Source organism: Ochrobactrum vermis (genome assembly GCF_002975205.1).
GTDB classification, from domain to species: domain Bacteria; phylum Pseudomonadota; class Alphaproteobacteria; order Rhizobiales; family Rhizobiaceae; genus Brucella; species Brucella vermis.
On record NZ_PCOC01000001.1, the window covers coordinates 2,052,877 to 2,109,776 of the forward strand.

Consider the following 56,900-nt stretch of genomic DNA (forward strand, 5'->3'; position numbering starts at 1 on the left):
GGTTCATGAAGGCAAGGTTGCCGGCGACTGGCTGGTGAAGGACGTAGGCGACAAGCCGTGCAATGTGGTCGAGCTTCAGGGCACCACCGGTTCCTCGCCGGCCATCAACCGCAAGAAGGGCTTTGAGGACGCGATCAAGGGCCACGACAACATCAAGATTTCCCGCTCGCAGACCGGTGACTTCACCCGTACCAAGGGTAAGGAAGTCATGGAAAGCTTCATCAAGGCCGAAGGCGGCGGCAAGAATATCTGCGCCGTCTATGCACACAATGACGACATGGCCGTCGGCGCCATTCAGGCCATCAAGGAAGCCGGTTTGAAGCCTGGCACCGAGATCAAGATCGTATCGATTGATTCCGTGCCGGATATCTTCCAGGCCATGGCCAGCGGCGAAGCCAATGCGACCGTCGAGCTGACGCCGAACATGGCAGGCCCGGCTTTCGACGCGATTGAAGCCTTCAAGGACAAGGGCACCGTTCCGCCGAAGTGGATCCAGACGGAATCCAAGCTCTATACGCAGGCCGACGATCCGAAAGCCGTCTATGAAGCCAAGAAAGGCCTCGGCTACTGATCCTCTCGTCTTCGGGCCGCGTTTTATCGCGGCCCGGAATGACCTTTGCACATGCAATGGAAGACTGCCATGGCTGCAAAAGACGCTCCATCGGCGGCCGCAATGCCGCTTCTTGAGGCCCGTTCGATCACCAAATCCTTTCTGGGCGTGACCGCACTCGACCATGTGGATCTAACGCTGAACAGTGGTGAAATCCACGCGCTGCTTGGCGAAAATGGTGCGGGCAAATCCACGCTTATCAAGATATTGACCGGTGCCTATCACGGTTTCGACGGGTCTATCCTGCTTGCGGGCCAGCCAATTGCGCCCACCTCTGTCGCGGACGCACAGACGCTCGGCATCGGCACCGTCTATCAGGAGGTCAATCTTCTCGAAAATCTGACGGTTGCGGAAAACCTGTTTCTGGGGCGCCAGCCAAAACGTTTCGGACTGGTCGACCGCAGCCGGATGGAAAAGGATGCGGCAAGTCTGCTTGCCCGCTATGGCCTCGCCATTGATGTCGGCGCTTCCTTGTCCGCTTATTCCGTCGCCATCCGTCAGATCATCGCGATTGCGCGAGCTGTCGACCTGTCGGGCAAGGTGCTCGTTCTTGACGAACCGACCGCCAGCCTCGATGCGCGCGAAGTCGACATGCTGTTCGGGGTACTGCGCCAGTTGAAGGCCGAAGGTCTCGGCATTATCGTCATCACGCATTTTCTGGATCAGGTCTATGCCATTGCCGATTGCGCCACCGTGCTGCGCAACGGTCGTCTGGTCGGCAGCCGCAACCTGTTGGAACTGCCGCGCACCGATCTCATTTCCATGATGCTCGGCCACCAGTTGCAGGAAACCGTGCGCCGCCAGCTCACCGAAGAAGTAAGCCGCGATACGGTCGCGCCGATCCGCTTTGCGGACTTCGGCAAGAAAGGCAGCGTCGCCCCGTTCGATCTCGCCATCAAGCCCGGAGAAGCTGTCGGCATTGCAGGGCTGCTTGGTTCAGGCCGCACCGAAACAGCGCTTTTGATGTTCGGAGTCGATCAGACCGACAGCGGCACGCTGACCGTCGATGGAAAGGAAACAAGACTCCCCTCGCCCGTCGCGGCGATTGGCGAGCGTTTCGCCTTCTGCCCGGAGGAGCGCAAGACCGATGGCATCATCGGCGATTTCTCGATGGCGGAAAACATTGCTCTGGCCGTTCAGGCCAAGCGCGGCTGGTCCAGACCGATATCGTCACGTGAGAAGACGGCGCTTGCCCAGCGCTACATCAAGGCGCTCGATATTCGCCCGCCCGATCCCGACAAGCCGATCAAGTTCCTGTCCGGCGGCAACCAGCAGAAGGCCATTCTGGCCCGCTGGCTCGCGACCGATCCGCGCCTGCTGATCCTCGATGAGCCGACGCGCGGCATCGATATCGGCGCCCATGCCGAAATCCTCAAGCTCATCGGCGAACTTTGCGCCGAAGGCATGTCGCTGGTCATCATCTCATCCGAATTCGAGGAGCTTGCCGCCGTCGCCAATCGCGTCGTCGTCCTGTCCGACCGCCGCCATGTCGCTGAACTCACCGGCGAAGAAATAACCGCCGACAATATCGTGCGCGCAATCGCAGAGACCGGAAGCAAAAAGGAAACTGCGGCATGATGAACCGCATAGGCAGAAAGTTGAAAAGGCTGGCACCGCAACTGGCCGCGCTGGTGCTGATCCTGGCAGCGAATACCATCATCGCGCCTGGCTTTCTCGACATCTCGTTCCAGAACGGGCGGCTCTATGGCAGCCTGATCGACATTCTGGTGCGGGCAGCCCCCGTTGCCATTCTGGCCGTCGGCATGACACTGGTGATCGCAACGCGCGGCATTGATCTGTCGGTCGGTGCGGTCATGGCGATCAGCGGCGCCTTTGCCGCATCACTGATCGTTGCAGGCTATCCCCTTGCGGTCGTCATTCCGGCAGCGCTCGGCGTCGGCCTTCTCTGCGGCTTGTGGAACGGGTTTCTGGTTGCCGTTTTCGATATCCAGCCGATCATTGCGACGCTCATCTTGATGGTGGCAGGTCGCGGCATCGCACAGCTTATCACCGAAGGCGCGATCCTCACTTTCAACAATGAATCCTTTGCAGCACTTGGCTCCGGCTCCTTCCTCGGTATACCCATCCCCGTTCTGATATGGATTCTGGCTGGTCTCGTCGTGGGCCTTGCTGTGCGGTCCAGCGCGCTCGGTTTCCTGATCGAAGCAACCGGCATCAACCGCCGCGCGGCAATGCTAGCGGGCGTCAAGGCACGCTTTCTCCTGTTCAGCGTCTATGCGGTTTCAGGCGTTGGCGCTGCCCTTGCCGGGCTGATCGCGGCGGCAGATATTCGCGGTGCGGATGCCAACAATGCCGGACTGTGGCTCGAACTCGATGCCATCCTGGCCGTCGTCATCGGTGGCACATCGCTCAATGGCGGGCGTTTCTCGATCATGGCTTCGCTGCTCGGCGCGCTCATCATCCAGTCGATCAACACCGGCATCCTGATGGCGGGCTTTCCACCGGAATTCAACCTCATCATCAAGGCCGTCATCATCGTGATCGTGCTCACCTTCCAGTCGCCGGCAATTGTCCAGCTAGTCGCCTTCTTGCGCTCGGAACGCAAGGGCAATGGAGCCAACACAGTCGGCCAAAGCCAGCAGGGAGCACGGCATTGAGAGCTCTTCGCAATCTGCCTTTCCTGACCACAGTCGCGATCTTCCTGCTCGCCTATGCGCTCTGCGTCATCCAGTTTCCCAACATGCTGTCGACACGGGTGATCGGCAATCTTCTGACGGACAATGCCTTTCTCGGCATTGCCGCAGTCGGCATGACCTTTGTGATTATCTCCGGCGGCATCGACCTTTCGGTCGGTTCGGTCATCGCCTTCACCAGCGTCTTCGTTGCCGTGCTGGTCGGGCAGCTTGGGGTGCATCCGCTTGTCGCCTTCGCGCTCGTTCTGGTGATTGCCGCATTGTTCGGGGCATGGATGGGCATGATGATCCATTATCTCGGCATCCCGCCTTTTGTAGCGACGCTTGCAGGCATGTTTCTGGCGCGCGGCGCGGCATTTCTCATCTCGACGCAATCCGTACCCATCGCGCATCCGTTTCTCGATACGTTACAGGGGCTTTATTTCCGCCTGCCGGGCGGCGGCAGACTGACATTCATTGCGATGGTGATGCTGGCCGTCTTCATCGTCGGCGGTATTATCGCCCATCGCACACGCTTCGGCGCCAATATCTACGCGCTGGGCGGAAACCAGCAGTCGGCGGAACTGATGGGCGTTCCGATTGCCCGCACGACAATCGGCATCTATACGATGTCAGGTATCCTTTCCGGCCTCGCCGGGATCGTCTATACGCTCTACACCTCGTCCGGCTATTCGCTGGCGACGGTAGGGGTGGAACTGGACGCCATTGCTTCGGTGGTGATCGGCGGGACCTTGCTGACGGGCGGTGCAGGCCTTGTGGCCGGAACATTCGTCGGCATTCTCATTCAGGGGCTGATCCAGACATACATTGTTTTCGACGGCACGCTGTCTTCCTGGTGGACGAAAATAGCAATCGGTATATTGCTGTTCCTGTTCATTGCTCTGCAACGGGGACTTGCGTGGTTTTCCGATCTAAAGCGCACCCCGAAAAGCGGGAACCGGTTTTCAGGCAAGATGCGCATTGAAACAAATACCTAGCCGGGCAAGGCATGAAGGAGGCCTGAATTGGGATTGCTGGAAACGGCCATAACCGGACGCAAGCGCCATAACAGTCACGCAGTCGTCGTGGGGGAATTGGGCCGTGGCATCGTCGCGGGCACCATTCCCGAAGGGTCCATCCTTCCGGGCGATCATGAACTGTCGCTGCGCTTCGGCGTCTCCCGCACAGTTTTACGCGAGGCGATGAAAACACTTGCCGCCAAGCGCCTGATCGAACCCAAGGCCAAGGTCGGCACGCGTGTTCTGGGCCATGCAAGCTGGAACTTTTTCGATCCCGATGTGCTGACCTGGCGCTTTGAAGCGGGCTTCGATGAGGTCTTCGTGGACCATCTGGCCGAAATGCGCATGGCGCTGGAACCGGCTGCTGCAGCCGCGGCCGCAGAGCGCGCTTCCAGCGACGAGATTGTCGAGCTTTACGCACTCGCCGCCAAGTTCGACGATCCAAGCCACACGCCGGAATCCATCGCCAAGGTCGATCTTGAATTCCATCTTGCCATTGCGCGCATGTCCGGCAACCCGTTCATGCGTTCGGTCAGCGGATTGATCGAGGCCGCACTGGCAGTCTCGTTTCAGCTCTCTTCACCGGCAGCCTCGCGAGAAGGCATCACCGAATGCGCGGCCAATCACCTGCGTATTGCGCATGCCATTGCATCGCGTGATCCGCAAAAGGCGCGTCTGGCGATGGAAAACGTCATTCAAGTCGGCGTCGAGCGCATCCGGGACGTGATCTGAACGTTAAAGCGCATCCCGAAAAGTGTGAAACGGTTTTCGGGATGCGCGTAAGACAGATATTTAGAGCGCCGATCTGATTGAATCAGATCGAAACGCGCTCTAGGACACGTTCAGATCAAACTGCGGCTCGCCGCGCAGCGTATTGCTGACCGTACAGATTTCCTCGGCCATTTCGGCGAGGCGATGCTTTTCATCGTCTGTCAAATCGCCGTCGAAATGGAAGGTGATGTTGAACCGTTCGATACGTGACGGTCCTTCATGGGTTTTGTCGCCTTTCACTTCCACCCGAACATTGGTCAGTTTTTCCTTCAGCTCGAGCTTGCCTGCCGCGATACGGGCGCTCAGCGCCATGCAGGCAGCAACTGACGAATAGATGAGGTCGAGCGGATTGAAGCCTGCCTGACTGACACTGGTGACAATTTCGACGACGCCGCCGGTCGGGGTGGTGATGACGGGGAGCTTTCCATACGGCATCTCTGCGACGGCGCCCGTCTCGCGGGTTCTGACTTTCAGTTCGCTCATTCCTGAATTCTCCTGTAGTCCACGTGCCGCGCCAGCCAGCAACCGACGGTCATGCCTGTTATCCCGCCTTTGGCATCGCGATGGAAGACAAGCTTCCATTCGCCGGGCGAAGGCGCATCCATCGAGCGCTGCACCGGCATCAGCCAGACATCCGGCCCCGCCTCATAGAGCGAATACATGTCACTCTTGCCGAGAAATCCTTCAAAGGCTCCATAGAACGCTCCGCCTTCACTGACGAGCAGGAGATCAGCCTCCAGTTCATCACTGCGATAACGCCCTGCAATATCCTGCTTCGCCGAACCTTTCAGGCGCTGCATCGTCAGGTCCAGATTTTCATCCTCGCGCGTAAGGTGGATCGTATCACCATCGCGACGAATTGTGGTCATCGACGAACGCGCTTCGTTTTCGCTCACCACATCCATACTTTCGGAACCGGTGCCGAAACGTGCTTTCATGCGTCCACGTCCTGCGTCTTCGAGGCTCAGCAGGAGACCGGTTTCAGGGTCGAGCCAAGCACCAAACCAACCGGCATCGGCTTCGACCCGAACCGGCTCCGACGAAGAAACGCCAAGCGCGATATTCATCAGCTTGAAGGCAACGTCGGATGCGCCGCCTTCAAAGTTGAACATGGCGATTGCCGAAAGGCGTTCGTCCGCGCAATGCCAGCGCTGGCAGCGCCAGCCGCGCAAGGCACCGCCATGACCGGTCAGCCGCTTGCCACCCGTTTCCTCGAATTTGAGGCCGAAACCGTAAGGAGCAGCAACGCCATCGCTGAATGTCTGCGGCCCGCTCAGGCGGCGATAGATTCCATTTTGGTCATCGCGTGTCGCATCGATGAACTGTTCCCAAGCGATCATGTCGTCCAGCGACGCGCAGATGCCCGCATCGCCCATCCAGTGGAGGCGATTGACGGCGGGCAGGAAGCCGCGCACCGTATCGCCCTCATAGCCGGTGCATTCGTCGAACAGCGCGGTGTCGGGGATCAGCTCTGCCGTCTTCATGCCAGCAGGCTGGAAAACGCGCTCCGCCAGGAGTTCGACCAGCGACCGGCCCGTATGCTGTTCGATCAGGTCAGCCAAAATGCGGAAATTGCCATTACAGTAGGAATAATGCGTGCCCGGCGCAAAATGCGTGGTCTTCAGGCGGCGCAGCAGGCTTTGTGCCTGTTCGGGCAGAAAGACGCCCTCCGGGTCCGCTCCGCACAGAACCGTCAGCGCCCAATAATCGCGCAGTCCCGACTGGTTGTTGCAGAGATCGCGCACGCTGGGCCGCTTTTCCGCAAACTTGTCGAGATAGGCGGCAAGCGCATCGTCCAGAATTTCCGGTTCGCCGACACTGTCGAGCAGAACGGCGCAGGTGAACTGCTTGCTGATCGAGCAGATCGGCATACGCGTTTCGGGCGTCATCGCCTTGCGCGTGGACAGATCGGCAAAGCCCCATGCCTGGCGCAGCACGACCTTGCCATCTTTCAGCACCGCGACCGCACCACCCGGCCCCTTATAATGCTGCGGAATGGTGCGAACGAAGGCTTCAAGTGCGGAAAGATCGAATTTTGACATGATGCTCAGGCGACTCAGATGAAAATCAACAGCCGCCACGAGGCATTATTTTGTCCGTTCGATCAAGGCCATGGCCGCATGCGGATTATGCGCCTTATAGCCGCTGATCACATAGAGATAGCCATCGCGGGCTATATGATCGGCAACTGGCGGCGTGACAGTCTTCAATCCTTCGGGAATTTCTCCAGCCGCAATCGCCCGGGCGCGCGCCGTCCACTCATCAAGCTGGCTTTCGCTATAACCGAGCGGCTCGCTTTCCTTGGTTCCCATGATGCGGATATAGGCGAAAGGCGCGGTCATGTCGGCAAATTGCGGAAACTCGCTATCGCCCGCAATCACCACCGCCACACCATATTCACGCAGCAAGGCGATGAAGTCCGGTGAATTGAAGCTATCGTGGCGTACTTCCACCGCATGGCGCACATCGCGTCCGTCGACACGCTTCGGTAGAAGCTTCAAAAACGCCTCGAAGTCCACGGGGTCGAACTTCTTCGTTCCCATGAACTGCCAGTTGACTACGCCGAGCTTGTCTTTCAGCTCCATCATGCCGCCGGTCATGAACCGCTCGACGCTTTCGCCCGCTTCCGCCAGTACACGACGATTGGTGGAGAAACGCGGTGCCTTCAGTGAAAACACAAAGTCATCAGGTGTTTCATCATGCCATTTGGCGAAGGTCGCGGGCTTCTGCGGACCGTAATAGGTGCTGTTGATCTCGATGGAAGTGAGCTTGCTCGAGGCATATTCGAGCTGGCGCTTCTTTGACAGTTTTTCAGGATAGAAACTCTTGTCCCACGGTTCATAGGCCCAGCCGCCAATACCGATGCGGATCTTGCCCGTATTTTCCTTGGCCATCGCCGTTCCTCCATACCGGTGCATCATGAGTTCATACAGTTTAGTCATGATGTTTAATCTGTATTCGCACCGCTGGCTATGTTCATATCGGCTTGCTTGACTGGGAGGAGAAGCAGGCGGTTGAACGTAAAAACTCGCCGCGAGACTAGGTCTTTGCACCTGTCGGCCATTTGGGTGCGTCTGACCATGAATTCCCGTTCCCCCGAAAGACATGAATTATCGGGAATTTCCGGTAATCCTTTTTGAAAAGAGGCGGAGAAACCGTCCTTGCAAGGTAAGCCGGAATGGCAAGCCAAACATGGTGAGATTGAGGAAATGCATATAATGACGAGCAAACCCAATGCCCGTACCGGAGGTCAGATCCTGGTGGATGCGCTGCGCATCCATGGCACCGACCGGGTCTTCTGCGTCCCCGGCGAGAGCTATCTCGCCGCGCTCGACGCCTTTCATGATTCCAGCGACGCGATCGACCTGATCGTATGCCGGCAGGAAGGCGGCGCGGCCTATATGGCGGAAGCCTATGGCAAACTAACCGGCAAGCCGGGCATCTGCTTCGTCACACGCGGTCCCGGCGCTACAAACGCCTCCATCGGTGTGCACACGGCCTTTCAAGACTCCACGCCGATGCTGCTTTTCATCGGTCAGGTCGCCAGCGATCAGGTCGAGCGCGAAGCGTTTCAGGAAATCGATTATCGCCGCATGTTCGGCCAGATGGCCAAATGGGTCGTGCAGATCGATGATGCCGCACGCATACCGGAACTGGTCAGCCAGGCCTTTCACCGCGCCGTCAACGGACGCCCCGGCCCTGTCGTGATCGCCCTGCCGGAAGACATGCTGACATCTTTTGCCGCCGTCAGCGACGCACCCGCCTATAAGCAGGTCCAGATGCATCCGGGCACTGACCAGCTGCAGGACATGCAGGCGCTGCTTGCAAAGGCCGAACGGCCTCTGGTGATCGTCGGCGGGGGTGGCTGGGATGCGAAAGCCGTCAGCGATCTGCAGAAATTTGCCGAGAACATGCATCTGCCTGTCGCGGCATCCTTTCGCTGCCAGGATATGTTCGACAACGCCCATCCGCTTTATGCGGGGGAAATGGGAACCTCGATCAGCCCCAAGCTGGCGCAGCGCGTGCGCGATGCCGATCTTCTGATCGTAATCGGTGCCCGCCTCGGTGAAATGACGACGCAGGGCTACGAGCTGGTCGCCATACCGGTGCCGCAGCAGAAACTCGTCCATATCCATCCAGGCGCCGAAGAGCTGGGCCGCGTCTATCATGCAGACGTTCCGGTCAATGCCTCCATGCCTGCATTCTGCGCTGCGGCGGCAAAGCTTGCACCTGTAGCCAATCCGCGCTGGAAGGCATGGACCGACAGCGCCAATGCCGATTACCGCGACAATATCAAAGCGCCTGTCATCCCCGGCGATGTGCAGATGGGCGAAGTGATGGAATGGCTGCGCGCGCATCTGCCTGCCGACGCCATCATCACCAATGGCGCAGGCAATTATTCCGCCTGGCCGCATCGCTTCTACCAGTACCGCACCTATCGCAGCCAGCTTGCTCCCACCAACGGTTCCATGGGTTATGGCGTACCGGCTGCGGTCGCAGCCAAGCTCACCTCGCCCGAACGCACGGTCGTTGCCTTTGCGGGCGACGGCTGTTTCCTCATGAACGGGCAGGAACTGGCAACAGCGGCGCAATATGGCGCTAACGCCATCTTCATCGTCGTGAACAACGGCATGTATGGCACGATCCGCATGCATCAGGAGCGCACCTATCCAGGCCGCGTTTCGGGCACTGGCCTGGCCAATCCTGATTTCGCTGCTCTTGCCCGCGCCTACGGACTGCACGGCGAGGTCGTGGAAAAGACCGCCGACTTTGCAATCGCCTTCGAGGCCTGTGAAAAGTCGGGCAAGCCGGGGCTCATCGAAATCCGCATCGACCCAGAGGCGCTTTCACCGAAGATGAGCCTCAGCCAGATGCGCGAACAAGGGCTCGCCAAACAGCGATAAGCGGACCCCAATAAAAAGCACGCATCCCTCTCGGCCACGAGAGAAGCGTGCAAATAAGACATTTTCAATCACGATTACCCCGGCGTTTTCGTGATCTCATGCGGGGGGGTGAGCCACATCAGAAAATGTCTTTCCGGTGCCGGAGCAAATGTCCCGGCAATCCCGTGATCAGGCGTGCGCTTCTCCACAAGCCTGCTGATTGTCGAGCGCTTCAATCATCAGCTCCACGGCTGACGAGATTGGCGCCACAATCGGAATATCGAAGCCGCCACGCAGTTGTTCCGCTGCTTCACCAAGCGGCCCACCACCGATGATGACTGCTTCCGCACCGTCTATGATGCAAAGTCGCACTGCAGCTTCCAGCTCTGTGCGCAGACGCGCACTGTCGCCTGCCAGCATTTCAGGGTCGCCGGGCGTACAGCGAATACCCGTATAAAGATGCGACAGACCGAGGCTTTCCGCCCGCGCCGCTATCGCATCGGCAAGGTCCGGCGTTACTGTCGCAATGCCGAACCGTCGTCCGTTTCGTGTTGCATCCAGCATCGAGGCTTCGCATATGCCAAGAACCGGCACGGCCAGGCTCTCCTGCAGGAGCACGACACCTGGATCGCCGTAAGCACTGACGATGACCCCGATGCAGTCCGGATCATGCGCCCTGCCGATTTCGATGACCTGCGCCGCCGACTCGTGAAGCTGCTCGTCATTAACGATCATCGAAGGGCTGCGCGTAGCAGTAGCGGATTCGATCCGAAGCCGCCCATCTGCCTTGCGCCTGGCAATATCGAGCATCATCCCGCTCGTTGCCTCTGAGCTGTTTGGATTGATCAGCAGGACATAGGGGGATGATGCAGTCATGTTCAGGCCTGTTCTTTAGAGGTTTTTGTGAAATCGACTGTCGGCTCCTCGGCGTCCGCCGATTGCGTCAGGTCTTCCATGGACCGACCGTAAGTTTCCGGTCCAAGCTGGATGCAGAATGCGAAGACGGCATACATCGATGCGGCAAGACCGAAGACACCGAGCATTCCGTAAGTATCGAACAACGCGCCCGCAATGATCGGCACGAAGGACCCGGCTGCCGAACCGCTCGCGAGAATGAGCGCGACGCCAAAGCCACGGATGCGGGTCGGGTAGAGTTCCGGCGCATAAATCCAGATCGAGGTATTGAGCAACAATACGAAGAACTGGAACAGTGCTCCGAAGAACAGCACCAGATAGATATTCGTGCCGAGATAGATGATCGAAAGTGCTGCAGCACAGGCACAGACTGCACCCAGGGAGAGAACCTTCTTGCGCGGGAAGTAATAGCCGAAAGCAGATGCTGCGATGGCGCCGAGCACGCTGCCGCTCTGGATGATCATGCTGCTGTAAAGAAGGCTGCCCGAAAGCGTATAGCCCATCGAAACGAAGATCATCGGCATCAGCGTCAGGACAGAAAGCTGCGCGCCGTAGCTCATCAGGATCGCAATCGCCACCGGGACGGTGCGGCCGATATAAGGGGCCTGAAACAGTTCCTTCCAGTTGCCTTTGACAGGCTTGACGTCACTGTCTTCCGTCTTCGCCAGATACTCGGTGACTTTCAGGTTCTTGGGCCGAAGCGTTCCTGACGCCAGAATGGAAAGCACCTTGTTTGCTTCATCGATCTTGCCTTGCGAGGCCAGAAAGCGCGGTGTTTCCGGCACGTAACGACGGAAGAAAACCACGAGGAAAGCCGGGATAGCCAACACGGCGAAGAGCCAGCGCCAGTTGTCCTCGCCCGGAAAGAGCGTGAAGACCAGCAGCCCGAAAGCCGGTGCCAGGAAGTTACCGAAGCCGCCTGCGCCGACATTGACGAGACCGGCAGCGGTTCCGCGAAACTTCGGCGAACAGAATTCGGCAAGCATCGTCACCGCGGTCGAGATTTCGCCGCCGACACCAAAACCGACGATGGCGCGTGCGAAGCAGAGCCAGGCGAAGCTCGGTGCGAGCGCACACAGTGCGGAACCGACGGTGAAGAGAAGAAGATTGATTGTCAGCATGACACGACGACCGTACCGGTCGCCAAGAATGCCGGACAGGAGACGGCCTGCCGCCGCACTTGCAAAGGTGATGGTGTTGAGGAAGCCAATATCGGCACCCGACAGACCCCATTGCTCGCGGAGGATCGGCCCGACAAGGCCAATCGTGTTCTGCTCGAAACTGTCAAAGAGACAGCCGATCAGGATCAACGCGAGAATCTGCTTGTGCGCAGTTGTCACGCCGATGTTTCCCAGTGCATTTTCCATCTGCTTGATGGCCGGTGACGTCGCACCGGATTGTATCATTTGTTCCCCTGCCATAACGGTCCAACTCCCATGATATTAGCCGCATGAAATTATTTTTTCACAATCAAACATCAGAAAACTGATTTTTACAAGAACTTTTTTATCCTTTATTTTCAGATATATAGCCTGCACAATCCTTGAGCGAAAAAGATGCAAAATTAATCAAAAGCTGCTAATAGTTAGGCAATCTGAAAATGTGATTTCATCAGGCACACCATGAAAACCACCGAAAAGTCCTTTCTGACCCGTGTGAGAGACGTGATGGACGAACTGCCGCCAGCCGAAAAAAGGCTTGGTGAATTCGTATGTGATTTTCCGGGAGAACTGGCGAGCTATTCAGCGTCGGAACTGGCGGTGCTCGCCCATGTTTCCAACGCGACTGTGACGCGCTTCGTGCGGCGTCTCGGCTACGACACTTATGAAGAATCCCGACGTCACGCCCGCGAGGAAAAGCAGACCGGATCGCGTCTGTTTCTGTCGAGTGCCACCGATGCGGAGAGCGGGCAGTCCCTATCCTCGCACGTCGGTCAGGGCATCGCCAATCTGGAAAAGACCTTTCTTTCCATACGCGAAACGCAGATCGATGCCGTTGTGGACACGATGCTTGGCGCACGCAAGACATGGGTGTTCGGTTTTCGCAGCAGCCAACCCTTTGCCGCCTATTTGCAATGGCAGATGATTCAGGTCGTGGACAATATCATTGCGGTGCCTGGACCAGGCCAGACGCTGGGCGAATATATTGCAAGCATCCGCCCCGACGATATGGTCATCGTCTTCGCGCTTCGCCGCCGTATCGCAAAAATGGACGACATTCTTGCCGCCATTGAAAAGCGCGGCGCGAAACTTCTCTACATCACCGATGAAGGCGCCCCGCTCCGGGCCTCCGCGCAATGGCATTTTCATTGCCAGACACTGGCGCCCGGCCCATTGTTCAATCACGTCGCGGTCATGGCGCTCTGCCATTTGCTGACCACGCGGGCAATTGAAAAAGCAGGCGCTTCCGGACGAAAGCGCCTGCGCGATATTGAAGCCTTCGGCGATCTGCTCGAAGAGCTGTAGGCCTGTTATTTTACGGGTGGCGCGTACATCAGCCCGCCCTTGTTCCACAGCGCATTGATGCCGCGGTCGATCTTGAGCAGGCTGCCCTTGCCGATGGTGCGTTCGAACATTTCACCATAGTTGCCGATGTTGGAGACGACATTGTAGGCCCATTTCGGCTCAAGGCCGAGCTGCTGGCCGCTATCGCCTTCTGCTCCAAGGAAGCGGCGAATATCCGGCTTCTTGGAATTCAGATCCGCCTCAGCTGTTGCCTGCGTGATGCCCAACTCCTCTGCTTCGACCAGAGCGAATAGGGTCCAGCGAACGATGTTGAACCATTTGTCGTCGCCCTGGCGGACGGCGGGTCCAAGCGGCTCCTTGGAAATAACCTCGGGCAGAACGGTGAAAGCCTCGGGTTCGGCAAGCTTGAGGCGCTGCGCATACAGCGCGGACGCATCGGTCGTATATACGTCGCAGCGACCGGTTTCGAATGCCTTCAGAATACCATCGGCGGAATCGATGACCACCGGCTCGTATTTGATGTTGTTGGCGCTGAAATAATCGGCAACGTTCTGTTCGGTGGTCGTCCCCTGTTCGGTACAGACCGACGCGCCATCGAGCTTCAGGGCACTATCGACGCCCAGATCCTTGCGGATCATGAAGCCCTGACCGTCATAATAGGCCGTGCCGACAAAATGGACGCCCATGCCTGCGTCGCGTGAAAGCGTCCAGGTGGTCTGGCGCGAAAGCAGGTCGACTGCACCGGACTGCAATGCGGTAAAGCGCTCCTTGGTCGAAAGCGGAATAAAGCTCACCTTGTCAGGATCGCCGAAGACTGCCGCCGATACGGCACGGCAGAAATCAATGTCGAAGCCGGTCCATTTGCCCTGATCGTCCGGCGACGAAAAGCCCGCAACGCCCTGACTGACGCCGCAATTGATCTTGCCGCGTTCCTTCACTGTCGAAAGCGTATCCGCCTGCGCACCGGTCTGTGCCGACAGGGCAAAACCTGCCGCCAGCAACGAACCCAAAAGAATATTTTTCATTGTTCCTCCTCCCAGAATTTCGAAAAAGCCGATCCATTGCCCGGCAGCACGCCGCCGGGCTTGTTGTTATTCCCACTCACTCAGAGCTAGAGAGTTTCCTGATCCCTTGGAAATACTCTATTTATTTGTTTACGCATGTCTTTATCCCAAAACCGGTTCCCACTTTTGGGAGACATGCTCTACTTCAGCGCAGCCGCGAAGCTATCCTCCAGAACGCTCAGCAGATGATCGGCATTGGCGCGTGTGAAGATCATCGGCGGGCGCATTTTCAGTACATTGTCGAACGGACCTTCGGTTCCCATCAAAATGCCGCGTTCGCGCGCGCCATCATTGATCTTCTTGGCCAGCGCCGTCGCCGGTTCCTTTGTCTTGCGATCCGTGACCAGTTCGATACCGAGGAACAGCCCCTGCCCGCGCACATCGCCGATGATATCGAAGCGCTTCTGCATCGAGCAGAACCCGTCAATGAGATAGTTGCCGATATCGAGCGCGTTGCGGCGCAGATCGTTGCCTTCGATCACATCCAGCACCGCCAGACCTGCAGCGCAGGAAACCGGATTGCCGCCGAATGTGTTGAAATATTCCATGCCGTTGTTGAAGCTGCTGGCTATCTCGCGGGTCGTCACCACTGCCGACATTGGATGGCCGTTGCCGATGGGTTTACCCATGGTGACGATATCCGGAACTACGTCCTGCATTTCGAACGCCCACCAGTGGCTGCCGACACGGCCGAAACCGACCTGCACTTCGTCCGCAATGCAGACACCGCCCGCCGCCCGCACCATCCGGTAGACTTCCTGCAGATAGCCTTCCGGCAGGAAGACCTGACCGGCAACGCTCGGGATCGACTCGGCAATGAAATAAGCGGGGCCGCGTCCCTGGCTTTTGATGGCCTCGATCTGCTCGGCGATGCTTTCGGCAAAGCGCTTGCCATGTTCCTGCAACGGCCAGTCTTCCGGCGCGCGGTAACTATCGGGGATGACGGCTTCAAACACATGATCAGGACGTCCCTTGCCGCCCTTGCGCTTGTATTTATACGGGCTGAGATCGATCAGCTCCTGCGTCGTGCCGTGATAGGCCCAGTCGAGCACCAGCGCATCGCGCTGGCCCGAATGCGCCCGCGCCATACGAAGTGCCAGGCTGTTCGCCTCGCTGCCCGAGCAGGCAAACGAGGCCACCGTCAAACCTTCAGGCAAGGTCGCTGTCAGACGCTCGGCATAGGAAACGATGTTGTCATGCAGGTAGCGCGTATTGGTGTTGAGGATCGCAGCCTGTCTGGCAATGGCCTCCACCACTTGCGGATGAGCGTGACCGAGATGGCAGACATTGTTGAAGCAATCGAGATAGGCGCGACCGCGATTGTCGATCAGCCAGGCACCTTCGCCGCGCACGAACTTGATCGGCTCCGAATAGGAAATCGAGAGGTTCGGCAGCAAAATGTCCTTGCGGGCGCTGACGATTTCAGCGCGCGTGCGTCCCGCCTGGTGGAAGGCTTCCGCCGGAATATCGGCAAGGACTGCAGCATCCGGGAAGATATCGGCCCAGACATCGAGATAGGCTTGTTCGCCGACGCCCAGAATTTCCGCTGCCGTCAGGCCGGTATCGGTCGAGATCTGGAAATGGAGATGCGGCGTCCAGCCGCCATTCTCGTGCATGTCGCCCATATGGCCGACGCGTTCGCCAGCGGCAAGCTTTTGTCCCGGCTTCAGGCGAGACACCGCCTCATGCGCCATATGACCCCACAGCGTGGTGAAAGGGGGGCAGCCTTCCGGCTGATGCTCCAGCGCGATCAGCCCGCCATAGCCGAGCGGCGCGGTCTCGATCTCGACACTTTTCACAGTTGCTGCAAGCGGCGTGTAAACGGGCGTGCCTGCCGGCATGAACAGATCGAGGCCCAAGTGGTGGACACGCCGCTCGCCTTCGACAAAGCGGGAACGGAACGCCTCGTCGGTATAGACGGTACGCTTTTCTCCCCACGGGCCGATGCCCAGTTCCACATGGTTGCGGGCGCAGAAATCGTCCCACCAGGCTGTCGCTTCCTTCGGGCGTTGTCCGGCAGAATCGACCGTCATCACATGGGCCGGGTCGCCATAGGGCACCAGCGCCTTGGTCATGGTCGCCGGATGCGGGCAGACGATGGGAGCAAAATTCTTGGCGTTGGCCTCGATCCAGCCGCGCACGGCGCCAGCACCGTCGACAGCATCGAAACCACATGCCTTGCGCAGGATGGCAGTGGCAAAGCGCGGGTTCATGGCATCGAGCTTGTGCAGAAGCCGCCATGCAGGCGCTTCGCTGATCGCAAGATAAGGATTGTCGCCCGTCTTTTCGTGGCGTGAAGCCGACAGCGTCACGCTGGTGACGAGACGCATCGCAATCAGATCGAATACGAGATCGATTTCCTGCGGCAGAAGCGGATATTTCGCGTGGAACCCGGCAGCAAGGGCCGCAGCCGCGCCAATCGGATCGTCCATATCCAGAATGGAATAGGCAGCGGCAATCGCCACTTCGGCGATCAGCACGGTGTGAACCGCATCGCCAAAATCGATCAGCCCGGCAATACGTTCATTGTTCTGGGGATCGATCAGCACATTCCAGTCATTGGCATCGCTGTGGATCACCTGCGCGCGCAGAAGCGGGAGCTTCGGAGCCACGTCGCGCTCGAAACGGGCAAGGAAGCGCTCGACGACAGCGCGGTCTTCCGGCTTGTCGATAAAGTGCAAACGGTCGCGGGCCCGGCCGGCATGGCGTATGTCCCAGTCGAAATCGCGCAAGGCACCCGGATGAATGAAGCCCTGCAAGGCGCGATCCAACTGGCCCAGCGCGCCGCCCAGATTGTGCATCAGCGCTTTGGTGCGCTTGACTTCGGCCAGCGGCGTGCCCGGCAGCCAGCTTGCCACCCGCAGCGCATGGGGCTTGCCATGCTCCTTTTCGGCAGAGGCCAGAACCTCGCCCGACAGGCTTGCCTTCAGACGCGGCACCGCAAGCGCCGGATCGGCCATGGCCAGATGCTGCAGAAGTGCGGTCTGGAACTCGCTTTCGACCCGCGGCTCGCTGGCATTCACCACCTTCAGAATCCAGTCCCCCGACCCGTTACCCGTCTTCAGCCGAAAATTGCGGTCGCGCTCGCTGTCGAGCGGCGAAGCATTCGCCGTCACGCCGAAATGAAGCTGGGCCAGCACTTCGGCCTCTTGCGGAGAAAAATCAGGGGCGGGATGCGAAATATCGGTCATGGGAGGCGCTTCACGGGTTGAATATGAATGGAAGGTCACAGGATGAGCTTGGCATGTCCGCGATTTTCAGGCATCAGACAAGACGTCGGTCAGACCGGCACTTTGCCGGAATGAACCGGCACATTTACGACCGGAGCGCGTTTCAATCTGATTGGGTCAGATCCGCGCTCTGGCTATTTTTTGACATGCATCACGTTCCGAAAACCGTTTCACACTTTTCGGGATGCGCTCCAGTGGATTGAATTTGACGTTTGATACCCGTCCGATGCAAATGTCGGAATCAGACCACTAGCACGAAAGAACCGACCATGCGGGAACTGGATGCGAAGGATCGCGAGATACTGGCCATTCTCTCCAAGGAAGCGCGCATACCGCTGAAAACGCTGGCGGGCCGCATTGGCCTCTCGCGCAGCGCAACCGGCGAGCGCGTTGCCAATCTTGAGAAGAATGGCGTCATACGCGGCTACAGGGCCGACATAGGCCAGATCGACAAGAATGTCATTCGCGCAATGGTTCTCGTCAGCCTCAAGCGTACGCCGGCGCTCGGTCTTCTCGATGAACTGGCGCGGCACGCCGAAGTGCGCCGGGTCTCCTCGGTGAGCGGCCAGCTCGATCTGATCGTCGAGGTTGAAGTTCCCACCATCGATCGGCTCAACAGCATGCGCGATCTCATCGCCACCCATGAAACTGTAGAGGATCTCACTACTGCCATCGTGCTTCGCCGTGATATCGAGCGTGAAACCGTTTGAAATAAGGCTGCACAACTTTAGTCTGGATCATTGCAATTTAAGGTAGACATTCTACCCCAAGTCGAACATAACGCCCCTGGGTTGAAATGGAGGGGACATGAACACGCTTAATCTATTCATTATCGGGTTCGGCTTTACCGCACTCGTCATCACATGCATTTTCGCCATTGGCGGCGGCACGATCTGATCGGCCACGAACCAAAATCTCATTATAATATCATGCCCGCAGCAGGGGTTCCCCAAGGAAGATTGCTGAAGACTCGCGCACAGCGCGGATCATGAAATCGCTCAGCACCCGGATTCGCGGTGCAGCCACCACATCAATGTGACAGCTCATCCAGTATTCACGCACCAGATGCATCTCGCGCGGCAGAACCGGAACCAGTTCCGGATGCCGGCTGGCGATGAAATAAGGCAGCACACATAGGCCATAGCCTATCTGCGTCGCGATAAGCTGCGCATGGATGCTGGAGCTTTGATAGGTGCAGCGCTGCCCCGGCAGGATTTCGCGCATATAATCAAGGCCAGGCGTGAACACCATGTCATCGATATATCCGATGAAGGGATGCCGGGCCATGTCCTCGCGCGTCCTGATCGGCGGATGCCGCTCCAGATAATCGCGATGTCCATAGATGAAGAGACGATAAGGTGTCAGCTTCTCGCTGTGATAGGGACCGGTGCGCGGCATATGCAGCGTGATCGACAGTTCCGCCTCACGGCGTGACAGCGACATGATCTGCTGGATTGTCACCACTTCCACGAACAGGCTCGGATAGGATTGCGCCAGCACCGGCAGGCGGTCGGCAAGAAAGAAATTGCCGAAACCTTCGAGCGTGGAAAGACGCACGACACCCGACAGCGCCGCCATATTGCCGGTGGCCTCGGTCTGGAACTTCATCGCCTCGCGCTCCATGACCTCGGCAGACGTCACCAGCCGTTCGCCGATCGGCGTCAGCAGATAGCCACGCGGATTGCGCTCGAAAAGCTTGGTCGAGAGGGTCTGTTCCAGCCGGTCGATCCGGCGCAGAACCGTGACGTGACTGGTGCGCAATTGCCGCGCCGCCGTGGAGAGCTGGCCGGTGCGCGCGACCGCCAGAAAATATTGCAGATCGTCCCATGTGAACTGCCGCATGCACTCCTCCCAAACAGTTGCGGCAGCCGCAGTCACCGCCCCTGTACGTTTTTGAACAGACAATGTTCAAAAATTGTTGTTCGTGTACGCATTTGTCAATGCTACCGTTCTAATTCAAAGCCCGAGCGGAGGAACAAATCGGGCGGAAGCAGCGGGTAAACAGCCAAGAGGAAAGCTGTTGCCCGATCTCGAAAGACTGCTTCACTACAGCATCGGCCTGAAAATCGGAGTCGAAATTCTGAAAGCACGATGCGTAGATTCGATAGTTTAGAGCATCCTTGTGTAGCGTCCGTAAGGACGTAGGGCGCTCTAAAGGATACCGTGCGGTTTTCCCGTTACGGTCTATAGTGTTATTGGGAGGAGCACTTCATGAAATGTCTCGCACTTGCAACGGCAGCGCTGTTCGCCGCCACGGCTATCTCGTCGGCGGCGGAAATTTCCGACGGCAAGGTCAAGATCGGTATTCTGAACGATCAATCCGGCGTCTATGCCGATTTCGGCGGCAAATGGTCGTTCGAGGCTGCCAAGATGGCTGCTGAAGATTTCGGCGGCAAAGTGCTCGATGCGCCGATTGAGATCATCACGGCGGATCACCAGAACAAGCCGGACGTCGCCTCGAATATTGCGCGCCAGTGGTACGACACCGAACAGGTCGATTCCATCATGGAACTGACGACCTCGTCGGTCGGCCTCGCTGTTCAGGCCCTGTCGAAGGACAAGAAAAAGATCACGATCAACACCGGTGCCGCCACTTCGGAACTGACCGGCAAGCAGTGCACGCCATATGGCTTCCATTGGGCTTATGATACCCATGCGCTAGCAGTCGGCACCGGCGGCTCGCTCGTTAAGCAGGGCGGCGACACCTGGTACTTCCTCACTGCCGACTATGCTTTCGGCTATTCGCTGGAAGAGCAGACGACCAAATTCGTCGAATCCAAGGGCGGCAAGGTTCTGGGTGCCGTGCGCCACCCACTGGCAACCACCGATTATTCGTCCTTCCTGCTTCAGGCACAGTCCTCCGGCGCCAAGGTCGTGGGCCTCGCCAATGCGGGTCTCGATACGTCCAATGCCATCAAGCAGGCGGCCGAATTCGGCATCGTTGCCGGTGGCCAGCGTCTGGCGGCACTGCTCTTCACCTTATCGGAAGTGCACGGTCTCGGCCTTGAAGCCGCGCAGGGCCTGACACTGACGGAAGGCTTTTACTGGGATCGTGATGATGAATCGCGTGCATTCGGCAAGCGCTTCTTCGAGAGGACCGGCCGCATGCCAAACATGATCCAGGCAGGCACCTACTCCGCCGTCACGCAATATTTGAAGGCGATCAAGGAAGCCGGAACGGATGAGACCGAAGCGGTCGCCAAGAAGCTGCATGAAATGCCGGTCGAAGACGTCTTTGCCCGCCACGGCAAGGTCGGCGCCAATGGACGCATGATCTACGACATGTATCTGATGGAAGTGAAGAAGCCGGATGAAAGCAAGGCGCCTTGGGATTACTATAAGGTGCTGGACACCATTCCCGGCGATCAGGCTTACATGAAGCCGGAAGAAAGCGGCTGCCCGCTGGTAACGCAGTAAAGAGGCTGGTTGAATGAACGCAGCAACTGGCAATATGGCGGCCCTGCATGATGCAGGGCCGGACGGGAGAGGCTCATCCGGCAGGACCGTTCTATCGGCGCGCGGACTGGGCAAGTCTTTTGGCGGCTTTCACGCAGTCAAGAATGTCGATCTCGACGTGGAGCATGCTCGCGTTCATGCGCTGATCGGCCCGAACGGCGCAGGCAAAACCACGGTTTTCAATCTCCTCACCAAGTTCTTGCAGCCATCGAGCGGTGAGATAACCCTTCTTGGCGAAACCATCACCAAAACCGATCCGGCCAAGGTGGCCCGCATGGGACTGGTGCGCTCATTCCAGATTTCGGCCACTTTCCCGCATCTGACAGTGCTGGAAAACGTCAAGGTCGCCTTGCAGCGCCCCAATGGGCTTGCGACGCAGTTCTGGCGCTCGCTATCGGCACTCGACCGGCTCGATGCACAGGCCGTCGAGCTGTTGGAGCGGGTCGGCCTTGCCGATGCCCGCTATGCACAGGCCGCCGATCTCTCCTATGGCCGCAAACGCGCGCTCGAGATCGCCACCACGCTGGCGCTTGATCCGAAAGTCCTGCTGCTTGATGAGCCGATGGCAGGTATGGGCCATGAAGACGTCCACACCATTGCCGCCCTCATCGCCGATGTGGCGAAGGACCGCGCGGTGCTGATGGTGGAACACAATCTCAAGGTGGTGGCCGATATCGCCCACCACGTCACGGTGTTGCAACGCGGCGAGATTCTCGCCTCCGGCAGCTATGCCGACGTCTCCAAAGACGAGCGCGTGCGCACCGCCTATATGGGAACCGAACATGAATAAAGGCCAACCGCTCCTGTCCGTGCGCGGGCTGAATGCCTGGTATGGCGAAAGCCACGCCCTGCATGGCGTCGACCTCGACATCTGGCCGGGCGAAACCATCACGCTTCTGGGCCGCAACGGCGTCGGCAAGACCACGACACTGCGTGCCATCATGGGCATCATCCGCAAGCGCACCGGCACCATCACGCTCGACGGCAAGGATATCATGCGCGTGCCCCTGCATCGCATCGCCCATGCGGGTCTCGGTTTCGTGCCGGAAGAGCGCGGCATCTTCGCCACCTTGAGCGTGCATGAAAACCTGCTTTTGCCGCCCGTCGTTGCCAAGGGAGGTATTGGGGGCGTCCAGAGCCTCATGTCTCTGGATGAGATCTACGAACTTTTCCCCAATCTGCATGAACGCCGCAACAGCCCCGGCACCAAGCTTTCAGGCGGCGAACAGCAAATGCTGGCCATTGCGCGCATCCTGCGCACCGGGGTCAAGGTGCTGCTGCTTGACGAGCCGACCGAAGGTCTGGCGCCCGTCATCGTGCAGCGCATCGGCGATGTGCTGGTGGAGCTGAAGAAGCGCGGCATGACCGTGCTTCTGGTCGAGCAGAACTTCCGCTTCGCGGCCAAGGTCGCCGACCGCTTCTACCTCATGGATCATGGCGTTGTGACGGAAAATTTCCCGACCGCCGAACTGCCCGCCCGCATGGCGGCGCTCAACGAAGCGCTGGGGGTATGACACGATGACAATGATTTTCGGAATACCTTTGCAGGCACTTCTCGGGCAGCTGCTGGTCGGCCTCATCAACGGCTCGTTCTACGCTATGCTGAGCCTTGGCCTTGCGATCATCTTCGGACTCTTGCGCATCATCAATTTCGCCCATGGCGCGCAATATATGCTTGGCGCTTTCGTCGGCTATCTGCTGTTGAGCTGGCTCGGCATCGGCTACTGGCCAGCGCTGATCCTCGCTCCGCTTATCGTCGGCCTTGGCGGTGCCATCATCGAGCGCGTGGCCCTGTCGCGGCTTTACAATCTCGATCCGCTTTACGGCTTGCTCTTCACCTTCGGCCTTGCGCTGGTGATCGAAGGCACGTTCCGTTATTATTATGGTGCTGCCGGCCAGCCTTATGCTGTGCCGCCGTCGCTTGCAGGCGGGCATAATCTCGGCTTCATGTTCCTGCCGAACTATCGCGCCTGGGTCGTCGTCGCCTCGCTTTTCGTCTGCCTCGGCACCTGGCTTCTGGTGGAAAAGACCAAGCTCGGCGCCTATCTGCGTGCCGCGACTGAAAACCCCACACTGGTCAAAGCCTTCGGCATCAATGTGCCGTTGCTCCTCACCTTCACCTATGCGCTGGGTGCTGCCCTTGCCGGTGTTGCAGGCATCATGGCCGCACCGATCTATCAGGTCAGCCCGCTGATGGGCTCTAACATCATCATCGTGGTCTTTGCCGTGGTGGTCGTCGGCGGCATGGGCTCGATCCTTGGCGCTATCATCACCGGCTATGTGTTGGGGCTGGCGGAAGGTCTGACCAAGGTCTTCTATCCGGAAGCCTCCAGTATCGTCATCTTCGTCATCATGGCTATCGTCCTTCTGGTTCGACCCGCCGGACTGTTCGGAAAGGAGGCCTGATATGGCTGACACCGCTCTCAAGGCTACTTCCCGGGCAACCGCAGCTCCGCGCGACAGCAAGGCACCTGCCATCAACAGCCTCTCGGTCATCGTCCTCGGCATCGCCCTCGTCGGGCTGCTGGCGGCACCCTTCATGGTGTACCCCATCTTCCTGATGAAGATGCTGTGCTTTGCGCTGTTTGCATCCGCCTTCAATCTTCTGCTTGGCTATACGGGCATTCTCTCCTTCGGCCATGCGGCCTTCTTTGGCGGCGCTGCCTATATCACGGCCCATACGGTGAAAGTCTGTGGCGTGACACCGGAATTGGGGCTTGTCCTCGGCGTTCTCGCCGCAGCAGCGCTTGGCCTCGTCATCGGTTATCTCGCCATCCGCCGTCAGGGCATCTATTCGACGATGATCACACTGGCACTGGCGCAGATGTTCTTCTTCTTCTGCCTGCAGGCTTCCTTCACCCATGGCGAAGACGGATTGCAGGGCGTGCCGCGCGGTTATCTCTTCGGCATCATCGACCTCAACCAGCCGATGAACATGTATTATTTCGTGCTGGCCGTGTTTGTCCTCGGTGTCTTCGTCATCTGGCGCATCATCAACTCGCCCTTCGGCATGATCCTGAAATCGGTACGCGAAAACGAAAACCGCGCGGTCTCGCTCGGCTATTCCGTCAACCGCTACAAGCTCGCAGCCTTCGTCATGTCGGCAGGACTTGCAGGTCTTGCAGGTGGCCTGAAGGCGCTCGTCTTCCAGTTTGCAACGCTCACCGATGTCGGCTGGCAGATGTCGGGCGAAGTGATCCTGATGACGCTTCTCGGCGGCATCGGCACGCTGATCGGCCCCATTGTCGGCGCTGCCTTCGTCGTCGCGCTGCAGAACTATCTCGCAACATCCGACTTCCCTGTCACAATCGTGACGGGCGTCATCTTCATGGCATGCGTCCTCCTCTTCCGTAAGGGAATCGTAGGCGAGTTCTATGCATCGCGGATTGGAAAGAAACTCTTCGGCTAACCAACATTTCGGGAGCCGCACGCTCGTTCGATAGCGGCTCCATCTTTTACTGGATATGAGATCATGACCGACACCTACGATTACATCGTGGTTGGCGCGGGCACGGCAGGTTGCGCCCTCGCGAACCGGCTTTCCGTAGACCAGAACCGCTCCGTGCTGCTGCTGGAGGCAGGCGGAAAAGACAATTACGCCTGGATCCACATCCCGGTCGGCTATCTCTATTGCATCGGCAACCCGCGCACCGACTGGTGCTTCACCACAGAGGCCGAACCGGGGCTGAACGGTCGCTCGCTTGGCTATCCGCGCGGCAAGGTGCTTGGCGGCTGCTCCTCCATCAACGGCATGATCTATATGCGCGGCCAGGCCCGCGACTACGACCTGTGGCGTCAGGCCGGATGCGAAGGCTGGGGCTGGGACGATGTGCTGCCCCTCTTCAGGAAGTCGGAAGATTATTTTGCAGGCGCCAGCGATCTGCATGGCGCAGGCGGCGAATGGCGTGTCGAAAGCGCCCGCCTGCATTGGGATATTCTGGATGCCTTCCGCGATGCGGCAGTCTCTGCGGGCATCCCCGCCACCGATGATTTCAATGGCGGCGACAATGAAGGCGTGTCCTATTTCAAGGTCAACCAGAAGCGCGGCATTCGCTGGAATACCGCCAAGGCCTTTTTGCGTCCGGCGCTGGGTCGCAACAATCTGACCGTCGAAACCGGCGCGCATGTGCGCCGCATCGAGATCGAGGAACTGCGCGCCACCGGCGTCACCTTCGACCAGAACGGCACCACCCGCACGGTGAAAGCAAAACGCGAGGTTATTCTGGCCGCCGGTGCGGTCGGATCGCCGCAGATTCTGGAGCTTTCAGGCGTTGGGCGCGGCGACGTGCTGCAGCAGGCGGGTATTCCGGTCACGCTGGAACGCAAGCAGCTCGGTGAAAACCTGCAGGATCATCTCCAGCTCCGCTGCGCATACAAGGTTACAGGCATTCCGACCCTCAACGAAAAAGCCAACAAGCTTGTCGGCAAGGCGATGATCGGACTGGAATATCTGCTGCGCCAATCCGGTCCCATGTCGATGGCGCCGAGTCAGCTTGGCGTTTTCACCCGCTCCGACCCGTCCTACGAAACCGCCAATCTGCAGTATCACGTGCAGCCGCTCAGCCTTGAAAAGTTTGGCGAAAACGTCCACCCCTTCCCCGCCTTCACGGCCAGCGTGTGCAATCTGCGCCCCGACAGCCGCGGCTCGATCCACGTCAAATCACCGGATCACCGCGCCCAACCCGCAATCCGGCCAAACTATCTGGCGGCGGAAAGCGACCGCCGCGTTGCCGCCGACGCAATCCGCATCACGCGCCATATCGTGGCGCAGGCACCCTTGCAGCAATATCGCCCCGAGGAGTTCAAGCCGGGTCCAAGCTATGAAACGCAGGAACAGCTGGAAAAGGCCGCTGGCGATATCGGCACGACGATTTTCCATCCGGTCGGCACCTGCCGCATGGGACGGGACGCGGAAGCTATCGTCGATCCCCGCCTGCGCTTTAACGGCATTGCGGGCCTGCGCGTCGCCGACGCCTCGGTCATGCCGACCATCACTTCCGGCAACACCAATTCGCCGACTCTCATGATCGCCGAGAAGGCCGCACAGATGATTATTGCGGATAACAGATAGGCATTTCCAGCAAAAGTGCGAAGCGGTTTTGCGCCCGGATAATGCTCAAAGCAAACAACTAGAGCGGTTCCAACGATTCAGTTTTAACGGACCGCTCCAGGACCGGCTTTCCAATGAGACGGTCAGCGGAAATGGCAATCCGCTCACCGTCTCGTGAACGCAATTTCGGCATCATCGCTTCGACAGATTCTGAAATAATTTTCCTTGTTTATTGCCCGACAAAAGGGAATTATCGGCAACAAGGTGGGCAGGGGGAGAAAGATCATCTCAAAAGATCGTTTTCCGGGACCGGCTCTCCAAAGTCTCTGAACAAGGAAAACAAAATGTCGTCAGTCCTTTCCCGCTACACGCTGACCCGTCGCGCCGGTCTGAAAGCCCTTCTCTTCACCGCAGCCGCACTGACTGTCGGCTTCGCGTCGGCACCGAGCCACGCAGAAGACAAGACCATCAAGGTGGGCATCATGGGCGGCGAAGACGAAGACGTCTGGAAAGTCGTTGCCGAAGAAGGCAAGAAGCATGGCCTCAACATCGAGCGCGTGACCTTCAATGATTACAACCAGCCGAATGAAGCGCTGGAACGCAAGGAAATCGACGCCAATGCCTTCCAGCACAAGCCTTACCTCGACGAACAGATTAAGCAGCACGGCTACAAGATCAGCGTTGCCGGCTACACCGCCGTCTGGCCAATCGGCATCTATTCGCGCAAGGTCAAGAACCTTGACGAACTGAAGGAAGGCGCGGTTGTTGGCGTACCCAACGATCCGACCAATGAAGGCCGCGCATTGCGCGTTCTCGAAGCAAGCGGCCTCATCAAGCTGAAGCCGGATGCGGGCATTCTCGCAACGCCAATCGATATCGTTGAAAACCCGAAGAAGCTCGAAATCAAGGAACTCGACGCCGGTGTCGTCGGTCGGTCCATCGATGATCTCGATGCAGCCATCGTCAACAATGACTGGGCTGCGAAAGCTGGTCTGAAGAAGGAAGAGGCAATCGGCTGGGAATCCAAGGAAAACAACCCATACAACAACTTCATCGCGGTCCGTACCGAAGATGAGAATGCAGAGTGGGTGAAGAACCTTGTTGCTTCCTTCCAGAACGACGCAGTGAAGGCCGAACTGGACCGCGTTTACAAAGGCACAGGCATTCCAGCCTGGAACTAATCGCTTTTGAAGCTTGAAAGTCCGCGCCGGAACCGTTTCCGGCGCGGCTTTTATTGACGTACCGACAAAAATTGCCCTAAAGCATCGCCACAGCAAAAGCTGATGGCTTGAGCCAGGCATCATCCTTCCTTGAAGCCTTATCCGATTGCAGTTTGCCGCTGTTTACCGCGGCGCATCTAACTATAGAAGAAACGACCGTGACCATTGAAAAGCCACCCGCCGCATCAGCGCCCATCGTCGAGATGAAAGACGTGCGCCGAATGTTCGGCGATACGGCAGCCATCAACGGCGTTTCGCTTTCCGTCGCACGCGGCGAAATCCTCGGCATCATCGGTCGCAGCGGCGCGGGCAAGTCCACGCTGATCCGTTGCGTCAACGGCCTTGAAAAGCCGGATGCCGGCTCGATCCTGATCGAAGGTCGTGAAATCACCGGCCTTGGCGAAGATGCGCTGCGCCCCGTGCGCCGTCGCATCGGCATGGTGTTCCAGCATTTCAATCTGCTTTCGGCCAAGACCGTTGCCCAAAACATCGCTCTGCCGCTGAAAATTGCGGGCAAGCCGAAGGCTGAACGTGTCAAGCGTGTGGCAGAACTGCTGGAGCTGGTCGGCCTTTCCGACAAGGCAAAGCAATATCCCGCCCAGCTCTCCGGCGGCCAGAAACAGCGCGTCGGCATCGCTCGCGCTCTTGCTGCCGAACCTGCCGTGCTGCTTTCCGACGAAGCGACATCTGCGCTCGACCCGGAAACCACGCAGTCCATTCTGGCGCTGCTGAAAGATATCAACACCAAGCTCGGCCTCACCATCCTGCTCATCACCCATGAGATGGAAGTGATCCGCCGCATTGCCGACCGCGTCATCGTGCTCGACCATGGCGCAATCGCAGAGGAAGGCCCGGTCTGGAAAGTCTTCGCCAACCCGCAATCGCCTGTCACGCAGAGCATGTTGCAGGTGCTTACGCCGGAACTGCCTGCCATCTGGCGCGACCGGCTGGAAAAATCCGGCGATCTCGCCATACTGAAGGTGAAACTGTCGGGCGCGGCGGCAAAAGGCGCGTTCTTCGGTGATGTCGCCGCTGCCACCGGAATCGCACCGCAGCTGATCCATGGCGGCATGGACACGATTCAGGGCGAGCCGGTCGGCACGCTCTTCATCGGCCTGCCCGCACAGGACAAGGCGAAACTCGACGCCACAATCACCTATCTCAACACCCATGCAGACGCCACGGAGGTACTCGGCTATGTCTCAGGCGATGCTTGATCTTCTCTGGCGCTCCTTCTGGGAGACCATCATCATGACCGGCTTTTCGAGCCTGATTTCGCTCGTCGTCGGTCTGCCGCTCGCGCTCATCATGATCCTGACCGAACGCGGCGGACTTGCCCAGAACCTGACCGTCAATATGTTTCTCGGCGCCATCATCAACGGCTTCCGCTCGGTTCCGTTCATCATTTTGCTGGTGGCGCTGATCCCGGTCACGCGTCTTATCGTCGGCACATCCATCGGCACATGGGCCTCCATCGTGCCGCTGTCCATTGCCGCTATCCCCTATTATGCGCGCATAGCGGAAGTATCGTTGCGTGAAGTGGATCATGGCCTGATCGAAGCCGCGCGCTCCATGGGCGCGAACCGCTGGACCATCGTGCGCGAAGTACTCGTCCCCGAAGCCCTGCCGGGCATTGTCGCGGGCTTCACGGTCACAATCATCACTCTGGTCGGCGCATCGGCAATGGCAGGCGCCATTGGCGCGGGCGGTCTGGGCGATCTTGCGATCCGCTATGGCTATCAGCGCTTTGAGACGCAGATCATGATCGCGGTCGTGATCATCCTCATCATCATGGTTTGCGGTATCCAGTGGATCGGCGACCGGCTGGTGAGCCGCCTCGACAAGCGCAACCTGCGCGCCTGAAACCTTATCGCTTCCTCTCACGGAAACCCGCTTCCAGCGTGTTTCCGTCGGGATCGAAGACCAGTGCCGCGTAGTAGCCCATCTCCTCCGGCCCCTGATAGCCGGGACCGCCGCTGTCCTTGCCGCCCGCTTTCAGTGCGGTTTGATGAAAAGCCTCAACCGCCTCGCGGCTTCCGGCCGTAAACATCAGATGCAAGCGGTCGCCGGGCTTGTCCTCGCCATCACCTGCCCCATCCGGACCGCCATGGATCCACAAAAACGGAACAGGCGCCCGCTCTCCCCCGCTGACGAAGAAGCCGGTGCCTGAGCGGGCAATGACCTCCAGGCCAAGTTCGGGCATGCAGCTTTCATAAAAGGAAAGGCTGCGATTGACGTTACGGGCTTTGAATCCGATGTGATCGAAGAGCGACATGAGATTCAATATATCGCGCCTAGCTATAAAGAAAAGCGGCGCTTCCATTTTTGGGAAACGCCGCAATCACTCTTCAATGCTTGGTAATACGAGAGCCTGAATCAAAAAGCGGCATGTGTGTGGGAAATGGTGATTTTCGAGTACCGGAGCGCAGTGTACTTTGGGTACATGAGCACCGGAACGGAGATAAATTGCCATTTGCAGCTGCACAGGACGACTTTTGGAACAGGCTCTGAAAGTTATCCGCGCGTCCGTGCCAGACCATCCTTTGCCGGCTGGTATTTCGGGTCAAGCTGTACAGCCCGCGAATAGGAATTTGCAGCCTTGGCCTTGTCACCATTGTGTTCGTAAACGAGCGCCTGGTTGGCCCAGCTTTCCGCGATGCCCTGGTCGAGCGTGATGGCCGTGTTGAAATCGTCGAAGGCATTGTCGTAGTCGCCAAGTGCGACATAGGAAATGCCGCGACCGTTATAAGGTTCCGGCGCCGTGGAATTGAGCGAGATTGCCTTGGAGAAATCCTCGATAGCCTGCTTGTGCTGGCCTTTCGCCTGATAGATCAGGCCGCGATTGTGATAAGCGCGACCGTCCGTCGTCTGCAGGGAAATGGCCTGATTGAAGTCGCTGAGTGCCTGATCGAGACGTCCGGCCTGACGATAGACATTGCCGCGCCCGATATAGGCAGCATCATATTGTCCATTGAGCTGGATGGCCTTGCTGTAATCCTGCACGGCCTTGGTGCTGTCGCCCATATAGCGATAGACCAGCGCGCGGTTGGCATAGGCCTGATAGAAATTCGGGTTGAGCGCAATCGCCTGATCGAAATCGCGCAGCGCTTCCTTGTAACGCCCGGATTTTCCATAGGCGGAGCCGCGCACATTGTAGCCTTCCGGATCACGCGGATTGCTCTGGATCACGCTCGTCAGCGAACTGATGTTCTCGCTCGATCCCTGCGCACGGTCGACCGTACTCAGTGCCGTCGTCGTGGAGCTTTGGCAGCCCGCTACGGTCAAAGCCAGAAGTGCGGCGGCAATGATGAGGCCATTTCGACCTGTTCCACCCAATGCCTCAATTCCCGAAACTTTCGTTCCAGACGATTGCATCACCTTTAAGCGCGTGGGCAACGACTGCATTCCTTTCAGCTCGCATATGGGGCGCAAGGCCCTTCTGCTTCTACTCCATCCCCGTAGCCAGCCCAATTTCGAGGGCCCGCCCCAGCCGGACTGTTCTGTCTGTTACGACACCATACTGGCCTCAACCACCAGATAAAAACAGCAAAAAGGCGGCATTGTCTTCAGCTTGGTTTACTTTTGGATAGCCCGCCTGACAGTTGGGTGTCCTAATTATTTGTTTTTACACATATTGGCACACGAGAAGTCCAGAAACTTTTCGTAACGCCGCATTAAAAATAGAAACCTGAACAAATGAAAATGAATCTGGCTGACATAAAACCGCTTCGCATGGTGCCGGAAACGGTCTCAAATATCTGAGGTCAAAACGTGCAAAATCCGGCGCAAGCGGAAGCCAGCACCGGAAAGCAAAAAAGGCGCTGTTCAACAGCGCCTGTTTTTAAAGTCGATCAGCGAGCGCCTGGACGGCCGCCGATGAGGCCTTCACGCTGTGCGCGCTTACGGGCCAGCTTGCGTGCGCGACGAACGGCTTCTGCCTTTTCGCGGGCGCGCTTTTCGGACGGCTTTTCATAGTGGCCGCGCATCTTCATTTCGCGGAAGATACCTTCGCGCTGCATCTTTTTCTTGAGAGCGCGGAGAGCCTGATCAACATTATTATCGCGGACGAGTACCTGCACGTGTATTCCCGTATCGGTTAGAATTTCGGTTAAGCCTGAGGCCGTTAGGGGGTCTTTTAACGATTTCAGCCGGTCTGACCGGCCGATCAACGCCCAAAGGCTCCCAAGCTTCGCAACGGATACGCTGCAAATTGGTCGTGGCTATTACCAGAAAGAGCCTAGCCTGTCCACCTCAAGATGCAACTTTGCCCACCGGCTTGCGCGAAATACCGGCTTGCACACGATTTACTATAGTCGCAGTCACACGAATAGGCTAAGCGACCCGTGTTTCCCGCATAATTCAGCCTCAATGACTGCCCATAGCATTTTGCCAGCAAACCGATAGTACCTCCTCTCATTTTATCCGATTCTCCTGATGCCCCTCCGCAAACGACTCGTTATCCAGTTCACAGGCTATGAAGGCCTGCACCCCAAGGCCGTCCGCGTGCGTCACGCGCAGATGTTGAAGGATTTCGACCGCCTATGGAAAGCAAAAACCAAGCTTCCGCCCATGACGGAGGAGCCTGACGATTGTGGCACGACGACCGCCCTCACTGTGGGCAATGGCTGGCAAACGGAAACGGAGTTCTGCCAGTTCGGCGCGGCGGATATTTTCGATGATTATGCCGCGCGCTCGACGCCGAAGCGCATGCTGACCGGCTTTCACGCATTCTTGAACATTTTATTCACAGGAACGCTGTGGCGTTATCTGATCACAAGCTGGCGCTTTGTCCTGTTTTTCATGTGGCCGTTTCTGCTGTCGCTGGCGATTCTGGCTGTCGCGGCCCTGCTGGCCTTCGCACCGATGGCAGCAGGTCTTTCGGCCTTGCATCTTCTCTGGTCGGCTCCGCTTGCCGCCATCGTCGCAACCCTGCTCGTGCGCAAGCCCGGCGACCGGTTTTTCATGTCCTATCTGCTCGATGACTGGTCGGCGGCCTATGATCGTATTCACAGTCGCAATGAGAAGCTCAACCAGCGGCGCAAGGCTTTCGCCGAAGCCATGAAGCGGAAGATCGAAACCAGCAACGCCGATGAAGTCATCATCGTTGCGCATAGTCTCGGCACGGTTCCGGCTGTGGAAGCGCTTGCCGACCTCCAGCGCGAGCGTCCTGACCTACTGGCAAAGCAGCCGGTTTCGCTGCTCGCCATCGGCTCCTGCCTGATGATGATCGCCCTGCACCCCAAGACGAAATCATTGCGCGAGGATGTGCGGGTGGTGATCGAGGAGAGCCCGGTCCTGTGGTCGGAATTCCAGGTGCTGACCGACATCATTCACTTCTACGGTTCGGACCCGACCAAGGTTCTGAAGCTGAAGACAGCCAACCCTCCGCTCATCAACCGCATCCGCTTCAAGCACGTCCACAGCGACAACCGCTACAAGCGATCGAAGGGCAATTTCTTCCTGATGCACCTTCTCTACATGCGCGGGGCGGAGAAGAAGAATTTCTACGATTTCGGCATGTTCCTGCACGGACCGTTTTTCTTTCGCGACCTGATGACCACGCATAAAGAAAAAGCCGCCCCTCTCGATGAAGAAGGACGGCTTCCCGTTCAATATAGCGACGCAGCTTAGTCTCGGCTACTCAGCTTTCTGGCGGCTCCACGACGGCAATCGTCAGCCATGTCGCTGTCAGCGCCGGCTTCAGCGCGTTCTCGATTTCGAGCGTCACATCATAATGATTGACCACCCGGCCTGACGGGCGGATATCCGCATCGGCAAGCTTGAAGCGAGCCCGCACGCGTGCGCCGGTCTTGACCGGGGACTGGAAGCGCAGCTTGTCGAAGCCATAATTGATGCCCATCGTGGCACCTTCCAGCATCGGCAGCGCTTCATAAGCCAATGTCGAAAGCAGCGATAGGGTCAGAAAGCCGTGCGCGATGGTGCCGCCAAAAGGCGTTTCCTTGGCAGCGCGTTCCGGATCGACGTGAATGAACTGATGATCGTCGGTTGCATCCGCGAACTGGTTGATCATTTCCTGCGTGACTTCGCGCCACTCGGAACATCCGATTTCCGTGCCGATTGCCTCGCGCAACTGGTCGAGCGTGATTGCATCTTTCATTCGCGGCTATTCCTGCTGATGTGATTTGCCTTGTGTTTAAATCAAAAAGTTCAGGCAGCAACCAGAATTTCCCGGGCAATATCATCCCAGTGCGAGAAAACCTGATGCGCGCCCTTGCCCGACAATTTTTCGGCGTGCCCGGCATAGGTATGTCCGCCGCCTGTATAGCCAAACGCGGTCATGCCCGCTGCAATCGCGCCCTCGACACCGAAGGGCGAATCCTCGATCACCACGCAACGAGCCGGATCGACACCCATCTTGGTCGCAGCAAACAGGAACAGATCCGGCGCAGGCTTGCCGCGCTTGACCATGCTGGATGAATAGACCGCGTCGCCGAAATAACGGCTGATGCCGGTTTTTTCCAGGCTGAACGCGATACGCTCGGGCTGCGAAGACGAAGCCACGCAGCGCTTCTGCGGCAACTCACGCAGAAAATCTGCAATACCGATTGTCGGCTCCAGCGCTTCCGCAAACAGCGTTCTGGTGGCTGGCCAGAACTCGCCGTCAACGCCGTCCGGCAGACGATGCCCGGTCATGTCCTCGATCATCTTCATGATGTCGGCCTGCTTCATGCCGATGCCCTTGGCGACCGTGCCGTGCGGCAATTCCATACCGTGATTGGCATAGACCCGCTCGAACGCAAGACAGGAAAGCGGCTCGCTATCGACGAGAACGCCGTCGCAATCGAAAATCACAAGATCGAAAGGGGATACGCTGCTCATTTTGGCTCCAGTGGCCCTATAAAGGGATGCCTATTTTGTCGCGCAGATTGGGGGTGCGCGTCTGTCAGTGTTGATATAGAGACTGTTCATCTATTACGCATCTATATCAACACAAGCGTGACAAATTTATCTCGCCTGTGTGGCTTTGACATTTTGCGGAGAGTTTCATGACGACAAATGTGGCACTGGTGGGACTGGCGCGCGATCTCGCAGCGCGGGCTGAAACCGGCAAGCCGATCCGCATCGGTCTGATTGGCGCAGGCGAAATGGGCACTGACATCGTCACGCAGGTCGCGCGGATGCAGGGCATCGAGGTCGGCGCGCTTTCCGCCCGAAGGCTCCCCAACACGTTCAAGGCCGTCCGCACCGCCTATGGCGATGAAGACAATGCGCAGGAAGCCAATAGCGAAGCGGCAATGATCCGCGCCATCGAGAACGGCAAGATCGCCGTCACCGGCGACAATGACCTGATCCTTTCCAACCCGCTGATTGATGTCGTCATCGACGCCACCGGCATTCCGGAAGTGGGTGCAGAAACCGGCATCAAGGCAATCCGCAACGGCAAGCATCTCGTGATGATGAATGTCGAAGCCGATGTCACCATTGGTCCCTATCTCAAGGCTGAAGCCGACAAGCAGGGCGTGATCTATTCGCTGGGCGCGGGCGACGAGCCGTCATCCTGCATGGAGCTGATCGAATTCGTGTCCGCCATGGGTCACAAGGTCGTGGCGGCTGGCAAGGGTAAGAACAATCCGCTCAATTTCGACGCGATCCCCGACGATTATCAGGAAGAGGCGGACCGCCGGAACATGAATGTCCGCCTGCTGGTGGAATTCGTCGACGGCTCCAAGACCATGGTTGAAATGGCGGCCATCGCCAACGCCACCGGACTTGTGCCCGACATTGCTGGCATGCACGGCCCCAAGGCCGCAATCGACGAGCTGAACCGCACCCTGATCCCGAAGGAAGACGGCGGCGTTCTCAACAAATCGGGCGTGGTCGATTATTCCATCGGGCGCGGCGTATCGCCGGGCGTCTTCGTCATCGCCAAGATGGAACATCCCCGCCTGGTCGAGCGTCTGGAAGATCTGAAGATGGGCAAAGGCCCCTATTTCACCTTCCACCGTCCCTTCCACCTCACCTCGCTGGAAGTGCCGCTGACCGTGGCGCGCGTCGTGCTGCATGGCAAGACCGACATGGTGCCACTGCCGAAGCCGGTGGCGGAAGTCTGCGCGGTTGCCAAGAAGGATTTGCAGCCCGGCGACCGTCTCGATGCCATTGGCCAATATTGCTATCGCTCGTGGATCATGACGACGCCTGAAGCCCGTGCGGCCAAGGCCATTCCCTGCGGCCTGCTTCAGAACGGCTCGGTCATCGCGCCGATCAAGAAGGGCGAACTCATCACCTATGCCAATGCTGCGCCGCAGCCCGGCTCGAAGATAGCCGAACTGCGCGCTTTGCAAGACAAGATGATCTACGGCTAACCCAGCCTCATGAGTTAAACAAAAAGGGCGGCTCGAAGCCGCCCTTTTTGTTGTTCTCCAACCAGGCGCCGCGGCCTTATGAGATTCGGGGAAATGGCGTGCCGAAAATGGTGGGGTTCGAGAACCGGAGCGGAATGTACTGAACGTACATGAGCACCGGAAGCGCAGAACCGCGCCATTTGCAGGCCGCCAGAACCCGAATATCGAAGGCCTAGTGATCAAGCGCTTTCACAATACTCTCCACCATCTTCTTCGCATCGGCGAAGAGCATCATGGTGTTGTCGCGGAAGAACAGTTCGTTTTCCACGCCAGCATAGCCGGAGCCCATGCCGCGCTTGATGAACAGAACCGTGCCGGCCTTGTCGACATCGAGGATCGGCATGCCGAAGATCGGTGACTTCGGATCGGTCTTCGCCGCCGGATTGGTGACGTCGTTCGCGCCGATCACGAAAGCCACATCGGCCTGCGCGAATTCCGAATTGATGTCTTCCAGCTCGAACACTTCATCGTAAGGCACGTTGGCCTCGGCCAGAAGCACGTTCATATGGCCCGGCATACGACCGGCCACCGGATGGATGGCGTATTTGACTTCCACGCCTTCGGCCTTGAGCTTGTCGGCCATTTCACGCAGCGCGTGCTGGGCCTGCGCCACCGCCATACCATAGCCCGGCACGATGATGACCTTGGAAGCGTTCTTCATGATGAAGGCCGCATCGTCGGCAGAACCCTGCTTGACCGGACGCTGTTCGACCTCGCCAGTCGGACCGCCAGACGTATCGCCGCCAAAGCCGCCAAGAATGACCGAGATGAACGAACGGTTCATGCCCTTACACATGATGTAGGACAGGATCGCACCCGACGAGCCGACCAGCGCACCGGTGATGATGAGCGCCAGATTGCCAAGCGTGAAGCCGATACCTGCCGCTGCCCAGCCCGAATAGGAATTGAGCATGGAAACCACGACCGGCATGTCCGCGCCGCCGATTGGCACGATGATCAGCACACCGAATACCAGCGACAGAAGCACGATCAGCCAGAACACGAAATGGCTTTCGGTATTCACCAGCACAACGACCAGCAACACAATGGCTGCGGCAAGAGCCGCGTTGATGACATGACGTCCCGGCAGCATGATTGGCTTGCCCGACATGCGACCGTCAAGCTTGAGGAAGGCGATGATCGAGCCGGTGAAGGTGATCGCGCCAATGGCCACACCCAGCGACATTTCGATCAGCGCCTGACCGTGGATCTGGCCAACTTCGCCGATACCGAAGGAATGCGGCGAGTAAATTGCGGCAGCGGCCACCAGAACGGCAGCAAGACCGATCAGCGAGTGGAACGCGGCAACGAGCTGCGGCATGGCCGTCATGGCGATGCGGCGCGCGATGACTGCACCGACACCGCCACCAATGGCGATGCCAAGGACGATCAATGCCAGACCGCCAAAGCTTGGACGCGCTAGCAGAAGCGTGGTGACGATGGAAATCGCCATACCGATCATGCCGTACATATTGCCCTGACGGCTGGTCGTCGGATGCGACAGGCCGCGCAGCGCCAGAATGAACAGCACGCCGGAGACGAGATAAAGGAAGGCTGCGAGATTAACGCTCATAATGGTTCAGCCTCACTTTTCTTTTTTCTTGTACATGGCGAGCATGCGCTGGGTGACCAGGAAGCCGCCAAAAATGTTGACGCTCGCCAGAATGAGCGCAATGAAACCGAAGCCGGTTGCCCAGCCCGAAAGCGAAAGGCCGACGGCCAGAAGCGCGCCCACCACGATCACCGATGAAATGGCGTTGGTAACGGCCATCAGCGGGGTGTGCAGCGCAGGCGTAACCGACCACACGACGTAATAGCCGACGAAAATCGACAGGATGAAAATCGCAAAGCGGAACACGAACGGATCGATCGCGCCGCCCGATGCGGCATGCGCAGCAGCCGCCGCAGCATCGCCCAGACCACCGGCATTTTCCGCAGCCTGACGAACGGCGTCTGCGGCCTGGTTCAAGCTCTCAAGAGCTTTATCGAGACTAGTTTCGGCCATTATGCCTCTCCTCCATCAACCGGAGACTTGGGGGAAGACGAAGACTTTGCGGCAGCCTTCGGTGCTTTTGCAGGCGTTTTTTTCGCCGCTTTCGGTGCAGCAGGTTTCGCTGCATCGCCAACGGCTTCTGCCTTTGCGACTTTCGGTTTGGGCGCAGCTTTCGGCTTTGCAGCCGGTTTTTCAGCGACAGCAGCAGGCGCGGCATCGGCCTTGGCAAAGGCCGGATGCAAAATCTTGCCCTGGTGGGTCAGCAGCGTCGCCTTGACCAGCTCTTCTTCCGGATCGATCTTGAGAAGCTTGGTTTCCTTGTCGACCAGCGTTTCAAGGAAAGCGATCAGGTTGCGCGCATAAAGCTGCGACGCACTCGCGGCAATACGGCCCGAAACGTTGAGATGACCAACAATCCTGACGCCATTGACTTCGGCAATCTTACCGGCGACAGCGCCTTCAACATTGCCGCCGCGCTCAACCGCAAGATCGATCAGCACGGAACCCGGACGCATGGAAGCGACCATTTCCTTGGACACCAGACGCGGGGCCGGACGGCCCGGAATGAGCGCCGTAGTAATGACGATATCCTGCTTGGCGATATGGTCGGCAACGAGTGCGGCCTGCTTCGCCTGATATTCCTTCGACATTTCCTTGGCGTAACCGCCAGAGGTTTCGGCAGCCTTGAATTCGTCATCCTCGACCGCGATGAATTTCGCACCGAGCGAAGCGACCTGTTCCTTGGCGGCAGGGCGAACGTCGGTTGCCGTCACCACAGCGCCAAGACGGCGCGCCGTTGCGATGGCCTGAAGACCGGCAACGCCTGCCCCCATCACGAAAACCTTGGCGGCAGGAACCGTACCGGCTGCCGTCATCATCATCGGCATGGCGCGGTCATAGACTTCCGCCGCATCGATCACCGCCTGATAACCGGCAAGGTTTGCCTGCGACGACAGCACGTCCATCACCTGCGCACGGGTGATGCGCGGCATGAATTCCATGGTGAAAGCGGAAATCCCGGCCTTGGCGAGCGCCGCCACGGCGTCTTCATGTCCGTAGGGATCCAGCATGGCAAAAAGTGCCGCGCCCGATTTATACCCTTTGAGTTCCGTATCCGTAGGACGGCGCACTTTGAGAACAACGTCTGCCGTTTTGGCATCCGCCGCCGTGCCGATGCGGGCGCCGGCTGCTGTGAATTCGGCATCGGGGATGCGCGATTTCTCACCGGCGCCTTTTTCCACGACGACATCGAAGCCGAGCGCAATGAATTTCTTCACCGTCTCCGCCGATGCCGCAACGCGTGTCTCGTTGGGATCACTCTCTTTCGGGATAAATAACGTCTGGGCCAAGCTGGTTTCCCTTTCGTGGCGTTCTTCCGGATTTGATTCCGGTCGGGCAGAATTGCGGGCTTCCGGGAAGAAGCCTTTTCAAAAAATGAACTACAGACATGCATAAACCCTCGGCACGGTACCCCATGCCAAGGCATTCGATCAAATTGTGCGGGTTAATCCGGTTCAGATGTTCTGCAGCTGCATCGGCGCGCCGCCAGATGTCACCATCCGGCAGCGAAGGATGCGCTAGAGGATGAACCAGGCAGCGACACAGACGAGAATGAAAAGAACGGTCGCAGAGAAGAAACCACCAGCAAAAAAGCCGAACGCCATGGCAATCATAAGGGCAACGAGCGCCACCGTGGCCCATTTAACCAGGCCCGCAAAACCGGCATAAGTTTTCTCATGCTCAGCATAGTCCATCGATGCGCCAAGTTCAGCCGGAGCGGTCGTATGATGTTCTGCCATTTTCGTTCCACCCATTCAGATTTTCCACCCAACATCGATGATGTTAAGCGAAAACACCTGCAATCTTCAATGTGCGACCGAGTAAACCCGAGCATTCACAGCAAGGCTTTTCGTCGCAGCTACCCTCTCTCCGCAAGAAGCGGTTCCGCAATCTTCGTAAAGCGAAACCACCCCTCTGGCTATATTTAATTGTTTAATCTGGCGGAAGATTTTTCCAATCTTAGGCTGCAGTGACAGCTTTCGATCAGACACTTACACGCCGAGACCGGTATACTTGGCCGTTGGCAGAATTGTCAGCGGCACAGAACTGCCGCGCATGTCGGCAAACATGGCGCGCCGTTCATGCGGCTGCGACTTGAAAAACGGAAAGCGCACGGCCACCGCATCGCGGATATTGCGGATGGGAGCAGCGCCGAGCCCGACCCTAATGCCATAGCCTTCATGCTCGCGCGCATCGGCCATGACAGACGTGCCGAAAATACGCTTGTAAAACGCCATATGCTCCGGCTTCACCGAGGCAAGGCATTGATCTGCCGCAAAAAATTCGGATGCCATCGCCGCAATGCGCAGCGTGACATAGGGGATGGCCGGATATTCGCTCAAAAGCTCCGGATCGGCGGCAAAGCGGGTCGGATCGACAAAATGCATACCGCTATTGAGCAGCGGATCGAGAATATCGGGAAACAGCGCATAGCTCGTGCCGCGACGATGATCGGGCGTAATGTGATGGATGCGCAGCGTGCTGACCAGTTGCCCATCCACATGCACGCCATAGACAAAGGCATGGCTGTCGCGATCGATATCATCAACGATGGACGGCACTTCCGCCTCGTGCATCACATTGCGGGTGCGATAGGAACGGTAGCGCAGACGACCAATTTCCTCCAGATCCTCCGCATGGACAACACGGCGGTATTCAACCCGATCGAGAAATTGCAACAGCTGTCGCGCGAAATTGGACAATGGCGGTTTTTCGCCTGTAACAGCTGTATTCGTCATGCAATCGATTTTCCGCACCCCACAAATCAGTGCGCAGAATATGCACCTTTATCAGCGTGTAAAGATATAACTTTGTGCGATGCCTTCTTATTGCCGCGCAATCAACACTCCTTCGCCACAATTGAACCGGACTTTTGCGCGCTAAGAATAGACCGGAAATGCAAAATGGCCCGATTACGGGCCATTTCACAAGTTTGCCTCAATTTGGAAAAGGGCCTTCAAAGCGCATTGGCGATAGCTTGAAATGCATACATCGACTCGTCTTTCATCTCCTGTCCGTCGATATTGAAACTGGACTGCGCCGAAGTCTTGGCGATGACAACACGCTTGGCAGGATTGACATAGATGAACTGTCCGTAGATGCCGACAGCACTATAGTCACCTTGCCAGTCAACCGGCGTCCACCACTGATAACCGTAGCCGAACGGAATCTTGCCGAACGCGTCCTTGCGACCGGGCATCAGATAGGGCGCATCCGGCGTCACAGAATCGTGCACCCATTGCGCCGGCACAAGCTGCTCGCCCTTGAAGTTGCGCCCCTCATTGAGATAGAGCAGGCCGAAACGCGCATAGTCGCGAAGCACAGCGTTCAGACCCGCAGCAGCCGCGACTTCTCCGGTCGGATCGACCAGCCAATAGGCATCCGCCTCGGCGCCAAGCTTCGACCACAGCCGATCTTCAAAATAGTTCTGCAGCGGAATGCCGGTTGCTCCCTCAAGAACCAGGCCGAGCACCTGAGTATCCGCCGACACATAATGGCTATCTGTGCCTTGCGGACGTTCATTCTTGAGATGCGCTGTGAATTTGGCAATCGAGCCTGTCAATAGCTCGGCCGCATAGCGCACGATGTCGGAATTGAGATCGCCGTAACTTTCGCTGAGACCGATACCGGACGCCATCTGCATCACATTCTTGACCGTAACGCCCTTATAGCCGCCCTCGGCCAATATAGGCGCATAACGCTCCACCGGCTGGTTGATATCGATCAACCCGTCATGGACAGCATTGCCGATGAGAAAGGAGACGAAGGATTTCGACAGGGAAAAAGCAATCGCCTTCGACGCCTCGGTATTGCCGTGATCATATTCCTCATGAACGATAACACCGTCCTTGAGAACGATGAAGCCGGTTGTACCGCCACGCTCAAGCCAGTCGGAAATCTTGCGGGTCTCGCCCTTGTAAACAAACGTCTCCGGCAGAGGACGCTCCGCTTTGGCAAGCTGGCTGACCTCGCCTTCATGCGGAACGCGCACTGAAGGATAGATTGTATAAAGAGTACGGAAGTTTTCAAAGATGCGGGCAGGCTTGAAAACCTGCGCATATTGATAAACCGCCCAGGTTTCATGAATCTTCTTCCAGAACACAGCAGCCCCAACGCCCGCAAGAATGACGATCCCAATTAAAGCATAAATACCATAATGAAAAATTCTTTTCATTGCCTCCCCTTTTGAATTAGCAGTTTAAATTTAATGATCAACTTATTTTAATATAAATAAATACTTATAAAGGCTCTCCTGAGTCGATAAGAACACGATGTTATTACCGTTAATTATCCCTATTATTTGGCTTATATTCAAATTTCGGTGAGCGTAACAAGCTGTGCGGCGACACGACGCGCCGCAGACAGGACAACGGTGCGCAGCCCCGCCCTGCGAAGTCTCGCGAACGTGTACAAAATCCATAAACTATGAAGGTTCAGGCAAAGAGTTGGAACAGTTCCGGCGTTTCCGTTCGGACCAAAACCGCTCCGAACCTCTTGAAAATCAAGCCACTGTTCGCCCGCCGTCGCGGCGTGCTGCGGCTTTCGTGGTCATGGCGCTGATTGCTTCGACTGGCACCGGCATACCCAGAAGATAGCCCTGAACGAGGTCAGCACCTGCCGCTACACGGATCAGCGCAAGCTGTTCCTCGGTTTCGACGCCCTCGACCGTCACACCCAGCCCAAGCTCGTGCGAAAGCTGGGTGACACCGCGAAGCAGCATCAGCGACCGCCGGTCGCTGGTGATGTCACGCACGAAGGAACGGTCGACCTTCACCTTGGTCAAAGGCAAGGTGTTGAGATAGCTGAGGCTGGAATAGCCTGTACCGAAATCGTCCAGCGCGATGTTGATTCCGGCATTCTTGAGCCGCTGCAGAACCATCGACGTCTTGTTGCGGTCCGAGATGATGGCGCTTTCCGTCACTTCCACCTCAAGACGGTGTGCCGGAAGCCCTGATTTCTGCAAGGCATTGGCAATGTCGCGGGCGATGTCGCTGCTTTTCAGATCGATGGCCGACAGATTGACGGAAACCCCGATCCGGTCCCCCCATGACAGGCAGTCGGCACAGGCCTGGGCCAGCATGAAGCGGGTAATGTCGGTAATGATGCCCATCTCTTCCGCAAGCGGAATGAATTCGGCTGGCGGCACAAAGCCAAGTTCCGGATGCTCCCACCGCGCCAGCGCCTCACATGCAACAACGCGCAGAGACTGCGCGCTGACGATGGGCTGATAGACGACCTTGATCTCGCCGTGATCGATGGCAAGCCGCAGATCGGCTTTGAGTTTCTGGCGTCCGCGATATTTGGTGTCCATCGCATCGACAAAGATCGACCAGGGTTTGTCTTCCCTGCTTTTGGCCTCGTAGAGCGCCAGATCGGCATTGATATGCATGCTGCCGACATCGCATCTTTCGACATCCTCCATCGCGATGCCTGCACTGATATCAATGTGAACCTGATCGCCGTCGAGATCATAAACGCCGGACACAACGGCCATGATGTGATCCATCACGCCTGCAGCTTCAGTCTCGTTGCGCAGGTTGAAGACGAACACCACGAATTCGTCGCCACCGAAACGCGAGGCGATAAAACGCTGCGGATCGAGCGAATTGAGCCGCTCCGCAAACAGGCGCAACAGCACGTCGCCGGTATGATGCCCCAGCGTGTCGTTGACATGCTTGAAATGATTGATGTCGATGACGATGAGGGCTGCCCGCGTGCCCGTTTGCTGGTGGGAGCGCATGGCGCGCACCAGGGTCTCGAAATAATTACGGTTCGGCAGGCCGGTCAGACCGTCGTAACGCGCCATATGCTGGATGCGCGCTTCCGCCTCCACGCGCTGCGTCACATCCTCGAACATCAGGACCGCCCCCTCATTGAGGGTCTGGTTGCCGATACATTCGATATAACGCTGGTTCGAAAGCTGGAAAATGTCGCGGGTGCGTTTGCCGAGCAGAAGATCCTGCATGCGCACATACACGCTCTTCAGGTCTTTCTGCGGAAACAGTCCCTTCTTCGCGCAGTAGCGCAGCAGAACGTCGAGCTTGCGGCCATGCAGCTTGGTGTGTTCGGCGATCTGCAACATCGCCTTGGCCTTGTTGTTGATAACCGCGATACGCTGCTGGCTGTCGAACATCAGCAGGCCCTGCGGCATGTTGTTGAGCGCCGCGTCGAAACGGCCGGCCACGATGGAGAGGCGCCGCTTGCCCATGACCGCAGCGAAGAGGAACTCGCGCAGGCCGTTGGCCATCTGGATATTGGACAGGAAATACGGGATCAGCAGAAGACCAATGATGACGTGAAACGGCGTCCCTGCCAGAATGAGCCCGGCCAGAACCGGAATGAGCGTGCAGGCCGACATCAGGACGACGGCTTTCGAGGACGCATAATTACGGCCGACGATGGAAACGACCGAAGCGAGCAGCACGGTCAAACTGGCAAGTTCGGCGAAAGAATCCCGCAACACATAGCTTGAGAAAAAGCACAGCATGCCAAGCGTCAGGCAGACGGCGGATGCGCCAAACAGATAACGCGTTTCCCACCGGTCGAGATCGGCATGGGAAAGCGACTGCAGTTTTGCCTGGTCGAACTTGTGCATGTCGAAGATGCGGCCTACCGCTACAACGGTGAACACACCGGCAAAGACCAGATAGCGCCAGTCGTCGGTTTTCACATAGATGACGACGCAGGCTACAACGTGCGCGAGCAAGCCGAACCAAAGCGTCGTACGATTGCCGTAGAGCGCTCTGAGAAAAGATAGCCGCACATCTGCAGGTATCTCAGGTTTACGGCTTTGCCACATATCGATGCATTAATCCCTTACACGGGGAGGCAATATCGCACTAATGACTTAAAAATATCTTTCGGGATATTAAACCACAAGCTGTCATGGCAACCACCATAAGATGTATTCAGATATTTTTTAAGGAAAACCACAGACGCACAACCCCGGAAGGCCAATCACAACCACTGGCATACATGTTTTAGTCGTCCTAATATTACTGAAATTGCTAGAATAGGAGAACAGGAACAGGTTAGTTTCCGCGCTTCCGAGAATTAACCCAGATTAGTCGAAGTGGATATTCTACTACCAGCCCCCCCGCCTGCTAGAGGAAAATCCTGTCATAGAAGTCAACGTGCGGGAAATAGCCACCCGAGAAACTTTCCAACCCTGTCAGAGTTGATGTCCCCCATCAACGGTAATGATTGAACCCGTCATATAGCGGCTCGCATCAGAAGCCAGCATCAACACAACCCCGTCCAGATCCTCCGGCTCGCCAAGGCGCCGCATCGGGTTTCGACCTTTGAAGTAGCCGCCCGCTGGCCCCTGTAGTTGCTCTTCGTTGATTCGGGTCGGAAACCATCCCGGCGAAATTGCATTGACGCGAATATCGTGGGCAGCCCATTCCAGCGCCAGCGCCCGCGTCATCTGGGTAACGCAGGCTTTGGACATCGAATAGGCTGCAGCCCCTTTCTGTGGGCGCTCGCCCAGAATGCTGGTCGTATTGACGATGGAACCGCCCTCGCCGCGCTCGATCATACGGCGCGCTGCCTCCTGCGCCACGAAAAAGGCACCGGCAACATTCACCTCGAATATATGCTCAAGCATATCGCGCGTCGTGTCGAGCGCGCGTGCCATATGGGCGACACCGGCATTGTTGAAGAGCGTCGTCACCGGCCCGAAACGCGCCTCCGCCTCATCGAAAGCACGAACAATTTCATCCGGATGGGTTACATCCGCCATGATTTCCAGAACCTCGCCCCCCGATGGGCAAATGCTTTCACCCGCATGGGTGCGCGAGATCGAAATCACCCGCGCCCCGTGCCCCGCCAGCACATGGACCATTCTGAGGCCCAATCCCGAGGAACCTCCCGTCACGGCAATGACCTTGCCCCTGACGGCGAAAAGCTGATCGTCAGTCATTCATCCCCTCAACTGCCAATCTCTCCTTATTTCTTCCTAGATTATCGGGAGTGGCTTTTGAACCATCTTCGACCGCAAAAATCGGTTCAAATCAACACAATACACAGAAGGCACGACGAAAGACCTATGGCGCAGCCGAAAGGTGACACCTGTTCGTGATTGCGCGCACCATTGCGGAGAAGTAAGGAACTAAGCAATTAGAGTGCATCCCGAAACGTGCGAAACGGTTTTCGGAACAAGATGCGCGTTCGAACAAATACAGTGAGCGCCGATCTGATTCAACCAGATCGAAACGCGCTCGAAGAGCATAATCCGACTGGTGGATACGAATATTATGCCCAAAACTTCTCGCCCTCTCGTCGCCGTGCCGACCGATGTGAAGCCGTTTGAAAACTACACCTGGCATGCGGCGCCCCAGCAATATCTGGCAGCCGCCATCGATGTTGCGGAAGTAACCCCGCTGCTGGTGCCGAGCTTCGGCGACAAGATGGACCTCGACGCCATTCTGGATGCCGTCGACGGTGTTCTCATCACAGGTTCCAAATCGAACGTTAACCCGGCGCTCTACGGCGTCGAACCGAGCGCCGCGTTCGAACCCTACGACAATGCCCGCGATGCGACTTCGCTGCCGCTCATCCGCGCCGCCATTGAAAAGGGTGTTCCTGTACTGGCAATCTGTCGCGGCATACAGGAGCTCAACGTCGCGCTGGGCGGTACACTCGCCACGGAAATTCAGGAGCTCGAAGGCCGGATGGACCACCGCGCGCCTGAATCCGAAAGCCAGGCCGAACGCTTCGGCATCCAGCACCCGATCAAGCTCAACCCGAACTCATGCCTTGCAGAAATCCTCAAAGAGGAAAGCGTGCACGTGAATTCGGTCCACCGTCAGGCCATCGACAAACTTGCCCCGCAGCTTGAGGTCGAAGCCGTCGCCGAAGATGGCACGGTAGAAGCCGTATCGGTGAAGAATGCAAAGGGATTTGTCGTCGGCGTCCAATGGCACCCGGAATATTGGGCGCATTCCGATGCCCCGTCGCGCAAAATCTTCGAGGCGTTCGGCGATGCCGTGCGAAAGCACAATCTAGGGGAATGAGAAAATCGAGTAAGCTGAAAAAGGTGTTTTCAGCTTACTCCTTACTTCCTTAGAGCGCGTTTCGATCTGATTGAATCAGATTGCGCTCCAACTATTTGTTCTGACGCGCATCTTGTTCCGAAAACCGTTTCACACTTTTCGGGACGCGCTCTAATCAGCGATCGTAACCACACCGCAATCCCCGGCTTCCGAGCCGAAGACGAGGCGGTGGCCCTGTTCATCCCAGCCCATGCTGCTGATTGCGCCCTTGCCAGGGCGGCGCAGCAGAACTTCCTTGCTGTCGGCAAAACGTACAATCAGGATCATGCCGTCATTATAGCCGATGGCTGCAATGTCCTCGACCGGATGGCAGGCAACCGATGTCACCATGCTGTCGCCACGCAGGCCAAGCTCCAGAGGAGCCTTGCCCATCGGGCCATCCTTGCCTGCAAAGGGCCAGACGATTGCCGCGGGCGCGCCCGAGGTGGCAAGCCACTTGGCCTTGGCGCTCCACGACCAGTCTTTCACCTTCGCCGGATAGCCCGTCATGCGCATGTGCTTGGTGTCTTCGAGACGCCAGCCATGCAGGGCGTTCTCCTGCATCGAGGTGACGAGGAAGCGACCGTCGGGCGAAAAGATCACGCCGATATGCGCGCCCTTCCATTCCAGTTCGACAGGCTTTGCCGCCGTTCCGGTCCAGATCAGGGTTGCACCATTATAACGGGCTATCGCCAGCCGCTGGCCTTTCGGCGCAAAGGCAAGGCCTTCGACACTGCGTTCCTGTGCGAATTCCTGCTGCTTGCCGTCGGAGGTGCGCACCCACGCGGTGCGTCCCGATGCAAAGCCGACGGTTCCGCCGGGGCCGCTTGCAACGGCTGTTATCCATTTACGCGGTATCTTCGCAAGTTCGCTCACCGTTCCATCGGCATCCGTGCGGCAGACGCGTCCATCCTCGCCGCCGGTGATGAGCGACTTTCCATCGACGGACATAGTCGCGCTCAGCAGCCCGTCATGGGCTGCCGAGGTCTTGTTTGCGTTGTTGAGCTGATGGATCGAGCCATCCGCCATTGCGAAGAAGGGAATGCCGCCGACAAAGCGCGCATAAAGACAATGACCGTCAAGGTCGAACGGAGCTACTGTAGGCATCGGCTTCCGGTATTTCTTGTTTACTTGACTTGTTTTACTTGGCTTGGCTGTTTTCGAAGCCGGCTTTCAGGTCAGCAGGGTCGAGTTCACGACCGATGAAAACGAGGCGGCTTTCACGCTTTTCGTCTTCCTTCCAGGCGCGCTGGTGATCGCCTTCGATAATCATGTGCACGCCCTGCACCACATAGCGGTCTGGATCGTCCTTGAAAGCGATGATGCCCTTGAGGCGCAGAATATTCGGTCCCTGCGTCTGGGTGATATTCTGGATCCACGGGAAGAATTTCGCCGGGTCGATTTCACCGGCCCTCAGCGATACCGACTTCACCGTCACATCATGGATCGGCGATGCATGATCGTGGTGATGATCATGGTCGCAATCAGGACCGCAGACATGATCATGGTCGTGATGGTGGTCATGATGATCGTGATCATGCCCATGGTGATCATGATCATGATCATGATCGCAGTCCGGTCCGCAGACGTGATCGGGATGATCGTGATCGAGGAAGTGCGGATCGTTATCCAGGACGCGCTTCAGGTCGAAGGCCCCGCGATCCAGCACACGGTCGAGCGGAATGGAAGCGCGCTCGGTGCGGTGGATGACGGCATGCGGGTTGATGGCGCGCACGGTCGCCTCGATGGTGGCCAGCTCCTGCGGCGTCACCAGATCGGTCTTGTTGATCAGCACCACGTCGGCAAAGGCAATCTGGTCTTCCGCTTCGCGGCTGTCCTTCAGGCGCAACGGCAAATGCTTGGCATCGACAAGGGCGACAACGGCATCAAGACCGGTCTTGGCGCGCACGTCATCATCCATGAAGAAGGTCTGCGCAACCGGAACCGGATCGGCAAGGCCGGTCGTTTCCACGACGATGGCGTCGAAACGGCCCGGACGGCGCATCAGTCCTTCCACCACGCGGATCAGGTCGCCGCGCACGGTGCAGCAGATGCAGCCATTGTTCATTTCATAGATTTCTTCGTCCGACTCGACGATCAGGTCGTTGTCGATACCGATCTCGCCGAATTCGTTGACGATGACGGCATAACGCTTGCCGTGATTTTCGGTCAGGATGCGGTTGAGAAGAGTGGTTTTACCCGAACCCAGATAACCGGTCAGAACGGTCACGGGAATGCGGCCAGCGTCAGTGGTCGTCGTGGTTTCAGACGGAGCTTCGGTTTGGGCTTCAGCCTGGCTCATGGTCATGCCTCTTGAAGTTGTGGCCTCTTGACGTCGGGCCCCGGTGCGGCCAGCGCGAAGCGGCCGACACCGAAACCTCGGATAGGACAATTCATATAGGGGAAGCGCCGCGTGAATGCCATATGCAATGCTATAATATTACATCCGCCCAATCACGTTCACGCCAGTTGGTTCACAGGCTTTGCGGACCTAGCCCGCCTGGCTCGCGAGGCGCTGCGATTTGAAGCGGTCAAGATCGAACCTGTCGACATCGCGCAGCAGATCGATAAAGCCTGCAACCGCATTGGCGATCAGGTTTTCTCCGGCTTCAGCCGTTGCGGCGGCTGCGTTTCCTGCAACCCCATCCGGGTTGAGATCGTGCATCTTCCAGCCGAAGGCATGCGGGCCATAGGCGCGCAGGAATTTGAATTCCTCGGCATAGCGTGACTGGGCGTTGGAGAAATTGCGTGCCTTCGACATGTCCACCAGATCGGGGCGCAGCGCCAACATCACCGATGTCTCGATGAAGCCGCCATGAATGTCGAGCGCTTTTTCCTCCGGTGTAATCAGGCCTTCCGGCAGGCCGAAGCGGGTCCAGCTCGTGGCGACTGCAAGCATGTCGAGCCGGGTGCGCAGTTCCGTCGCGACAATCGTCATCAGCGGCGAATTTCCGCCGTGCGCGTTCAGCATGACCAGTTTGCGAATCCCGCCCGCATGAAGGTTTTCACCAATGCCGACCCACTGGTTCACGGCCTCGGCAAAGGCGAGGCTCTGGGTTCCTTCCGTATCCATGTGCTCGATGGAATAGCCGACCGGCTGTGCAGGCAGGAAATTGACGTTAAGCTCGGCAGGCAGCGCATCGCTGACACGCGCGACGATGCCTTCGGCGATGATCGTATCTGTTTCAAACGGCAGATGAGGCCCATGCTGTTCGTGAGCGCCAAGAGGCAGAACGACAATCATGTCGCTGTTTTGATCGCGCAGATCGGTCATGTTTTCCTCGCTTTATTTATTTTATTGGGTCCTGACCCTAACGTCCGTTAGCCATGACAGCAACCGGGCCTTGTTGTTTCATAAGTCGGACAATATTTTACGATATATGAATGGACGGGACTATCGATCAGGCGACAGGAACTGGTTTATTTTAACGCGCATCTTGTCCGAAAGCCGTTTCACACTTTCGGGATGCGCTCCAACGCGGCAACAAGGGCGAGGTGGCGATGAGCAAGGACAATAAGGCGGTTGTACTTTACCGACTGCAATCCGTGGCAAGATTGTCGCGAACGGTGCTGGCCACGCGGCTTCTGGAGCAAGGGCTCTATGCGGGGCAGGATGCGGTCATGCTGCAACTGGCTGCGGAAGACGGGCTAACGCCGGGCGTTCTTGCACAGCGGCTGGGTGTGCGTCCGCCGACCATCACCAAAACCATTGCACGCCTGCAGGGCCAGGGGTTTGTCGCCAAGCGCGCCTCGGAAACCGACCAGCGCCAGTCGCATGTCTACCTCACGCAGACCGGTCTCGAGACGATCAAGGCAATCGAGAAATCCATTCGCAAGACCGAAAAGGACATGCTGAAGAGCCTTGATAAAAAGGACCGCAAGACCTTCCTCAAGATGTTGAGCCGGATGGAGAGCAATCTCGCGCTCCGTGGCGTCGCGCGCGTTCCCGATGAGCCTGAAACGGAAATGCCTGACGAAGACGACGCAGAATAGACCTGCCGTTTATCAGGCTCTAACTATTTGTTTTGACGCGTATCTTGGCTGGAAACCATTAAACACTTTTCAAGATGCGTGCTATCGAAAATGCTTCCAATTCAAGGATTGCAATGGCATAACCGTTCGCAGGACGAACGGTCGCGTCTTACCTTGTCAGGTTGCGGCCGCGTCTCCGACTGCGGCACGGACCAATTTGGGGAGGCGACTTGGCCCAGAAAATAAAGCTATCGACCATCGCTGATGCGCTTGGTGTTTCGACAGCCACAGTTTCGCTCGCTTTGCGCGACAGCCCCCTCGTTGCCGATCAGACCCGCGAGAAGATCAAGGAACATGCCCGCACGATCGGTTATATCTATAATCGTCGCGCTGCGAGCCTGCGCACGTCACGCTCCGGCATTGTCGGCGTTGTGGTGCATGACATCATGAACCCGTTCTTCGCGGAAATTCTCAAATCCATCGAAACGGAACTGGACCGGTCGCGGCAGACCTTCATCCTGTCCAACCATTACGACCAGCTCGAAAAGCAGCGCACCTTCATGGATACGCTTCTGCAGCTCGGCGCGGACGGGGTCATCATGTCGCCCGCCATCGGCACGCCGCCGGAAGATATCCAGCTTGCGGAAGATAACGGCCTGCCGGTCGTGCTGATTGCGCGCAGCGTCGAGGGTGTTCATGCTCCGGTTTTCCGGGGCGACGATGCCTATGGCATCGGTCTTGCCACCAATCATCTGATTTCGCTTGGACATACGCGCATCGCGATGATCGGCGGTACGGACCAGACTTCGACGGGTCGTGACCGTTATCGTGGTTATGTGCAGGCGATGGACAAGGCTGGCCTTGAGGTTCGCCCCGACTGGCGTATTGCCGGACCGCGCACGAAACAGGGCGGCTTTGAAGTTGCGCCGCAATTCCTGGCGCTGAAGGACAAGCCGACGGCTGCGGTCTGCTGGAACGACCTGACGGCCATCGGCCTGATGAACGGCATTGCCCGCGCCGGGCTGGTGCCGGGCGAGGACATTTCCGTGACCGGCTATGACGATCTTGAAGAGGCGGCCATCGCGACGCCCGCGCTTACAACCGTCTGGAACGGGCAGCGTGAAGTGGGACGCAGGGCTGCCCGTGCGCTGCTCGACCAGCTGAACGGCGTCGAGGTTTCCTCGATGCAGGAACTCATCAAGCCGGAACTGCATATCCGGCAATCGACATCCAAGCCAAAACACGGCTGATTTCCCCGCACCGGTCACCTTTCCGACGGACCGGTTTTCTTTACGCATTTTTGCTGGAAATGCCCCGTGACATGAGGAATGCCATGACAAAACGCGACGCGACTATACTGGTGCTCGGCAACTTTGATGATTATGCCGTGCAGAGGCTCTCGGGCGAGTTCAATGTCCAGCGTATTGCGCGCGGCGACACTGCACTTCTGGATGCAGCCTGGGCGAAGGACGTAAAGGGCATTGCCAGCATGTCGACCGTCGATGCGGCGCTGATCGACGCGCTGCCCGTTCTTGAAATCGTCGGCAATTTCGGTGTCGGATACGATGCGGTGGATGCAAAACATGCTGGCGCGAAGAATGTCATGGTCACCAACACGCCAGATGTCCTGACGGATGAAGTGGCGGACACGACCATCGGACTTTTGATCGACACGGTGCGCGAATTGTCGAAATCGCAGGAATTCCTGCGCACAGGCAACTGGGTCAAGGAAGGCCGCTATCCGCTGTCCAAGCTTTCATTGCGCGGACGCAAGGTCGGTATTTTCGGCCTTGGCCGCATCGGCAAGGCGGTTGCCCACCGCGTCGAGGCTTTCGGCCTGCCGATTGCCTATCATAACCGCCGCAAGTCCGCGGATGTCGCCTATGAATATCATCCGACCCTGCTCGAACTTGCCCAGGCGGTCGACACACTCATTCTGGTGGCGCCGGGCGGCGAGGAAACAGCCAAGGCCGTGAATGCGGAAGTGCTGAAGGCGCTCGGGCCGGAAGGCGTGCTAATCAATATCGGACGCGGTTCTGTGGTGGACGAAGATGCGCTTGCCGAAGCGCTGCAGAACGGAACGATTGCCGCAGCCGGTCTCGATGTCTTTGCAAACGAACCGCACGTGCCGCAAGCACTGCTCGATGCGCCGAACACGGTTCTGCTGCCGCATATCGGTTCTGCCTCGGTCAAGACCCGCCGCGACATGGCCAATCTGGTGATCGACAATCTCATCGCGTGGTTCGACACCGGCAAGGCGATTACGCCAGTGCCGGAAACGGTTCATGTAAAGGGGGAGTAATACCAAAAACCCATGAGCCCAAAACCCATGAGCATGACTCATCGGGTTTTGGTTAAGCCCGAGCGGAGATTGAACCTTTTCAAGGCGTGATGCGTCAGCATCGTGGCGCCTTGATATAAGGGACGTGATCCCTGACGCCTGTCACTTCGCCTTCATGGAAACCGCTGGTGCGCCATCCGGTCCGAGCGACGCCACCCATTGGCTGATTGCAGCGATATCCTTTTCACCCAGCATGTGATCCGCATCAATCGTGCGGGCATCGACGCGCGCGCCGCCGGAGCGCAAAAGTGCTGAAAGCGCTGGCGCAAACGGTGAATAGAGTTTGTCCTCGTCGCCCGTAATGGTCAGAACACGCGTCTTGCTCAGATTGGCGACCGGAGCATTGTCCAGAACCGGCATCGAGCGCATTAGGATAGCGCGTTTCACCAGATCGGGGTGAAGTATCATTGTTGCAGCCAGCAGATTGGCGCCATTCGAATAGCCCACGAAAGTAGCATGGGTAAGATCGAGATCCTTGTCGTCGGCCAGACGGGTGAGAAAAGTCACGAAGGCATTGGCTTCGAGCTTTACATCCTTCTGGTCGAACTTGACCGGCGAGATGCGCTTGTACCAGCGCGTGCCGCCATCCTGCATCACGCGGCCGCGAATGCCGAGCAGTGTGGCGCGCGGCCAGATCCTGGAAGCCAGCGGCACAAGGCTGGTTTCATTTCCACCCGAACCGTGCAGCAGGATCACCAGCTCATTCGAAGCATTTTCCGGTTTGTAGAAGCGGTGAATGAACTGCTTGCTGCGCGAAAAATTCTGTTCCGGGGTGGTTTCCGTATCCATCTTCTTCTCACGCATTGTCACGCCTTCACCGAGCTTGGGAGCACCCTGCTCTTCCTTCATCGAAGCAGCAATAGCGCTCAGAACCTTGCCCTGACCGTTTGTCGAAACGGGCTGTCCTTCGGCCAGAGCCGAGCCAGCCGCTACCGTGAGTGCAGCTGCCGCCAAAGCGGCAATAAACATCTTCTTTACCATGATCTCACCATAGCCAATGAGACGTTAACGAAGGTTTGAAGGCAGCTCTTCCCGGGTGCGTCCCCACCCCTGCCGGCGATATCAATTCTATCCGACACATCTCTCCGAAATCGCCCTCTGCGCCTTTTCGGATGCACGAATATAATGCCGTTAACAGCAGAGTTTTAGCGAGAATATGGCAGAATGCACGAAAAGTTACATCGTGTTACAATTCTGTTACGGTCATACAGGGCTTCAACAATGCGTGAACAACAGCTTGGTCCCAAATTATCCATGCTTTTGACGCGTTTACGTGGGATCGTATCTGCAACTTGAGGGTCAATTGTTTTGGAAGTGGGAGTGACCATGAGCAGCTTCAAACCCGGGCGTTTTTCATCCGCTCGTCTCACTTATGATGCGGTGACGCCCAAAAACTTTTATCTGAACCGGCGCACGTTCATGGCAGGCGCGCTGGCCGCTGCCGGTGTTGCGTCATCCGCTTTTGCCGAGCCGCTCAAGGCCAAGGCTTCCGCCTACAAAGTCGATGAAAAACTGACCCCGCAGGACGCGGTGACGACCTATAACAATTTCTACGAGTTCGGCACGGACAAGAGCGACCCCTCCGCCAATTCCGGCAATTATAAACCGCTGCCGTGGAAGCTCACGGTCGATGGCCTCGTGAAACAGCCGAAAGAATTCGACATTCAGGATCTGATTGCAAAGATGCCGCTTGAAGAGCGCATCTATCGGATGCGCTGCGTCGAGGCATGGTCGATGGTCATTCCCTGGGTCGGATTTCCGCTTTCAAGTCTTCTGTCGCAGGTGGAGCCGCTTGGTTCGGCCAAATACATTGCCTTTACCGGCCTCGTGCGTCCGGAAGAAATGCCGGGTCAGACCGGTCTCTTTCAGGTTCTCGACTGGCCCTATATCGAGGGCTTGCGTCTCGACGAGGCCAATCATCCGCTGACCATTCTTTCGGTCGGCCTCTATGGCGAGACATTGCCCAATGCGAACGGCGCGCCGATCCGGCTCGTGGTTCCGTGGAAATACGGCTTCAAGGGAATCAAGGCGATCACGAAAATCAGCTTTGTCGAAAAGCAGCCGCCGACCTCATGGCAGCAACAGGCCGCCAACGAATATGGCTTCTATGCCAATGTGAACCCGGAGGTCGATCACCCGCGCTGGAGCCAGGCGACCGAGCGACGTATCGGCGAAGGCAGCTTTCTCGGTTCGGGCCGGCGCCCGACATTGCCATTCAACGGTTATGGCGAGGAAGTCGCATCGCTCTATGCGGGACTGGACCTGAAAGCGAATTACTGACATGGCAGCAGCGACCCAGACAAGTAACCAGAAAAGCCACCAGACGGGCAGAAAGAAAACGGCCCGGCCCGGCGAATGGAAAGTCTGGCTGCTCTATGCGGCCGGTTTCATTCCGGCAGTCTGGACATTCTATCTGGGTGCGACCGGAGGCCTTGGCGCCGACCCGGTGAAAACCTTCGAACACACGCTTGGCCTTTGGGCTTTGCGCTTTCTGATTCTGACCCTCATGGTCACGCCGATCCGTGACCTCACGGGCATCGCGTTTTTACGCTATCGCCGGGCACTTGGCCTGCTCGCCTTCTATTATGCGCTGATGCACTTCACCACCTATATGGTGCTCGATCAGGGCCTGAACCTGTCCGCTATCATCACCGATATCGTGCGACGGCCCTTCATCACCATCGGCATGATCAGTCTGGTCCTGCTGGTGCCGCTGGCGCTCACCTCCAACAACTGGTCGATTCGCAAACTCGGTCGTCGCTGGAACAGCCTGCACAGACTGGTCTATGTCGCGATAGCGGGCGGTGCCATCCATTTCATCATGTCGGTGAAGAGCTGGCCCGCCGAGCCGGTCATCTATGCCGGGATCGTCAGCGCGCTGCTTTTATGGCGTCTGGTGCGTCCGCACGCCCGCAACCGCAAGCCTGTGTCCCGCCCGCGCGGCGAAGCGTTGGCGGTAAAGAAATAATCCCGAAATGCAGAGCAACTTTTTACAGTTTCTAATATAGAAACTTAAATTCTCTATTCTAAAGAATACCCCCATGACATAACGATGCAAATCATGTCAGTATCGCCGCGATTTCCGCACGCTAAATAATTCCAGGCAGCGGCAACCGACGAATACGGAATGCATATGTCTTCTCTCCTGAAATCGGCTCCCGTCCGCATCGCAGGCAAATTCGTCTTCATTTTATTCGTCCTTATCTTTGCGATATGGGCCAGCTTTGCCATGTGGTTCCAGTTGCCCTTCGGCGACGCCGTGCGCGGATCGGTCATCGCCGTCTGGCTTCTGATCGCGCTGGGAGTGATCGCAGGCGAAAGACTTTACAGCTGCTGGCGCAGACGCCTGTTCTTCTGTCTTCTGGCACTGGTGATGCTGGGTGCATGGTCAACGGTGCGCCCATCCCTCAACCGTATCTGGGCGCCCGATGTCGCCCGCACGGTGACAGGCCAGATCAATGGCGACATGGTCACCCTTTCCAATGTCCGCGACTTCATCTGGCGGACAACGGAAGATTTTACGCCCAACTGGAAAGAGGAAACCTACGATCTCAGCAAGATCACGTCGGTCGACGTCTTTCTTTCCTACTGGTCAGGCCCGGCAATCGCCCACACGCTTCTGTCATTCGGTTTCGAGGATGGCCGTCATGTGGTCTTTTCCGGCGAGATCCGCCGCGAACACCATGAGGTCTATTCGCCGATTGCCGGCTTCTTCCGCAAATATGAGCTGGCGATGATTGCCGCCGAAGAGCGCGATATCATCTATCTGCGCAGCAATGTCCGCAAGGAAAACGTCTATCGCTATCGCGTGAAGCTGCCGCCG

The 56,900-nt window shown here is 57.7% G+C and carries 51 protein-coding genes (2 of these 51 only partly in view); 26 read left to right on the forward strand and 25 right to left on the reverse strand.

All coding sequences use genetic code 11. The features are described from left to right. The 5 genes from ytfQ to CQZ93_RS10155 form a co-directional block, all read left to right on the forward strand. Positions 1–571, forward strand: the 3' portion of a protein-coding gene (ytfQ, locus tag CQZ93_RS10135) for a galactofuranose ABC transporter, galactofuranose-binding protein YtfQ (protein WP_105542454.1). 389 nt of this gene lie to the left of the window's left edge; the window shows 571 of its 960 coding nt (coding positions 390–960); the start codon falls outside the window, past its left edge; the stop codon is at positions 569–571. Positions 572–640: 69 nt separating this feature from the next. After that, positions 641–2,188, forward strand: a complete 1,548-nt coding sequence (locus tag CQZ93_RS10140; RefSeq protein ID WP_105542455.1) for a sugar ABC transporter ATP-binding protein — start codon at positions 641–643, stop codon at positions 2,186–2,188. Then, positions 2,185–3,228 carry an ABC transporter permease gene (locus CQZ93_RS10145; RefSeq protein ID WP_105542456.1) on the forward strand — a complete coding sequence of 348 codons (1,044 nt, stop codon included), beginning with the start codon at positions 2,185–2,187 and terminating at the stop codon, positions 3,226–3,228. The genes CQZ93_RS10140 and CQZ93_RS10145 overlap by 4 nt, the downstream gene beginning before the upstream one ends. Continuing rightward, on the forward strand, positions 3,225–4,241 hold the full coding sequence (gene yjfF, locus CQZ93_RS10150) for a galactofuranose ABC transporter, permease protein YjfF (protein WP_105542457.1): 1,017 nt from the start codon (positions 3,225–3,227) through the stop codon (positions 4,239–4,241). The genes CQZ93_RS10145 and yjfF overlap by 4 nt, the downstream gene beginning before the upstream one ends. Before the next feature lie 27 nt (positions 4,242–4,268). Further along, positions 4,269–4,994 (forward strand): FadR/GntR family transcriptional regulator, encoded by a 726-nt coding sequence (locus tag CQZ93_RS10155; RefSeq protein WP_105542458.1) that lies wholly within the window; start codon positions 4,269–4,271, stop codon positions 4,992–4,994. A gap of 99 nt (positions 4,995–5,093) precedes the next feature. Here the strand turns inward: CQZ93_RS10155 and CQZ93_RS10160 are convergent, their stop codons facing one another. Genes CQZ93_RS10160 through CQZ93_RS10170 form a run of 3 tightly spaced genes read right to left on the reverse strand, consistent with a single transcriptional unit; the run spans position 5,094 to position 7,927 of the window. Further along, entirely contained in the window at positions 5,094–5,516 is a 423-nt protein-coding gene (locus CQZ93_RS10160; protein ID WP_105542459.1) for an OsmC family protein, read from the reverse strand. Further along, a complete protein-coding gene (locus tag CQZ93_RS10165) occupies positions 5,513–7,075 on the reverse strand; it encodes a D-aminopeptidase (protein ID WP_105542460.1) in 1,563 nt (520 codons plus the stop codon). The genes CQZ93_RS10160 and CQZ93_RS10165 overlap by 4 nt, the downstream gene beginning before the upstream one ends. Before the next feature lie 45 nt (positions 7,076–7,120). Then, a complete protein-coding gene (locus tag CQZ93_RS10170) occupies positions 7,121–7,927 on the reverse strand; it encodes a DUF72 domain-containing protein (RefSeq protein ID WP_105542461.1) in 807 nt (268 codons plus the stop codon). 324 nt (positions 7,928–8,251) lie between these two features. On the opposite strand from CQZ93_RS10170, the gene CQZ93_RS10175 reads away from it, so the two are divergent. Beyond that, positions 8,252–9,937, forward strand: a complete 1,686-nt coding sequence (locus CQZ93_RS10175) for a thiamine pyrophosphate-binding protein (protein WP_105543261.1) — start codon at positions 8,252–8,254, stop codon at positions 9,935–9,937. 168 nt (positions 9,938–10,105) lie between these two features. Here CQZ93_RS10175 and CQZ93_RS10180 read toward each other — a convergent pair whose 3' ends face one another. Both CQZ93_RS10180 and CQZ93_RS10185 read right to left on the reverse strand, forming a co-directional pair. Next, entirely contained in the window at positions 10,106–10,792 is a 687-nt protein-coding gene (locus CQZ93_RS10180) for an aspartate/glutamate racemase family protein (protein ID WP_105542462.1), read from the reverse strand. Between the two features lie 2 nt (positions 10,793–10,794). After that, complete coding sequence (locus CQZ93_RS10185; RefSeq protein WP_181153334.1) at positions 10,795–12,252, reverse strand: MFS transporter; 1,458 nt, start codon at positions 12,250–12,252, stop codon at positions 10,795–10,797. Between the two features lie 201 nt (positions 12,253–12,453). Between CQZ93_RS10185 and CQZ93_RS10190 the strand changes: the two genes are divergently transcribed. Beyond that, on the forward strand, positions 12,454–13,296 hold the full coding sequence (locus CQZ93_RS10190; protein WP_105542464.1) for a MurR/RpiR family transcriptional regulator: 843 nt from the start codon (positions 12,454–12,456) through the stop codon (positions 13,294–13,296). A 5-nt stretch (positions 13,297–13,301) separates the two neighbouring features. Here CQZ93_RS10190 and CQZ93_RS10195 read toward each other — a convergent pair whose 3' ends face one another. Both CQZ93_RS10195 and CQZ93_RS10200 read right to left on the reverse strand, forming a co-directional pair. Next, positions 13,302–14,321 carry an amino acid ABC transporter substrate-binding protein gene (locus CQZ93_RS10195; protein WP_105542465.1) on the reverse strand — a complete coding sequence of 340 codons (1,020 nt, stop codon included), beginning with the start codon at positions 14,319–14,321 and terminating at the stop codon, positions 13,302–13,304. A gap of 179 nt (positions 14,322–14,500) precedes the next feature. Beyond that, a complete protein-coding gene (locus CQZ93_RS10200) occupies positions 14,501–17,551 on the reverse strand; it encodes an aminotransferase class III-fold pyridoxal phosphate-dependent enzyme (RefSeq protein ID WP_105542466.1) in 3,051 nt (1,016 codons plus the stop codon). A 308-nt stretch (positions 17,552–17,859) separates the two neighbouring features. Here CQZ93_RS10200 and CQZ93_RS10210 point away from each other — a divergent pair, with 308 nt between their 5' ends. Then, on the forward strand, positions 17,860–18,300 hold the full coding sequence (locus CQZ93_RS10210; RefSeq protein ID WP_105542467.1) for an Lrp/AsnC family transcriptional regulator: 441 nt from the start codon (positions 17,860–17,862) through the stop codon (positions 18,298–18,300). Positions 18,301–18,517: 217 nt separating this feature from the next. On the opposite strand, the gene CQZ93_RS10215 is transcribed toward CQZ93_RS10210, so the two are convergent. After that, complete coding sequence (locus tag CQZ93_RS10215) at positions 18,518–19,432, reverse strand: LysR family transcriptional regulator (RefSeq protein ID WP_105542468.1); 915 nt, start codon at positions 19,430–19,432, stop codon at positions 18,518–18,520. Positions 19,433–19,801: 369 nt separating this feature from the next. On the opposite strand from CQZ93_RS10215, the gene CQZ93_RS10220 reads away from it, so the two are divergent. From CQZ93_RS10220 to CQZ93_RS10260, 9 genes are all read left to right on the forward strand, one after another. Further along, positions 19,802–21,007, forward strand: coding sequence for an ABC transporter substrate-binding protein (locus CQZ93_RS10220; RefSeq protein ID WP_105542469.1), 1,206 nt, complete (start codon positions 19,802–19,804; stop codon positions 21,005–21,007). Between the two features lie 13 nt (positions 21,008–21,020). Beyond that, on the forward strand, positions 21,021–21,836 hold the full coding sequence (locus CQZ93_RS10225) for an ABC transporter ATP-binding protein (RefSeq protein ID WP_105542470.1): 816 nt from the start codon (positions 21,021–21,023) through the stop codon (positions 21,834–21,836). After that, a complete protein-coding gene (locus CQZ93_RS10230; protein ID WP_105542471.1) occupies positions 21,829–22,560 on the forward strand; it encodes an ABC transporter ATP-binding protein in 732 nt (243 codons plus the stop codon). Before CQZ93_RS10225 ends, CQZ93_RS10230 begins: the two co-directional genes overlap by 8 nt. A gap of 4 nt (positions 22,561–22,564) precedes the next feature. After that, on the forward strand, positions 22,565–23,452 hold the full coding sequence (locus CQZ93_RS10235; RefSeq protein WP_105542472.1) for a branched-chain amino acid ABC transporter permease: 888 nt from the start codon (positions 22,565–22,567) through the stop codon (positions 23,450–23,452). Position 23,453: 1 nt separating this feature from the next. After that, positions 23,454–24,455, forward strand: coding sequence for a branched-chain amino acid ABC transporter permease (locus tag CQZ93_RS10240; protein ID WP_105542473.1), 1,002 nt, complete (start codon positions 23,454–23,456; stop codon positions 24,453–24,455). Between the two features lie 63 nt (positions 24,456–24,518). Next, complete coding sequence (locus tag CQZ93_RS10245; RefSeq protein WP_105542474.1) at positions 24,519–26,117, forward strand: GMC family oxidoreductase; 1,599 nt, start codon at positions 24,519–24,521, stop codon at positions 26,115–26,117. Between the two features lie 323 nt (positions 26,118–26,440). Then, positions 26,441–27,277, forward strand: coding sequence for a MetQ/NlpA family ABC transporter substrate-binding protein (locus CQZ93_RS10250; RefSeq protein ID WP_105543262.1), 837 nt, complete (start codon positions 26,441–26,443; stop codon positions 27,275–27,277). Between the two features lie 197 nt (positions 27,278–27,474). Continuing rightward, positions 27,475–28,533 (forward strand): methionine ABC transporter ATP-binding protein, encoded by a 1,059-nt coding sequence (locus tag CQZ93_RS10255; protein ID WP_105543263.1) that lies wholly within the window; start codon positions 27,475–27,477, stop codon positions 28,531–28,533. Next, positions 28,514–29,179, forward strand: a complete 666-nt coding sequence (locus tag CQZ93_RS10260; RefSeq protein WP_105542475.1) for a methionine ABC transporter permease — start codon at positions 28,514–28,516, stop codon at positions 29,177–29,179. The genes CQZ93_RS10255 and CQZ93_RS10260 overlap by 20 nt, the downstream gene beginning before the upstream one ends. A gap of 4 nt (positions 29,180–29,183) precedes the next feature. Here the strand turns inward: CQZ93_RS10260 and CQZ93_RS10265 are convergent, their stop codons facing one another. From CQZ93_RS10265 to rpsU, 3 genes are all read right to left on the reverse strand, one after another. Then, positions 29,184–29,591 carry a VOC family protein gene (locus tag CQZ93_RS10265; RefSeq protein WP_105543264.1) on the reverse strand — a complete coding sequence of 136 codons (408 nt, stop codon included), beginning with the start codon at positions 29,589–29,591 and terminating at the stop codon, positions 29,184–29,186. Between the two features lie 239 nt (positions 29,592–29,830). Further along, a complete protein-coding gene (locus tag CQZ93_RS10270) occupies positions 29,831–30,721 on the reverse strand; it encodes a tetratricopeptide repeat protein (protein WP_105542476.1) in 891 nt (296 codons plus the stop codon). A gap of 446 nt (positions 30,722–31,167) precedes the next feature. Next, positions 31,168–31,395, reverse strand: coding sequence for a 30S ribosomal protein S21 (gene rpsU / locus CQZ93_RS10275; protein WP_010659458.1), 228 nt, complete (start codon positions 31,393–31,395; stop codon positions 31,168–31,170). A 355-nt stretch (positions 31,396–31,750) separates the two neighbouring features. On the opposite strand from rpsU, the gene CQZ93_RS10280 reads away from it, so the two are divergent. Then, positions 31,751–32,947, forward strand: coding sequence for an alpha/beta hydrolase (locus CQZ93_RS10280; RefSeq protein WP_105542477.1), 1,197 nt, complete (start codon positions 31,751–31,753; stop codon positions 32,945–32,947). 10 nt (positions 32,948–32,957) lie between these two features. Here the strand turns inward: CQZ93_RS10280 and CQZ93_RS10285 are convergent, their stop codons facing one another. Together CQZ93_RS10285 and CQZ93_RS10290 are read right to left on the reverse strand one after the other, a co-directional pair. Further along, the gene (locus CQZ93_RS10285; RefSeq protein ID WP_105542478.1) at positions 32,958–33,434 is read right to left on the reverse strand and encodes a MaoC family dehydratase; all 477 of its coding nucleotides are present in this window, start codon (positions 33,432–33,434) and stop codon (positions 32,958–32,960) included. A 50-nt stretch (positions 33,435–33,484) separates the two neighbouring features. Beyond that, on the reverse strand, positions 33,485–34,156 hold the full coding sequence (locus CQZ93_RS10290) for an HAD family hydrolase (protein WP_105542479.1): 672 nt from the start codon (positions 34,154–34,156) through the stop codon (positions 33,485–33,487). A 167-nt stretch (positions 34,157–34,323) separates the two neighbouring features. On the opposite strand from CQZ93_RS10290, the gene CQZ93_RS10295 reads away from it, so the two are divergent. Continuing rightward, positions 34,324–35,640 (forward strand): 1-deoxy-D-ribulose 5-phosphate reductoisomerase, encoded by a 1,317-nt coding sequence (locus CQZ93_RS10295; RefSeq protein ID WP_105542480.1) that lies wholly within the window; start codon positions 34,324–34,326, stop codon positions 35,638–35,640. A 211-nt stretch (positions 35,641–35,851) separates the two neighbouring features. Here CQZ93_RS10295 and CQZ93_RS10300 read toward each other — a convergent pair whose 3' ends face one another. The 8 genes from CQZ93_RS10300 to CQZ93_RS10335 all read right to left on the reverse strand — a co-directional run bounded on the left by CQZ93_RS10300 (position 35,852) and on the right by CQZ93_RS10335 (position 45,653). After that, entirely contained in the window at positions 35,852–37,252 is a 1,401-nt protein-coding gene (locus CQZ93_RS10300) for an NAD(P)(+) transhydrogenase (Re/Si-specific) subunit beta (RefSeq protein ID WP_105542481.1), read from the reverse strand. A gap of 12 nt (positions 37,253–37,264) precedes the next feature. Next, the gene (locus tag CQZ93_RS10305; RefSeq protein ID WP_021587083.1) at positions 37,265–37,684 is read right to left on the reverse strand and encodes a proton-translocating transhydrogenase family protein; all 420 of its coding nucleotides are present in this window, start codon (positions 37,682–37,684) and stop codon (positions 37,265–37,267) included. After that, positions 37,684–39,021: a Re/Si-specific NAD(P)(+) transhydrogenase subunit alpha gene (locus CQZ93_RS10310; protein WP_105542482.1), complete on the reverse strand. Its 1,338-nt coding sequence runs from the start codon at positions 39,019–39,021 to the stop codon at positions 37,684–37,686. The genes CQZ93_RS10305 and CQZ93_RS10310 overlap by 1 nt, the downstream gene beginning before the upstream one ends. Positions 39,022–39,249: 228 nt before the next feature. After that, positions 39,250–39,471 carry an aa3-type cytochrome c oxidase subunit IV gene (locus tag CQZ93_RS10315; RefSeq protein ID WP_105543265.1) on the reverse strand — a complete coding sequence of 74 codons (222 nt, stop codon included), beginning with the start codon at positions 39,469–39,471 and terminating at the stop codon, positions 39,250–39,252. Positions 39,472–39,723: 252 nt separating this feature from the next. After that, positions 39,724–40,470, reverse strand: a complete 747-nt coding sequence (locus tag CQZ93_RS10320; RefSeq protein ID WP_105542483.1) for an N-acyl amino acid synthase FeeM domain-containing protein — start codon at positions 40,468–40,470, stop codon at positions 39,724–39,726. A gap of 218 nt (positions 40,471–40,688) precedes the next feature. Then, positions 40,689–41,906, reverse strand: a complete 1,218-nt coding sequence (locus CQZ93_RS10325; RefSeq protein ID WP_105542484.1) for a serine hydrolase domain-containing protein — start codon at positions 41,904–41,906, stop codon at positions 40,689–40,691. 327 nt (positions 41,907–42,233) lie between these two features. Then, positions 42,234–44,531 carry a putative bifunctional diguanylate cyclase/phosphodiesterase gene (locus CQZ93_RS10330; protein WP_105542485.1) on the reverse strand — a complete coding sequence of 766 codons (2,298 nt, stop codon included), beginning with the start codon at positions 44,529–44,531 and terminating at the stop codon, positions 42,234–42,236. Positions 44,532–44,903: 372 nt separating this feature from the next. Further along, a complete protein-coding gene (locus CQZ93_RS10335) occupies positions 44,904–45,653 on the reverse strand; it encodes an SDR family NAD(P)-dependent oxidoreductase (protein WP_105542486.1) in 750 nt (249 codons plus the stop codon). 334 nt (positions 45,654–45,987) lie between these two features. Here CQZ93_RS10335 and CQZ93_RS10340 point away from each other — a divergent pair, with 334 nt between their 5' ends. After that, the gene (locus CQZ93_RS10340; RefSeq protein ID WP_105542487.1) at positions 45,988–46,746 is read left to right on the forward strand and encodes a gamma-glutamyl-gamma-aminobutyrate hydrolase family protein; all 759 of its coding nucleotides are present in this window, start codon (positions 45,988–45,990) and stop codon (positions 46,744–46,746) included. A 150-nt stretch (positions 46,747–46,896) separates the two neighbouring features. On the opposite strand, the gene CQZ93_RS10345 is transcribed toward CQZ93_RS10340, so the two are convergent. From CQZ93_RS10345 to CQZ93_RS10355, 3 genes are all read right to left on the reverse strand, one after another. Then, positions 46,897–47,871: a WD40 repeat domain-containing protein gene (locus CQZ93_RS10345; protein WP_105542488.1), complete on the reverse strand. Its 975-nt coding sequence runs from the start codon at positions 47,869–47,871 to the stop codon at positions 46,897–46,899. A gap of 34 nt (positions 47,872–47,905) precedes the next feature. Further along, positions 47,906–49,066, reverse strand: coding sequence for a CobW family GTP-binding protein (locus CQZ93_RS10350; RefSeq protein WP_181153336.1), 1,161 nt, complete (start codon positions 49,064–49,066; stop codon positions 47,906–47,908). 189 nt (positions 49,067–49,255) lie between these two features. After that, positions 49,256–50,038 (reverse strand): creatininase family protein, encoded by a 783-nt coding sequence (locus tag CQZ93_RS10355; RefSeq protein WP_105542490.1) that lies wholly within the window; start codon positions 50,036–50,038, stop codon positions 49,256–49,258. Positions 50,039–50,265: 227 nt separating this feature from the next. Here CQZ93_RS10355 and CQZ93_RS10360 point away from each other — a divergent pair, with 227 nt between their 5' ends. From CQZ93_RS10360 to CQZ93_RS10370, 3 genes are all read left to right on the forward strand, one after another. Beyond that, positions 50,266–50,757, forward strand: coding sequence for a MarR family winged helix-turn-helix transcriptional regulator (locus tag CQZ93_RS10360; RefSeq protein WP_105542491.1), 492 nt, complete (start codon positions 50,266–50,268; stop codon positions 50,755–50,757). 209 nt (positions 50,758–50,966) lie between these two features. After that, positions 50,967–51,986, forward strand: coding sequence for a LacI family DNA-binding transcriptional regulator (locus CQZ93_RS10365; RefSeq protein ID WP_105542492.1), 1,020 nt, complete (start codon positions 50,967–50,969; stop codon positions 51,984–51,986). Between the two features lie 83 nt (positions 51,987–52,069). Then, positions 52,070–53,038 (forward strand): 2-hydroxyacid dehydrogenase, encoded by a 969-nt coding sequence (locus CQZ93_RS10370; protein ID WP_105542493.1) that lies wholly within the window; start codon positions 52,070–52,072, stop codon positions 53,036–53,038. A 141-nt stretch (positions 53,039–53,179) separates the two neighbouring features. Here CQZ93_RS10370 and CQZ93_RS10375 read toward each other — a convergent pair whose 3' ends face one another. Beyond that, entirely contained in the window at positions 53,180–54,058 is an 879-nt protein-coding gene (locus CQZ93_RS10375) for an alpha/beta hydrolase (protein ID WP_105542494.1), read from the reverse strand. 345 nt (positions 54,059–54,403) lie between these two features. Between CQZ93_RS10375 and msrP the strand changes: the two genes are divergently transcribed. From msrP to CQZ93_RS10390, 3 genes are all read left to right on the forward strand, one after another. Next, positions 54,404–55,357 (forward strand): protein-methionine-sulfoxide reductase catalytic subunit MsrP, encoded by a 954-nt coding sequence (gene msrP, locus CQZ93_RS10380; RefSeq protein WP_105542495.1) that lies wholly within the window; start codon positions 54,404–54,406, stop codon positions 55,355–55,357. A 1-nt stretch (position 55,358) separates the two neighbouring features. Continuing rightward, positions 55,359–56,045: a protein-methionine-sulfoxide reductase heme-binding subunit MsrQ gene (msrQ, locus tag CQZ93_RS10385; protein ID WP_105542496.1), complete on the forward strand. Its 687-nt coding sequence runs from the start codon at positions 55,359–55,361 to the stop codon at positions 56,043–56,045. Between the two features lie 165 nt (positions 56,046–56,210). Next, positions 56,211–56,900: the 5' portion of an Lnb N-terminal periplasmic domain-containing protein gene (locus tag CQZ93_RS10390; RefSeq protein WP_181153337.1), read on the forward strand. It continues 306 nt past the right edge of the window; 690 of the gene's 996 nt are visible here — the first part of the coding sequence; it begins with the start codon at positions 56,211–56,213; the stop codon falls past the right edge of the window.

What these genes read in the sequence shown, in the direction of transcription:
- CQZ93_RS10140 (WP_105542455.1), top strand. Translation starts at nt 641, where the DNA reads ATGGCTGCAAAAGACGCTCCATCGGCGGCCGCAATGCCGCTTCTTGAG.
- CQZ93_RS10145 (WP_105542456.1), top strand. Translation starts at nt 2,185, where the DNA reads ATGATGAACCGCATAGGCAGAAAGTTGAAAAGGCTGGCACCGCAACTG.
- CQZ93_RS10160 (WP_105542459.1), bottom strand. Translation starts at nt 5,516, where the DNA reads ATGAGCGAACTGAAAGTCAGAACCCGCGAGACGGGCGCCGTCGCAGAG.
- CQZ93_RS10165 (WP_105542460.1), bottom strand. Translation starts at nt 7,075, where the DNA reads ATGTCAAAATTCGATCTTTCCGCACTTGAAGCCTTCGTTCGCACCATT.
- CQZ93_RS10170 (WP_105542461.1), bottom strand. Translation starts at nt 7,927, where the DNA reads ATGGCCAAGGAAAATACGGGCAAGATCCGCATCGGTATTGGCGGCTGG.
- CQZ93_RS10175 (WP_105543261.1), top strand. Translation starts at nt 8,252, where the DNA reads ATGACGAGCAAACCCAATGCCCGTACCGGAGGTCAGATCCTGGTGGAT.
- CQZ93_RS10180 (WP_105542462.1), bottom strand. Translation starts at nt 10,792, where the DNA reads ATGACTGCATCATCCCCCTATGTCCTGCTGATCAATCCAAACAGCTCA.
- CQZ93_RS10185 (WP_181153334.1), bottom strand. Translation starts at nt 12,252, where the DNA reads ATGGCAGGGGAACAAATGATACAATCCGGTGCGACGTCACCGGCCATC.
- CQZ93_RS10190 (WP_105542464.1), top strand. Translation starts at nt 12,454, where the DNA reads ATGAAAACCACCGAAAAGTCCTTTCTGACCCGTGTGAGAGACGTGATG.
- CQZ93_RS10195 (WP_105542465.1), bottom strand. Translation starts at nt 14,321, where the DNA reads ATGAAAAATATTCTTTTGGGTTCGTTGCTGGCGGCAGGTTTTGCCCTG.
- CQZ93_RS10200 (WP_105542466.1), bottom strand. Translation starts at nt 17,551, where the DNA reads ATGACCGATATTTCGCATCCCGCCCCTGATTTTTCTCCGCAAGAGGCC.
- CQZ93_RS10210 (WP_105542467.1), top strand. Translation starts at nt 17,860, where the DNA reads ATGCGGGAACTGGATGCGAAGGATCGCGAGATACTGGCCATTCTCTCC.
- CQZ93_RS10215 (WP_105542468.1), bottom strand. Translation starts at nt 19,432, where the DNA reads ATGCGGCAGTTCACATGGGACGATCTGCAATATTTTCTGGCGGTCGCG.
- CQZ93_RS10220 (WP_105542469.1), top strand. Translation starts at nt 19,802, where the DNA reads ATGAAATGTCTCGCACTTGCAACGGCAGCGCTGTTCGCCGCCACGGCT.
- CQZ93_RS10225 (WP_105542470.1), top strand. Translation starts at nt 21,021, where the DNA reads ATGAACGCAGCAACTGGCAATATGGCGGCCCTGCATGATGCAGGGCCG.
- CQZ93_RS10230 (WP_105542471.1), top strand. Translation starts at nt 21,829, where the DNA reads ATGAATAAAGGCCAACCGCTCCTGTCCGTGCGCGGGCTGAATGCCTGG.
- CQZ93_RS10235 (WP_105542472.1), top strand. Translation starts at nt 22,565, where the DNA reads ATGACAATGATTTTCGGAATACCTTTGCAGGCACTTCTCGGGCAGCTG.
- CQZ93_RS10240 (WP_105542473.1), top strand. Translation starts at nt 23,454, where the DNA reads ATGGCTGACACCGCTCTCAAGGCTACTTCCCGGGCAACCGCAGCTCCG.
- CQZ93_RS10245 (WP_105542474.1), top strand. Translation starts at nt 24,519, where the DNA reads ATGACCGACACCTACGATTACATCGTGGTTGGCGCGGGCACGGCAGGT.
- CQZ93_RS10250 (WP_105543262.1), top strand. Translation starts at nt 26,441, where the DNA reads ATGTCGTCAGTCCTTTCCCGCTACACGCTGACCCGTCGCGCCGGTCTG.
- CQZ93_RS10260 (WP_105542475.1), top strand. Translation starts at nt 28,514, where the DNA reads ATGTCTCAGGCGATGCTTGATCTTCTCTGGCGCTCCTTCTGGGAGACC.
- CQZ93_RS10265 (WP_105543264.1), bottom strand. Translation starts at nt 29,591, where the DNA reads ATGTCGCTCTTCGATCACATCGGATTCAAAGCCCGTAACGTCAATCGC.
- CQZ93_RS10270 (WP_105542476.1), bottom strand. Translation starts at nt 30,721, where the DNA reads ATGCAGTCGTTGCCCACGCGCTTAAAGGTGATGCAATCGTCTGGAACG.
- CQZ93_RS10280 (WP_105542477.1), top strand. Translation starts at nt 31,751, where the DNA reads ATGCCCCTCCGCAAACGACTCGTTATCCAGTTCACAGGCTATGAAGGC.
- CQZ93_RS10285 (WP_105542478.1), bottom strand. Translation starts at nt 33,434, where the DNA reads ATGAAAGATGCAATCACGCTCGACCAGTTGCGCGAGGCAATCGGCACG.
- CQZ93_RS10290 (WP_105542479.1), bottom strand. Translation starts at nt 34,156, where the DNA reads ATGAGCAGCGTATCCCCTTTCGATCTTGTGATTTTCGATTGCGACGGC.
- CQZ93_RS10295 (WP_105542480.1), top strand. Translation starts at nt 34,324, where the DNA reads ATGACGACAAATGTGGCACTGGTGGGACTGGCGCGCGATCTCGCAGCG.
- CQZ93_RS10300 (WP_105542481.1), bottom strand. Translation starts at nt 37,252, where the DNA reads ATGAGCGTTAATCTCGCAGCCTTCCTTTATCTCGTCTCCGGCGTGCTG.
- CQZ93_RS10305 (WP_021587083.1), bottom strand. Translation starts at nt 37,684, where the DNA reads ATGGCCGAAACTAGTCTCGATAAAGCTCTTGAGAGCTTGAACCAGGCC.
- CQZ93_RS10315 (WP_105543265.1), bottom strand. Translation starts at nt 39,471, where the DNA reads ATGGCAGAACATCATACGACCGCTCCGGCTGAACTTGGCGCATCGATG.
- CQZ93_RS10320 (WP_105542483.1), bottom strand. Translation starts at nt 40,470, where the DNA reads ATGACGAATACAGCTGTTACAGGCGAAAAACCGCCATTGTCCAATTTC.
- CQZ93_RS10325 (WP_105542484.1), bottom strand. Translation starts at nt 41,906, where the DNA reads ATGAAAAGAATTTTTCATTATGGTATTTATGCTTTAATTGGGATCGTC.
- CQZ93_RS10330 (WP_105542485.1), bottom strand. Translation starts at nt 44,531, where the DNA reads ATGTGGCAAAGCCGTAAACCTGAGATACCTGCAGATGTGCGGCTATCT.
- CQZ93_RS10335 (WP_105542486.1), bottom strand. Translation starts at nt 45,653, where the DNA reads ATGACTGACGATCAGCTTTTCGCCGTCAGGGGCAAGGTCATTGCCGTG.
- CQZ93_RS10340 (WP_105542487.1), top strand. Translation starts at nt 45,988, where the DNA reads ATGCCCAAAACTTCTCGCCCTCTCGTCGCCGTGCCGACCGATGTGAAG.
- CQZ93_RS10345 (WP_105542488.1), bottom strand. Translation starts at nt 47,871, where the DNA reads ATGCCTACAGTAGCTCCGTTCGACCTTGACGGTCATTGTCTTTATGCG.
- CQZ93_RS10350 (WP_181153336.1), bottom strand. Translation starts at nt 49,066, where the DNA reads ATGAGCCAGGCTGAAGCCCAAACCGAAGCTCCGTCTGAAACCACGACG.
- CQZ93_RS10355 (WP_105542490.1), bottom strand. Translation starts at nt 50,038, where the DNA reads ATGACCGATCTGCGCGATCAAAACAGCGACATGATTGTCGTTCTGCCT.
- CQZ93_RS10360 (WP_105542491.1), top strand. Translation starts at nt 50,266, where the DNA reads ATGAGCAAGGACAATAAGGCGGTTGTACTTTACCGACTGCAATCCGTG.
- CQZ93_RS10370 (WP_105542493.1), top strand. Translation starts at nt 52,070, where the DNA reads ATGACAAAACGCGACGCGACTATACTGGTGCTCGGCAACTTTGATGAT.
- CQZ93_RS10375 (WP_105542494.1), bottom strand. Translation starts at nt 54,058, where the DNA reads ATGGTAAAGAAGATGTTTATTGCCGCTTTGGCGGCAGCTGCACTCACG.
- msrP (WP_105542495.1), top strand. Translation starts at nt 54,404, where the DNA reads ATGAGCAGCTTCAAACCCGGGCGTTTTTCATCCGCTCGTCTCACTTAT.
- msrQ (WP_105542496.1), top strand. Translation starts at nt 55,359, where the DNA reads ATGGCAGCAGCGACCCAGACAAGTAACCAGAAAAGCCACCAGACGGGC.